This window comes from Pelovirga terrestris, from assembly GCF_014773365.1.
GTDB lineage: Bacteria > Desulfobacterota > Desulfuromonadia > Desulfuromonadales > Geopsychrobacteraceae > Pelovirga > Pelovirga terrestris.
Genome location: NZ_JACWUN010000004.1, coordinates 57672 through 111105, shown reverse-complemented (window position 1 = coordinate 111105; position 53434 = coordinate 57672). Strand labels below are relative to the sequence as shown.

The window sequence follows — 53434 nt, the reverse complement described above, 5'->3', positions numbered from 1 at the left end:
GGTGTGGAAGCGCGTTTCCCAACGCCACCAGGTGGACCTGCCGGATAACGCTATTGATGAACTGGCTAAGATTGATGCTGCTCCAGCGGTACTTGATCATGCCGTACGTTTTGCCCGCTTAAACGGATCGGGGGTTGATGACGTTCTTTTTGCCACCCGGAACATGGTTAAAGCGATTCACGGACAGGGCGTTCATCTACCCGTTCGCCAGGACCACCGATTTTACCCGGAGCTGGTACAAGCGGATCTCGATCTCAATGATCTGAGTGCACGCTTACAGCGATCAGGTAAGCGCAATATCTCCCTGTGCCTCCACGGACTCCCCGGTACCGGTAAGACCGCCTGGGTCCGGCACCTGGCCCAGCAATTGGGGATGGAGGTGCTGGTGAAGAAAACGTCGGATTTGTTGGGCTCTTATGTGGGACAGACCGAACGCGCCATTGCTGACGCTTTTGAGCAAGCCATAACCGAAGAGAGTTTTCTGATCTTTGATGAAGCCGATTCCTTGCTCCGTGATCGTCGTCATTCGCGTCAACAGTGGGAGGTCTCTCTGGTCAACGAAATGCTGACCTGGATGGAATCCCACCCGTTGCCATTTGCCTGCACGACAAACCTGATGCAGGAGCTGGACCCAGCATCCCTGCGTCGATTTACCTTCAAGGTGGAGATGCAGCCATTGACCAAGATTTCTGCCGGTGCTGCCTTTGAGCTGTTTTTTGGCTATCCCTGTCCGGCAACATGTTTTTTGCCAGATAAGTTGACCCCTGGTGATTTCACCACAGTCAAAAGCAAAGCCGAAATTCTGGATTTGATGGCTGATCCGCAAAGGTTAGCCTACCTGTTACGGGAAGAATCAGCCGGCAGATCCACCAAACGTGCAGAGATTGGTTTTTCTTTTGCTTGAAACAACCTGCCCCTGTACGCAATGACGACTTTAAGGGTCGGTATCGTTATCCCGATGGGTGTTGACTACTATTGAAAAACAGTGTCTTGGGCCGGCACGCAAGTACCGTTTTAGGTGTTAATGTTACTGGTAACGCCTCTGCTTACAAGTCCAATACGTCAGAGTGTGTCGCGATAAACAAGCCGTCACGAATGTTATGGTTGTGGGTGAGAAGACGATCAATACGACGTGTATTGTCGCAATAATTTGGTTTGTTGTTGGTACAAAGAACTTGACAATAAAATTTTTCAACGAGGTTAGCTATGTGTGATCAAATTCCAGACGAAATAATTCTAAATGATCGAAGGATTGCTATTGATCCTTTGCCGATCTGCGAGAACGATTCTGTAGCCTATAGTCCAGAAGAAGCACTTCAATCAACTGCGGCAGCACGAGGGTATGTGGCGTACTGGTCATTGGTCGGGGGGAAGCTCTTTTTGGTCGAAACGAAGGGATGTTACATCATCTGCGAGATGGGGCTCGTTTTTGCTGATTGGGTCAGTGCAACCATCCGACCAGCATCTGGAAGCTATGGGGAAAACTTTTCAATCCACATTAAAGATGGCCTGGTGGTAAGCTAATGAATTCATTAGCAGATCAGCGATTAGCAGATCAGTACATAATCGTTTCTGAAATATACATTTGCAGATAAATGACTTGGCTTCAGATGTGACAACTAACGGCTGATGGATCTCTTTTTACACCAGTCATGCGACAATTTATGCTGTTTAATCCTTCCCCTTTTAAGCGTTACATGTTGCGAGAAAACAGCCGACAGATCGGCTAAGCAGGCAGAACTCGGATTAAAGGCAAGTTGACTGGCGGCAAACAGAGGAAGACTCACTTAATTCTTTCCACACTGACAAAATTTGCTACTGAAAGTTCCGGCTCTCCTTCAAACCGATAGGCGCATAACGCGCCACCTTCCTTGGCGACACTGTAATCGAGACAACCGATGTTCGCTGTCAAAGGTTGCGGCTTTCCGGTCAGCCAATAATGCCCGATAAATAAGGGTGGCTCAGTCAAGCCATAACCGATCAGTCCGTCGGTGGAGGTAAATGGAACGGTAGGTATCTTTTCAAGGGTATCTTCCGCAACCATGGCCGCATCCTGATAGGTATTTGCTTCGGTCAGCCACCAGCGGGTACGAATCTCGGTTCGTTGATGATCGTCCTTATCATGAAAGCATTCGCCCTGCGGCAGCCTGATTTCCATCCCTTTGAGGGTGTCCTCAATCAGCCGGTGTTCCGGTGAATGCTTAACGCTGGCGCGAAGCAGGAACTCATCATTAATGGTTGATCTATTAAGCTGCTGCTGAATCGCCAGGATGTGATCAGGGTGCCAGGTGGCATGGACGGCTCTGAAGCTGGACGTTTCGACAAACAGGGGCAGCGCTTTGAACCAATCAATGGTGGTGCGCAGCTCCCCTGGTTTGCCCTCGTATTCCCTGAGAAATTCAATGTGCTGGTTACGATTTTTAGCGCTATGCTCACGCAGCGGCTTGCCGGTTTCCGGATGCTCGGTATGGTAGCAGATGGCGTTGTACTCATGGTTCCCCATAATGGCAGTAGCCTGACCATGATCGATCATGGCGCGCACCATCCCGACAACGCGGGCATTATCTTTGCCACGATCAATCAGATCACCGAGAAACAGGGCCGTGCGTTGTGAGTGGCGATAACTGCCGGAATGCTCACGGTAGCCGAGTTTTTTCAGTAACGCTTCCAATTCATCAGCTCTGCCATGAACATCGCCGATGATATCAACGGATAGAGACATGTGTTGCTCCTGAACGTCAAATAAGTTTCCAAATGGCGAAAACTACTCGCTGTTTGATTTTACCAACTGGCAGATAAAAGCATTATTTTCAATGTTAGCATTACTCCCTATTCCGCTGTGAGCAGCGACATAGATTTTATTGACCAAAGCGTTCGGAATTAATTGCCCATTCGTATCATAGGCACGAATGTCGTCATAGGAAGGTAAAAATGCGTAGCCGACGACCCTGCCGAAGATGCCCATCTCATTCGCAGCAACATCTTCACGAATCATCGCCCCAAGAATCTCATCCTGATATTGAGGCTGAATGTTGAGCATCTCCGGATAGCGGCCGACACATAAAAACCGATCGATGCCCGCCAGAGCAACCGGCATGATCTGGTTTGGTGTTGTTTTTTCTGGAATGCGCAACAGCGTCGGAACAAAAACAAAGCGCTGGTATTCTTCGTGATCAGTAAAGACCCGCTCGCCAATGAGCTCTTCTGTGCTGATATGCAAGAGGGCGGCGACGCGCCGCAACAGCGGTCGATTTTCTTCTCCCTGCAACAGGGCGTCAAGGTGCAATCGCCCCAGGGTCATATTGATGTGACCAAGCTTGCGGATCAGGCCATCAGCCGTCATCGACTGGGCGCTAAGCGCCTGCTCAATCAGTTCCCTTCTTGTTTGCGTTGAAGGAAGTTCTTTGATTTGTGCATGCCACATGGATATCACCTTTTCTTTGAGTGGTAAATATTACCACGAAGCAATAAGCGCTTCCTGGGCAAAGGCCTTTATCCGGCCACCATGATGATCAATTTCCAGCAGGATCGTGCTGCCGGGGGGTTCGCAGGCTTCGTCTATATGAGCGGTTGTGTTCGCCTGCGACCGGGAAATGAAGAATGTATAGAAAGATTCCGGCACTTCCAGGGGGAGATGGAGACCACGAATGTTCAAACAAGAAACCGTCTTTTCCGGCAAGTTTGTCTCATCTTCTCGTATGTTCACGCGGTGACAGGTCTTGTCGTATTGATATTCCAGGTCGACTGCAGCTCCGAATATCCAGAAACTGAATTCAAGGGTAATGATTCCTTTGAACGGATCACAGTTGTTGTCTTCAATCCATTGATTAATCCGTTGCTTCTCATCCGGTGTTATACATATCAAATCTGTTTGGTTCATTGGACTTTCTCCTGTAATTGAGAAAATGTCAGTTGGTGATGCTGATGATGGTGGTGAAGCTCGATGATATTGCATGGCATATACAAGTCAGCTTCAAAGCTCCCTTCAACGCCAGTATCAGCTATAAGCCGGGCAAAATGTGAAAGGCGCTTGAGTGCGATATTGTCAAGCTGTCGGACATTGATGGAGTACGAATGACGATAACGGCGAATGCGAATCCACCCTTGTAGCACCAGATCGCAAATGATCTCGTGTCGCGCCTTGCCTTCGCTACCCCAAGGCTCATTGTGAATCTGATAGCGTTGCCGCATGACATCCAGGTCGGCAGCGAACAAAGCCGGATGCTGAATGACAAAATCGATGTGGTTTGTTTTAACCGGCAGGATCATCCCCTCAGGTGAAATCCAGAAGGCAGCGGTATTTTTTATCGCAGATGGCGTCATGTTTTCCTTCGTTCTTTGTTGACTGTCGTCGATAATGTGTTGGTTTTTACCTTGGATCGGAACTCTGTTTGAGGTAACGCATTCTTGTGGCTACAACTCTTTCTGGTATTAGCCTTCTGGTTGTTATCTTGGACGGATAGTGCGACAATCCATGACGCATGAATGCATTTTTGTTGATTGAGGTATCAAGGAATGTCTGTTTTTTCTCACTGCTGGCGGCAAGCGACCTGAATTGTCGCCTGGCTTATGGATCATCAGCGCGACCCTGAGAAGGAGAATTCCACCGTGGACACATTATTACGACACTGGCACATGTTGCGGCGAATTCCGCGCCACCCGCGCAAAGTCAGCACCGCTGCCCTCGAAGAACACCTCGACCATGCCGGCTATCCAACCAGTCGCCGCACCATCCAGCGTGATCTGGATAAATTATCAGCCGAATTTCCTTTGATTACCGACGGCAATAAGCCGTCCGGCTGGTCGTGGGCAGCAGATGCTGAGTTGTTTGATGTGCCGGGAATGGATACGTCAGCGGCACTCACCTTTCATATGGTGGAAGAGTACCTGTCGCGCCTGCTGCCGAAGGGTTGCTTGTCCGCTATCTCGCCCCATTTTCAGCGTGCGGACGCCATCCTTGGTCAATTGGAGGGAACGGCATTAAAAAACTGGCCAAATAAAGTTCGGATTGTCCAGCGCACCCAGGTTCTCAAGCCACCAACAATAGCGCCGGAGGTAATGACCACGGTTTATGAGGCTTTATTTCATGACCGGCGATTTTTGGGTACCTACCGCAGCAGAAACGAGAAAAAAGAGCGTGAGTTTGTTGTTAACCCGTTAGGCTTGATATTCAGTGACCCGGTTGTCTATCTGGCGGCAACCCTGTGGGATTATGACGACGTTCGCCTCTATGCGCTGCATCGTTTCAGCAGTGCCAGAATGCTCGCAGATGGCATTAGCCGCCCAAGCGGATTTCGCTTTGACGAGTACCTGAACAAGGGAGCGGTGGAGTTTCCCGCAACTGATGCCGCAGGACCATCGAACTTGGTATTTCGTATGAAGGAAGATGTGGCTCGCCACCTTTTCGAGAGCCCGCTGAGTAAAGATCAAAAAATCAAGCCCGATCAAGAAGGATGGGTGCAGATTACGGCGACAGTAAAAAATACCCAGCAATTGCGCTGGTGGCTGCTCGGTTTTGGTGACAAGGTTGAGGTGTTGGCGCCAGAGGGGTTGCGCGGTGAGTTTGTTGGTATTGTTGAGTCACTGAGGCAGATTTATCTTTGATAGCGCATCAAACATTCGCTGTGTCCGATAAAACACTGCTTTTTTGAACACGAAAATCCCGCCTAAGGGCATCCGAGCTGGATTTGCTGGTAATGCTGCAATTATGGAACACTTATGCATCGAGCAAACAGAACCCTTAGTTGTGATTCAAATTTCCTTTGAGTATTGTTTCAAAAAGACAGCCACCTGAGCCTTGTCGATTTTTCCTTGTACAACAGCCAAAACAAGATCTGCAAAGTCGTCTTCAGGTACATCAAGTTCAAAACCGTTCAGAAGAAGAAAAACAAGAGCGGATACAGCTCCAGCACGTTTGTTGCCATCCACAAAAGGGTGATTTTTTACGAGATGAAACAGATCAGCTGCCGCCATTTCAAAGATATCGGTATGAAGAAATTCTCCCCCATACGTAGCGGAAGACATCCCGATAGCGGATTTTAGCAGACCCATATCTCTGATCCCCGGATCACCTCCATATAGACTTGTCTGGTTTTGGTGAATCTCCAAAACTTCCAGCAATGTAAGAAAATTTGGTTCCAATGCCTTACTCCGACAATTTCTTCAACGCTTTTGGATACCGGGCATTGACTTTATCTAAAGCCGCCCTGAATGAATCTTGACGGTTGATATCCCTGACTGGCGCAAGAATGAGAACCTGTCCATCGGTGGAAATATCGAAGGGTGTTTCCGCATTGACCCCTAACAATTCCAAAACAGGCTTTTCAATCACCAGTGCCAAACTGTTTCCATGTTTGGTCAACGTTTTGATCATGAGTCCGGACCTCCCTGTCTAGTGACTACCATGTAGGTACAAAGTTAATACATTGATTTGTCATAGTCAAGCAGCTGTTAATGCACATAAGTGATAATTGCGCAGCAGGTGCAACAGAAAAGTCCAACAAGTCAGGGTTTGCAGTAACTTCTCACCTAGACCAATTTCAACCCTCAAAATTAATGCAAGATGATTTATAAAACGAGATCACCTGCCTGCTATTTCGACTGGCGTGGGTTAGCGTTCAACTTGGTGGAACGTGCTCTATCGAACCAGTGACCATCAGATTAAATTTTAAATTTATCGTGATTGCGGGGAAAATTGCTTACTGGCGGAGAAGGCATTGCATAAGTTGATATAAACAATGCTAAAATGTAAAGTATCGCTTTACATATAGTCAATATTTTAATATGTTGTGTGCTGGAAACGCACTTTATAACATTAGCATAAGGCAAATGATGTCAAATGATGCTTTACATTCCAGTGAAATATTAAAAAAAGCCCTTTTTAGCCTGCCTCAGGGAATGGCTGTTTCATCGAGTCATCTGAAAGGGTTTGGCGTATCCCGTCAGCTCGCACACCACTATGTTCAGAAGGGCTGGTTAACGCAATTAGGAAGTGGCTATTACCTTCGGGCGGGAGATAAGCTCACCAAAACAGGTGCGGTGTCATCACTTCAGGCCAACGGTGTCAAAGTCCATATCGGTGGGAAAAGCGCTTTAGCTTTTAAAGGATTTAATCACTACCTGGGTATAGGAGGGGAAACGCTAACGCTTTACGGGCACGGAACAAGAAAACTCCCAGAGTGGTTTCAAGAGCAATTCAGGGCCAGCCTGTCGAATAGTGTTCTGTTCGATGAGCAGGATAGTTTGGCGGAGCGGCCGTGTGTTTCTCGTTTGGATAATGATCCAAACGCTCCTTTTGTGTCGGAACCGGAACGTGCCGTGCTTGAATTGCTGGATTTTGTACCGAAACAGCAGACCCTGGAAGAAGCCAAGCAGATCATGGAAGGACTTTATTCTTTACGGTCTAAAAAGATGCAAGAACTCTTGAAGGCTTGCAAGAAAATCAAGGTCAAAAGGCTCTTTTGGAACGTCGCCGAAGAACTGAAATTGCCGGTGCTGAAAAAAATAGACCTTGCCGATATCGATTTCGGCTCAATGTCAGATTATACCCTCCAGGGAGAAAAAACCTTGGTGCTGAGAAATCCACATGGATAGTCGCTACAAAGATACCGTTGCACTATTGCTTGACGCTATTCCATTCGTGTTCACGCAGAAATGTTTTGCCATGAAAGGTGGCACAGCGATCAATCTGTTCTGCCGTGACATGCCGAGGCTATCAGTTGATATCGATTTGGTATTCATCGATCCTGCGGCACCAAATAGAGACGACGTGCTCGCCACGATCGAGGGCAGCTTGCGACAAGTTGCCCAAGAGCTAGAAAAGCGTTTGAGGGTAAAAGTTCAAAGGACATCTTCAGGCTCCGACCAGGAAACTAAGCTCTTTGTCAGCCGTGGCACATGGCGAGTCAAGATTGAGGTGAATCATGTTTTCCGTGGATCGGTTTATCCAATCGTTGAAGGCCGTTTGACCCAGGGTGCTGAGGACATGTTCGAGCGGGAGGTGAGCGTACCAATGCTCGATGTTGACGAACTCTACGCCAGCAAGTTAGTCGCAGCTCTCGACCGCCAGCATCCGCGAGATCTCTTTGACGTGATGCTGCTCAATGAAAACGGTGGAATCACTCCTCGCATGAGGCGGGCATTCGTGATTTATCTGGCAGGACACAATCGACCAATGCATGAATTGCTGCCGCCACAAATCCATGACATAAAGGGCGCGTACGAGAAAGAATTCATCGGGATGACAACTCGGGATGTCAGCATTAAAGAGCTCGAAGAGACACGCGAGCGTCTATTTGCAGAGCTGCCCTCTTCACTTGACGATGCCGAACGCAGATTCCTCCATTCTGTCCATCAGGTTGAGCCAGACTGGGATCTGCTCGGGATACCGAATGTCGAGTCTTTGCCTGCCATCCGATGGAAGCTGATGAATCTTGAAATCCTGAAAGCCAAGAACCCAACAAAATTCGATGAGATGCTGGGAGCACTAGAGCTAGGCTTGATGTTAGCCAGAAAATAGTTGGCCACGCTGAAGCCCTGGCGGGATTTCTGGCAATGCAGGGTTTGTAAGAAAGTGTCGTTGACTGCCGGATACGTCACTAATTCAAAGCAAGATAAAAGATGAGAAAGAATGCGCTTTATTGTCAATGCAGATGGTTGCTCCGCTTTCATTATTGCCAAGTAACATTATTCAAGCTAGACTTGCACAACATCCTCCACCGACATCTCTTTAAAATTCCATAGGTCACCTAAACGGAGGGGTTTCGTTCAACAGGCGTCTTTACGACGGCTGCGCGTCGTAAAAACCCTTATATCGTTAGGCATGCCATGAAAATTGCAGATCACATCAAACATTCCTTAGATGCTGCTGATCGAGGCGAGCTAGACCAAGCGCTTCTTTCTGCTTGTATCGCCGTTGATGGCACAGCCAAAAAGATGTTCCCTAATGAGTCAAAGGTTGGTGAGAGGTTCCGAAGATTCATCAACGTTCTTATGGTCGTGGGTTTTCGGACAGGCTGCTTTAACGGTTCAAGTTTGCCAATTTTCAATCGCGATTCGGCTGGTTAGCGCCGATAATACTACGATTGACTCGCCCGTTTTTGATTTCCGTGATACCCAGTTGTTCCAAGGCCTTCAACACGCGTTTGATAGACAGAATGTTGCCCTGAATAGCAATGCCGGCGTCTGTTATTTTGCCGATTTGCCGATAGAGAAGGAATGCACCATGTTCTTTCTCCTGTATAATTGTTTTTTTACCTGCACCGCTGTTTTGCAAATCCAATCGTTGACTCTTGACCTTAGTCTACAGTTCAGGGTTTAGGATCAAGTTGTCAGCACAACCGCAGCATGAATCAGACTGCTACGGCAATTAACAATGATAGAGAAATAACCAGAAAGTGAGACGGATATGACGTTAATGCAGACCATTCTAATCGTGTTGGGGGCGCTGCTGATAGGTGCCGTGCTATTCGGTGTCGGCGCCTTCAATAAGCTCGTCACATTGCGCAATCGTTTTAAGAACGCCTACGCGCAGATCGATGTCCAGCTCAGGCGACGATACGACCTGATTCCGAATCTGGTCGAGACGGCTAAAGGCTATATCAAACACGAACGTGAAACCCTTGAAGCGGTCATTGCAGCGCGCAACGCCGCAGCCAGTGCCAACACCGGTGCTGCAGCCAATCCCGGCGATCCTGCTGCCATGCAACAGCTCGCCCGCGCTGAAGGCACACTCACAGGCACTCTTGGCCGTCTGTTTGCGCTGTCCGAGTCGTATCCTGATCTTAAAGCGAATACGACCATGCTGACCCTTATGGAAGAACTGACCTCGGCGGAGAACAAAGTCGCCTTTGCCCGGCAGGCTTACAACGACGCGGTAATGGCCTACAACACGCAGCGCGAGGTTTTTCCAAGTAGCATCATCGCCGCCTGGTTCAATTTTGTTGTGGCCGAACTGCTGGCTATCGAAAAGCCAGAGCAACGTGAAGCACCAAAGGTGTCTTTTGATTGATAGGGAGTGCTGTTGATGGATTTTTTTGACCGTCAGGATCAGGCCAGGGGGAACACCAGGCTGCTGATTATTTATTTCGTGATCGCGGTGATCGGTATCGTTGCTTCGGTATATGTTGCCAGCCTGTTGATATTCTACGGGGCTCAATCGCAACAATCGGCAGGGGGAGGAGCCCTGCCCGTATTCACGCTGTGGCAGCCCGAGCTGTTTCTTTTTGTCACCCTTGGCACCCTCAGCGTCATCGCAATCAGCAGTCTCTATAAAACCGCAACCCTGGCCAAAGGTGGCAGCGTCGTCGCCGAAACCCTCGGCGGACGCCTTGTCAGTCCCAACACAAATCATCCCGATGAACGCAAACTGATGAATGTGGTCGAGGAAATGGCCATCGCCTCCGGAGTCCCCGTTCCCAAGGTTTATGTGCTGGATAATGAAAAAAGCATCAATGCGTTTGCCGCCGGTCATACGGCGGACGACGCCGCAATCGGCGTTACCCGTGGGGGCATGACCCTACTTGATCGCGATGAGTTGCAGGGTGTCATTGGTCATGAGTTCAGTCACATTCTTAATGGCGACATGCGGCTGAACCTGCGCCTTATGGGGGTTCTTTTCGGTATCCTTTTTCTGGCTGTGATCGGCCGGGTACTGATCTATGCCCGTGGGGGAAGGGACAGAAACCTGCTGCCACTGATGGGATTTGCCCTGATCATCATTGGTTCCATCGGGGTGTTTTTTGGTCGGCTCATTCAGGCGGCTTTGAGTCGGCAACGGGAGTTTCTCAGCGACGCTTCCGCCGTTCAGTTTACGCGCAATCCTGCGGGGCTTTCCAGGGCGCTGCAAAAAATCGGCGGTGCGGGATCAAAAATCGAATCCGCCCATGCAGAGGAAGCCAGCCACATGTTTTTTGAAAACGGAATGGGGAAGTCGTTTCACGGGCTGTTCGCCACTCACCCTCCCCTTGATAAGCGCATCAGAGCCATCGATCCGGGCTGGGATGGGAGATTTTCCGTCAGCAACGCCCCTCCGGCGGCACCGAGTCAAGCCCGTTCGACAGTCACCTCTCCGCCTTCGGGATTTTCTGTTTCACCCGTTTCCGCCTTGGCGGAAGGGCCGGGCAGTAACGTCGGCATGGGGTTCGATGTCATTCAGGCAGAAGCTGTCCTTTCAAGTCTGGGTAATCCGACGCTGCAGCATATGCACTATGCCGAGAAACTGCAGAACTCCATCCCGGAAAGACTCCGTTTCGCTGCACACGAATCCCATGACGCCACCGCACTCATTTATGCGTTGCTGCTCAGTTTCAACGAGGATCTGCGCACACATCAACTCAAGGAATTGTCCCGCCGCATTCCTTTAGGAATCAGTGAAACAACCGCAAAGCTCTGGCCGGATGTTGCATCGATTGCCGGGCGGATGCGTCTGCCGTTGGTAAATCTCTCTTTGCCTGCATTACGTCAGCTCCGACTCGATGAAATTCAGCAGTTTCAAACCACACTCCAATGGCTCATTGAGAGCGATGGGCATCTCGGTGTCTTTGAATTCGCCCTGCAGAAAATCGTCCGCCGCCATCTTGCTTTCCAGCTCGGGGATGCTCGGTCGACCACCTCTCAGTATCGCACCATCGACCGGTTGATGCCAGATTGCAGCGTCGTACTCTCGGCGCTGGCACGGGTGAGTAGCAACAATACCGCTGATATTGAAAAGGCCTTCAGCGCAGGAGAACACCGCCTGCGGACAAAAACAGCCGAGCCACAGCTTCTGTCAAGCGCAGCCTGTAAGCTGGAACATCTTGATAGCGCTCTCGATCATCTTGCCCTTGCCGCACCACAAGTCAAAAAAGCTCTACTCACGGCCTGTGTCGAGGTGGTTTGTGCAGATCAGGTGATTCGGGAACGTGAAGCTGAATTGCTGCGCGCCGTCGCCGAAACCTTGGGCTGTCCAATTCCGCCTTTTGTAGATAAACTCTCCAGCTAAAAAGACAGAGGGCTTGCATGTTGTGCGTCCGGCTGAACTCCAGGTACCGTCCTCCCTGTTGGAAACCTGCCAACTAAAGTCAGATACTGAAGACTGAGTTATCAGCAGACTATGATCAGGCTTGACCACCATGCTAGCAGGTGCTAGCATGGTGAAAAAGTTGAAAGGGGTGCAGTTATGACTAGACAGCTTAATTTAAGAGTAGATGATGAATTTGCCGAAAGACTGGAGACTTTATCAAAGCAAATAGGAAGGCCGATGGGGGCTGTACTTGAGGCAATTGGCACTCCGGCAATTGAGGCGGCCGAGGCGGATATTAAATTTGAAGCAGAAGCACTTGCGGCATGGGAAGAATTTGAGCTAACAGGTATCTGTGAGCCAGCCGAAAAGATTGATGCTCTATTCGATCATGCTCTCGCTCGGGCTAAAGCTGTTTCGGAGAAGAAAAGAGGATGACCCGGGAGGTAGTCGCCACACCATTGTTTACTCGTCGATTGAAAGGATTTCTTGACGAGTATGCTGAATTGGGCGCGGTTCGTTTTGTCGAACGCTTGCAGCAAAGCTACCAGGCAATGGTGGAGAATATTTCCGCGTTTGACGAGATTGCCCCCGCAAGAAGAAGGTCGGTCCAAGGCAAAAAAATAACTGTGAGGGAATATGTCCTGGATGCCGGAGCACGAAATTTCCTTGTTCTCTACTGGGTTCCACCTGATCCGGCTGAACCAATACTTCTTTTAAATATCAGGATCGGTGGGCAAAATCGTTTTTACTGGAAAGATGAGTCACAGTGACCGCTCTAACGAAATGAATTAAGGATCTGGACATCTCCCGAATTGCAAAACAGCATCCTCGCAGGAGTTTCAAATATAACCACTTATTGAACACGAACACCCCGACTTTCGATCCAGGCGGGGTGTTCCAATATTGCGACTATTTCAGGACATGTGTTGGCAGTTTTCAGAATAGATGCGACAGACGGATGACCGGCTTATCCCGTAGTGGTCAGCGATCTCCGTCTTGCTGCAACCAGGGGCTTCATAGTCATTGATCAATTGAGATATTTCATTCCTGGCAAGCTTTGGCTTAGCTCCAAATTTGAAACCCCTGGCGAGGGCGCGCATTCTGCCCTCGTAAGAACGCTCTCGAATAATTCCCCTTTCAAACTCTCCGATGGCGGCAAGAATATTGAATTGGAGTCGGCCATAGATCGACGTCGTGTCAATTCCTTGGTCCAGCACCACCAGATCGACGTTTTTGGCCTCAAACTTTTGCACGATATTGGCGAGGTCCACGACGGATCGGGTGAGCCGATCCAGCTTGGTGACCACGAAGATATCACCATCCCGAACAAAGTCCAGAGCGTTCTGCAATTCAGGGCGATTCCTTGTGGATTTTCCTGAAACCTTTTCATGAAATACCCGATCACAATCCGCAAGACGTTCACGTTGAAGATCCAGTTTCTGCCCAGCTGTGCTGACCCTTGCATAACCAACGCGCATCCCTTTGTTCATGACCGTCTCCTTTCTTGCCACAATGGCAACTCTGAGGAAGTCATAATTTTATCTTGAATGAAGGGCTTGGCTCGGGATACAGGAGAAAAGAACCCTTGCAGTGAACACAATGAAACGCTATCCTTATCATCACATGATAACAATCAAGAAAGAGTGATCCCTTGAGTAATTTTGATCTCGAAACCTTGCTGAACCTGAACGGTGAAGTCTTCCCGATGGAAAATGGGTGTTGGACAAAATTCGAGGCTTACCGGGTCGAACCGAGCGAGCAAATTCCTCATGGGATCAGTTATAGCCTGACTCTTCACGATAAAAACAACAGGCGGGTTATCGGTTTCGACAACGCACACGCAGTCAAACCGAAACGGAAAAAATATGGGGCCCGAAAGATGACCTGGGACCATAATCATCAGCAGGAGAACGTTTTTTCTTACGAATTTGAATCAGCCGGACAACTTCTCGTGGATTTCTGGGAAGCTGTCGAAGCGTATCTGGGAGCAGGTCATGCCTAAAAATGTCTTTAAAATCGGCATCATGACGAGAGAAGATTACAAGCAGAGAAGTATTGCCATTGCCAAGGGCGAATATGTTCCCCAAAGCAATGAGCCGAAAATCTGGTTTGAATCACTCCAATCCATGGCCCAAGTGCTAAACAGTGAAAACCAGCGATTATTGCAGCTGATTATAGACAAGCATCCCCAATCGTTGAGGGAACTTGAAGAGTTGTCGGGGAGATCCACCAGCAATCTCTCCAGGACGCTGAAGACCATGGCGAACTATGGGATCATCGAGCTTGAAAAGAATAAACGGCAAGTTGTTCCAAGAGTCAAAGCCTCGGATTTCCAGGTGGAGTTTGGGCTCAAGAGACACGCTCATTGACGATTCTTTTTTAAGGTGTGAGATATCAAAGCAACCAAGGGCCATTCGACAAAAAGTCAGATGGCCCTTTCTTTTAACCCAGGGTTTACAAGATCGATACGTGCTGGATTTTCCTTGATCGAATATTGATGCTGGATGAATTCTCGGACAGACGAAACCGCAACCTTGATGCTGCTGAAATGCTTAAATTCTCTTGACCGGAGACAAGAAGTGAATGATGATGCTTGTACGAACTGTACAAATTGGTCACTAGAAAGGAAGGTGTCTTATGACACGAATGGGAGTCTCTGACGCAAGGGAACATCTGGGTGATGTTATTGACCGTGCTCGGTATACTCAGGAGCGCATTGTCCTGACCAAGCGTGGCCGTGAGGTCGGAGCCATTATCTCCATTGACGATTTGAAACTTCTGGAAATGCTGGAAGATCAACTCGATATTAAAGAGGCGCGTCTCGCTCTCGAAGAATCTCAAGGGGAACGAGTCTCCTACGATGAGGTTCGTAAAAAACTGGGATTGTAATCTGTAGGCTATCGAATTGAACTGACCCCGGCGGCGGAAAAATCTCTAGCCAAGGCCGCTAAAAGCAATCGCCGCCTGCTGAAAAAACTAGATCAGGCCTTGCTGTCGCTGGCGGTAAATCCGGTCCCTGCGGGCAGCAAACAACTTGTCGGCGCAGATCCTCCGCTATACAGGGTTCGCGTTGGAGATTATCGGATTCTCTATCAGATTGAAGATGATGTGCTGGTCATCCTTGTGGTTCATGTTGGGCATCGTAAAGATGTTTATCGGTTCCTGAAGAGGTAGGTGCGGAATCAATGGATTGGTGGCAATTTAGATGAAAATAAACAGAAATGACCCATGTCCCTGTGGCAGTGGCAAGAAATACAAAAAGTGTTGCCTCGAAAAGCACCAATCATCTGCCCAGCCTGAGGACGTTGTCGAAACCTTCACCGAAGTCCGTCAGTTGTTGGCGGGTAAAGATTTTGCTTCTCTTGACGAAGTGAATGCCTTTCTTGCCACGCACATGACTCAACGCAACCAGCTCCCCAAAAAGGATTTTGCCGGATTATCGTCAGAGCAAATCCATCGCTTTCTCCATTTTCCATTTGAATCGGACACGCTCATCGTCTTTCCAAAACAGCTTGCGACCCAACCCTCCGCGCCTATTCTGACCTTTTTTAGCATGCTGGTGGAGGCGATTGGTGAAAAGGGTCTAAAACCGACCGCAACGGGAAATCTTCCCAGAAGCTTCTGCCGCGAGGCGGCTCTTAGCTACTGGGGAGATTTGGTCCATGGTGAGAAAACTCGCTATGGCAATATCAACAAAGAGGAAGATTTTTTTGATCTGCACGTGACACGTATTGTTGCTGAACTCGCTGGGCTGATCCGAAAATACCGTGGGAAATTCATCCTCAGTCGTGAATGCCGCATGCTGATAGGCGCAACAGGAATGACCTGTATCTACCCAAGGTTGTTTCGCACTTATGTTGAGAAGTTCAACTGGGGGTATTGGGACGGTTACCCAGAGCTTGGTTTTATCCAGCAGTCCTTTCTCTTCTCTCTCTACCTGTTGCATCGGCACGGTGGCGATTGGCAGCCCCAGACTTTCTATGAAGACCATTTTTTGCAAGCTTTCCCCATGATTCTTGAGGAAGTGCCGGCCGGGCCTTATACCACTCCGGAGCAGACAGTCCGTTCCTGCTACAGCCTTCGCAGCTTGGAACATTTTTGTGGTTTTTTTGGGTTAGCCAAAAGTGAACCGATATCAACAGAGCAGCGCTATCCACGACAATTCAGGGTCAGGAAACTCCCACTGCTTGGGGCTACTGCCAAATTTGGTGTCTGAGGTACCAGGGGCTGCAGGAAGTTTAGATCCACTTAGATCTATGGCTCGGAAAACAATGCAGTACAAAATTCAAGACGTTTTCCCAGCGTTCTAAACTTGCGAATTTTGAGAAAGGAAAATGTTTATCTACCCAGTTGCAATTCACATTTAAATTTAACGCCTGTTGACTTCCAGCGCCCATCATGTTAAATATTGCTAATATTTAGCCTTCATATTCATCCACAAGGAGATGGTGCCTTTATGGTGTTTTTTGAGTGGAAAGAACAATATGAGTTGGGTATACCGCATATTGACCTGCAACACACGATGATCGTCAACATGATAAACGAACTCTACATGTCCCTCGAAACAAGGGAGGAGGAAGACACAACCTCAAAAATTCTTGAGAAACTGCTGTGCTATGTTGAAGACCATTTTGCCTCCGAGGAAGCAGCAATGCGGGAGAATAATTATCCACATCAGGATGCGCACCTCGCAGCACATGACGCCTTCAGGGTAAAAGTTACCCGACTGCACCATACACATCGGACTGGGGAAAAAATCGCAGGTTATGAGTTAAGCGAGTTTTTAAAAGACTGGTTGCTGGAACATATTGCCCAGGTTGATAAAGCCTTTGGAGTCTTCGTATCTCAACTCAGCGAGAAAGCCAAAGAGTCATTTTTTAGGCAAAATCCAGACCATCCTCTATCGAAGAATACTGAATCGCCCCTTGTTTTCTAGACACCTTGTAAGTGTTTCTTAATTTATAGATATTAAAAAATGAAATGAGGAAGTGCTTAATGATCGCATCAAGGCCGACGCAAGGAAAAGCGCAGAGGCAATACACTGCTAGGTCATTAGCTCTGCTTATTCGTCGCACTGAACCAACCTGTCCAATAACTCACCACCTATAACACACGAAAAGCCCTCAATCGCGCAATCGAGGGCTTTTCTGATAATGCTCTATATTTCCGACAGTTTCTGCGGGCACCATTTTTTCATGCTCCATAAAGCGCAAAAATAAACTTAGCTTAAGATTGTTGCCAATTTCGCCAACACCTCGTTAATGACCGACTGGGGTACAGTTTCCAGTTTTTTGGCTTGCCGATAAGCCAGATCAAGGGCACGGGGTTGATCGCAGCGAACAACGCCCTTTGTTGTTGTTTCGCAGAGGGATACTGCAAAACCCGCCGTCCGAGCAAACCTTCCCCCCGTAGTTATCGGAAGAACGATCGGAGTCTTGGTTAATCGATTGAAAGCACCAGGCGATACGATTAAGACTGGCCGGCGCCCCTTCTGTTCATGCCCCTCTGTAGGGTCCAGCGAGACAAGATAGATATCCCCCCGCTCCATCAGATCAACTCACGACCGAATGGTTTTTCATCGAGCCAAACCCGATCCTCCGGACTGATCTCGGTGGTGGTATCGCATTGTGCCAACAGTTCATCGAGGGTAAATTGTGGTTTTATCGCTGGTTCAATTACCAAGCGACCGTGATCGACGGACAGGCCAACGGTTTCCCCTGGGTGAAGATTCAGCAGGTCAAGGATCGCTGGTGGAACCGCCAACATGACTGATCCGCCAACTTTTCGCAAACTCGTTGTGTGCATGTGGCCTCCTTTTAATTATACAAAAGTATAACTTACTTTGGTCTCCATTTGCAATTCATTTTTGGATGGGTGGCATAAATCACGGCTAGCGGAAACGGTTAGACAGTGCTGTGCGAATCACACAAATCTCCTTTCATGAGCAAAAAAGTTCTCCATGGAAGGATTCGCGATAGGGTCAGCAAAACAGCGTGCCCTGAAGCATATACATTCTTCTTATTTACCAAAAATTCAAAATTATCCTTTTATATAGACCATTAATTCAATAGAACGACTTGAGAGGATTCCACTATGCCCACTTTTTTAGATGATCTTCCCGAAGTCTTTGTCTCAACCACAGCCATTTCTGCGCTGGTCCATCAGGCAGGGAAAAGTAACAGTCTTGTACAAGTGAATACGATTTACCGCGTCTCTTTCATTGCTTTCTCGGTTTGCTCGGCTGAAACGTGTTCTTGCAGGGGCGATTTTCCATTTTCAGCTGGACAAAACATTCTCGCATCTCACCACTTTTTGAACACGAACACCCCGCTTGAGGATTCAGACCGGTTGTTCCTATATTGCGTCTATTTCAGGAACCAAGTTGGCAGTTCCCAGAGCGATAGACAGATGACCGGCTTATTCAGTAATCGTCTGAGTATTCCGGTGAAACTGGGCCAGTCGTTCTGATGTAAACTGGGTCACTTATCGGAGCGAAGTGATTTGCCCAAGAAGTGTTGATATTCCCTCTTTATTAAGGAGCCTTGGATCCCGGCAAAGACTGTGCGGCAAGATCGAATGTATACGATCCCTCAAAAACCTTCTTTTCCTTGCCGGCAATTTGTTTAGACTTGTTGATGATCAGAGCATCAGCAAAATCAGCTTCTTTTCCCTTCACCGGTTTTGCGTTTCGGTAATCGGTAAGTGCCACCCATACGGCCTGACCATCTTCAAACCTGATGTTCGGCTCCTGAAACAGCGACTGAAGAACAGCCACCAATTCGTCCTTATTCAGCTGGTACTTTTTCCCTCGCAGTGTCCAGATCGTTTCAACAAGTACGACATCAGTGACCAAAACTTTCTTCTGCCCTGATAAAATCAATTTAGCCGCTTTTTGAAACTGACGGGCATCATCTTCAAGCAGATATCGCAACAGCACATTGGTATCTATTGCGATCATAACAGAGAGCTCGCCAATGACTCCTCATCGGTCATAGAGGGGTTCCCCTGAACATGCCTTAAGACGCCTCTAGCTGCCCCTTTTTGCTTCTTTACAATAGTCAATTGACCATGGGCCACAAAACTTTCCACATCATCCCCAGGTTCAATACCCAAGGCTTCACACTGACTGACAGGTAAGGTAATTTGCCTCTTTGCGCTGACTTTCGGCATAGCACCTCCTTTACTTTAGGGATAAAGTAAAGATAAAAGGTTCTCCGCCGACTGTCAATCGGAAAAGACTGACGGTAAAAATTGATGGTTTCTACTTTGTTCACCCCGCTCCGAATCGTTTATCGCCGTGATTCTCAAAGTCTCAGCATTGTCCGTGTCTGGCGAAGTGGGCGGTTGATGCGTCTTCCGTAGTCGGAAAATACACGCCATCCAGAAAATTAACCAGCCCAACCTGAAATCCCCAGGCTGGGCTGTCTGACATTTCGTTCGACAAAAAGATCTTTGATCACCTAGAACTTTTCACCCACCAGCGTCAGAGGTTTCCGGGCAAATAGGGGTGGCAATAAGCACATAACCAGATAATCCATTCTTATTGCTGCCGGCAAAGAACATCCTCAGGGGCTTTGAGACAATCAGTGAAACGTGGCTCACCGGCAAAGGGGTGCAGAAAGACATAATGCCAGGGGCCGATTTCCGGGTCGTCATACATCAGATCATGTGCTCTGATAATGCCGCCCGCACGCGAAAGACGCGTTGGCGGCACACTGACTCCTCCTGCTGGAAAGTAGTAAGCAGCCAGCAAGCGGCCATCTGCAGGTGCCAGACCTTGGGCATGCTGTTTTATTTCAATGGCGCTGGTTTCTTCATCAAAGACAAAAATAACCACCCGATTCTGCTGCGGATCACGAAACTGGGCGTAGTGGGTAATTGTCCGGGTGTTTTCCGCCGCTATCTCCAGATGGCTATCGCCGGAGCAGGCCACCAACCCTAGTGTCAGGACCAAAATGATTATTATTCCTGGATAAATCATCTCACCTTTCCTCTGTGTTTGTGCTAATCTCGACCCTTGTAAAACCATTAACATCCAAAAAATGGAGACCGGCTATGCTCTTTGTCATCCGCTGTATCGACAAAAAAAATCACCTTGCCGTGCGCCAGGAAAACCGCCCGGCCCATGTTGACTACCTGAAAAGTTTCGGCGACCAGCTCGTTGCCGCCGGGCCATTACTTGATAAGGATGAGCAGATGTGCGGCTCGGTGGTCATTCTCGATCTGCCCGACCGTGCGGCAGCGCAAAACTTTGCCGCCGGCGATCCCTACGCCAAGGCCGGGCTGTTTGAGCAGGTGACGATAGATCGCTGGAACAAGGTACTGCCTTAACGCCCCGCTGTCCTTTTCTAAATGACAATGGTTGCCGGCACTTCCCCCTCCGGCAGCACCCACGAGGTGTCAGTAAAATCAGCGACGGTAATCTGGTCAATGCGGCGCTTCATGTATTTACCATGGGCTTCAACGGCAACGGAACCATCCGGCAGATAGAGCTCGCCACTGCCTTCAAACAAGCGTCCCTTGGCGCTGTCAATACGCCCTACCACCTTAAGCTCAACGTCTAAAGGGACCGGTTTACGGTAACGCACCTGCAGGTCAAGAGTCATACCGAAGGTCTGATGATCGTGATCGATCATGATCGCCCGCCCGATCACTTCATCAAGCACGGTGGCAGAAATACCGCCATGGGCGATGCCGGGATAACTCTGGTGCTGATGGTGCAAAGTAAAAAGAGCGATCAACTCCTTCGTTGTGGTTTCAAAAAACCGGGCCTTGATTCCCAGGGCGTTTTCCGTCCCACAAACCAGACATTCGCGGGAAATCGGCTGCATGCCGGCAATCTCATAGGTTTTTATCTGCACTTCTGTCACAAGAGTCTCCTCACGCCGGCGACAGTACTCCGGATTGGTCAAGCCGAGCAAAAGTTCGCCGGATTTCTGCGGGTAATGCAACGGGTTTTTTTGCCTTTGGATCATAGCCAACCATAACGGTTTTGGCCGTGGCAAATTCGCGGTCGCCACCGTCATGAAGCAGGTAAGCGAAGGTGAAACTTGAATGTCTGAGTTGTTCAACCTTAAGAGTGATCTGCAGGCTGTCATTCAAGGTGATGGGCAATCGATAGTCACATTCGGCACGCACCACCAGAAACAACAGGGAACTGTCGAGGAAAGCGCCGAAATATTCCTGAAACATCTTGACCCGGGCATGTTCCAGATAGGTAAAATAGATGGCGTTATTGACATGGCCATACGCATCGAGATCAGCAAAACGGATGTCAATTGCGGTCGTATAGTCAAAAGGGAAAGATGTCATTTTACGACCGGAACTCTTTCGTTGAGAATATCGAAAATGCGAGATCGATATGCCACAACTTCTGTCCTCAAAGAGGCCAGGCTGGCGATTTTCTTATCTACTTTGCTAATATGAGTATCGAGGATTTCGAGAAGTTTTGGCGTAATGGTATGAAAATCCTGCTGATTGATGTCAAAGTTCTGCGCCAGCTGCTGCATCTCTTTCAGGGTAATCCCCAGTTCTTTTAGTTTGAGAATAAATTTCAGCCGTAAAACATCTTCCCGGCAGTAGGTCCGGGTACCCCCAACCAGCCTTTCCGGTGGACCCATCAAGCCGATCTCCTCATAGTAACGGATCGTTCGGGTGGTAATTCCCAACATTGCGGCCAACTCGCCAATCTGTACTAATTGGTTGTCATTATTTTTCACTGAAATAACCTTTACGTTAGTTTTTAATCTGTAATAACACTCTCGAATCAGGCTGTCAATCCAAGGCTTTACAATTGATTCATAAGGCTTTTTTAGTTATTGCAATGATAATAGAATGCTGTTATTTTTTAACGTGACTTTTACGTTAAGGTTATATATTGAAAATCACAGAGCATTGACAACGGCTCTTATATATACTCTGTTTTATTGGCATTGAGCAATATCAACACGCCGTCTTTCTTGGGGAGCACCATGGAATATACACGTGAAATCTACTGGAATATCGGCCAAAGCCTGGGCGTCCTGCTCCCCATGTACCTGCTGGCGATAGCTGCTGTCGCCTTCCTCACCTATCAGTTTTCTCGACGCATCAAGGTCTATCGCCAAGGACAACCCCTGGACCGCTGCGATCAGTGGCCAACGCGCCTGAAACAAGCGATCCGTGGCACACTGTTACAAAGCAGGGTTCTTTACCAGCGCCTTCCAGGCACCGCCCATGCCCTGTTTTTCTGGGGCTTTCTGCTGCTGTTTATCGGCACCCTGCTGATCTTCATCCAGGCCGACCTGACCGATCCCCTGTTTGACGTACGTTTTTTGACCGGTCCCTTCTATCTGTGGTTTTCCCTGATTCTTGATCTGGCCGGGCTGGTGGCCATTGTCATGCTCGCAGGGCTATTAATTCGGCGCACCCTGATTCGACCGCCGGGCCTCGACAACATCAAGGATGACTGGATCATCCACGGCTTGCTGCTGGCGATCCTCATCAGCGGTTTTATCATCGAGGGCGCGCGCATGGCGGTCACCGAACTGGGCACCCCTCTGGCTCTGTGGTCACCCGTCGGCCTGCTCGTGGCCAACAGCCTTGCCGGTTTTGAGGAAGCGACCCTGCGCAGCCTGCATCAGGTTACCTGGTGGGGACACTTACTGCTGGCAATCCTTTTTATCGCCATTATTCCCCTGACCAAGCTGCGCCACCTGTTTACTACCAGCACCAATTACTTTTTCGCTGATCTCGGCCCCAAGGGGATGTTGGCAGCAATTGACCTTGAAAATGAAGAGACTGAAAGCTACGGTGCCGCAACCATAACCGACCTGACCTGGAAGGATATCTTCGATGCCGATGCCTGCACCAGTTGCAAGCGCTGCCAGGATCGCTGTCCGGCGTGGGCAACGGACAAGCCTTTGTCGCCGATGAAGCTGGTCAAGCAGGTGGGTGAGATTGCCTTCCAGCAGCCGCAGGCGAATCTGCCGGAGACCCTCGAACGGGACGTCATCTGGTCCTGCACGACATGCCTGGCCTGCCAGGAAAGCTGTCCCGCGGCCATCGAGCATGTCGGTAAAATTGTTGATGTCAGACGCCATCTGGTATTGATGGAAGGAGAATTTCCCGGCGACGAAGTGACAGCGGCCATGGAACAGACCGAGGTCAATGGCAACCCCTTCGGTCTGGCGTTTGCCGGGCGTGGTGACTGGGCACAGGGATTAGCGTTGGTGGATGCAAACACCGAAAACACGGATATTCTCTATTTCGTCGGCTGCTATGCTTCTTTTGACAAGCGGAATCAGGCCGTTGCCAAAGCTTTCGTCACCCTCTGTGCCGCCGCCGGAATCAAGGTCGCCATCCTCGGCAAAACAGAAAAATGCTGCGGTGAACCGATGCGCAAGATGGGCAACGAATATCTCTATCAAACCTTGGCGCGGGAAAATATCGAGAACATCGCCGCGACTTCCGCCCAGCAGATCGTCACCACCTGCCCCCACTGTTATAACACCCTGAATAAGGATTATCGCGAATTCGGACTGACTCTGCCGGTGCAGCATTACACCGACTTCCTCGCTGATCTGATCAAAGGCGGGCAGCTGCAACTGCAGCCGCAAGAGACCCGTTGCACCTATCATGATTCATGCTATCTGGGACGACATAATGATCGCTACCAGGCGCCCCGCTCTCTATTAACGGCGGCCGGAGCACAGCTGAGCGAGATGGACAAGCATGGACGGGAGTCCTTCTGTTGCGGTGCCGGCGGGGGGCGGATCCTTGCCGATGAAACCATTGGCAGCAGGATCAGCGAAGTACGTGCTGAAATGGCCGCTGCCACCGGGACCGGCACGCTGGTGTCTAGCTGCCCCTTTTGCCTGACCATGTTTGAAGACGGCATCAAGGGGGCAGATTTAAGCGATCAGCTCACACCGCTGGATCTGGCGGAATTACTGGTAAAACGACTGCCTGCTGCGTAGGCAGTATCGACAAAGGAGTTTCTATGATGAATATTCTCGTCTGCATCAAACAGGTTCCCGACATGGAATCCCGCTTCAAGGTCAACGCTGCAGGGAACTGGTATGAGGATACCGATCTTGCCTGGCGCATGAATGAATACGATGAGTACGCGGTGGAACAGGCGGTACAGCTCAAAGAACAGGTCGGCGCGGCTGAGCTGACGGTGCTCTGTATCGGTCCGGAACGGGTCAAGGAAACCATGAAGAAAGCTCTCGCCATGGGTGCGGATAAGGGGATGCATATCCTTGACCCCGACAGTCATCAGCGTGACCCCATGACCATCGCTGCTGTGATTGCCGACTATGTCCGCCAACACAACTTTGACCTGATCTTTACCGGGATGCAATCCCAGGATCGCGGTAGCGCCCAGGTTGGCGTGCTGGTTGCCGAAATGCTCGGCATACCAAGCCTGACCACCCTGGTAGAATTCAGCTATGCTGATGGAACAATTTCCGCCAAACGCGAGCTGGAGGGTGGTTCCAGGGCCCTGGTCAGTTGCAACACGCCAGCGCTGGTGACCTGTCAATTGGGTCTGAACAAACCACGCTACCCAACCTTGCCGAACATCATGAAAGCCAAGAAAAAAGAGTTGCTGACTGCTCCCCTTGCCGACTTCAGTCCGCCGGAATTGCAACAGCAAACCGTCGCCGTCTTTTTACCGGAAAAACGCGGCGGCGGCCTGATCCTTGAGGGAGACCCGGCAGAACTGGCGGAGCAACTGCTCAAGATCATTAAAGATAAAACCACGGTTCTGGCATAAGGAGACCACGATGAAAATACTTCTGGTTGGTGAATATCGAGAGGGTAAAACTCTGGGAACCTGTGCCGAGCTGATTGAATTCGCTTCCCGTATGGGCGGCGAAGCGGCCATGTTTCTGGTGGGCTCAAAAAACACTCTACCCAACTTTTCCGGGAACTTGTACCTGGCCGACAGCGCCGGTGTCGGTGAGTTCAACCCCGATGGTCACAAAAAACTGTTACTTGAGGTGATTGCCAAAGAACAGCCGCAGCTGGTCGTTTTTCCCCACTCGTCCTACGGCTGGGACCTGGCCCCTCGTATCGCCCTGGTCCTCAAGGCCGCCCAGGTTTCCGAAGTGGTTGATCTGACAGAGGATACTCTGATCGTTCCTAGCTGTAACAGCAAGCTGCGGCGCCAGGTAAAAGTCAAAACGGCCCTGACCGTAGTCACCCTGCAGGCCGGCGCATTCACCCCTCAGGACCAGGCATCCGCAACGCCGCACATCATTGAGCTAGCAGGTGCGGAACCGGGAACAATCAATTTCAGTGGCTATGAAGCGGCCGCCGCGGGGGGTGTCGATCTGTCAAAAGCCAAGGTGATCGTCAGCGCCGGCAGGGGCATCGGCAAACCGGAAAACCTAAGTATGATCGATGCTCTGGCTAAAGCCCTTAACGGTGAATATGCCGCCAGCCGTCCGGTTGTTGATGCCGATTGGGCTGAGCACAGTCGCCAGGTTGGCACCACCGGACAGACGGTCGCACCGAAGCTCTACATTGCCTGCGGCATTTCCGGAGCGATCCAGCACCTGGCAGGGATGAAAAAGTCCGAGTTTGTCATCGCCATCAACACCGACAAGGACGCACCCATTGGTGAGGTTGCCGACGTCCTCGCCGTTGCTGATCTGAAACAACTGGTGCCGCTGCTAACCGAGAGGATAACGTCAGGGTAACCCATACTACGAGACTCCAACACTGTAGAGGGCTGTTCGACTTTTCATCGAGCAGCCCCCTCGATATTTAATGCTCCAATGCTCTATTGCGCACGGGCTTTAATGCTGTTCGCTGTCATTATATGCGCGCGCCCGACGCAGGGTGCGAATAAGCGGCACCAGTGCCGACAAGGCCACCAGCCCCCAAAGCACCAGCACCAATGGTGAAGCAAATAAAATACCCCAGTCGCCGTTAGATAGGGACAGTGCCCGGCGCAGACTGGTCTCCATCATCGGCCCGAGCACCAGGGCGAGAATGACCGGAGCCAGGGGGAAATCGGTTTTACGCATCAGATAACCGAGCAGGCCGAAACCGGTCATCAGCATCAGGTCGGTCATCGAACTGCTGGCCGCGTAGATGGCGCCGTAACTGATCATCGCCACGCCCGGCACCAGGATATAGCGCGGGATCAGCAGCACCTTGACAAATAAACCAACCAGCGGCAGATTGAGGACCAGCAACATCACGTTACCGATATACATGGATGCGATCAGGGTCCAGAACATGTCACCATGCTGGACAATAAACAGTGGTCCGGGATTAAGGTTGAGGGCCAGCAGGGCGCCGAGAATAACTGCCGTGGTGCCGCTACCGGGCACCCCAAGGGTCAGCATCGGAATCAGCGCACCCGATACCGCCGCATTGTTGGCCGATTCCGGCGCAGCCACCGCCCGGATATCCCCCGTCCCAAAGGTTCCTTTTTTATCCACCAGCCTCTGCTCAGTGGCATAAGCCATAAAACTGGCGATGGTAGCTCCAGCGCCCGGCAGGACCCCGATCAAAAAACCGATCACGGCAGAACGTATCATCCCCCACCAACTGGAAAGAAACTCCTTAGCTGTGACCATCACCCGTCCCAGTTTGGTATTCACTTCACCGGTCCCTCGAGTCTGTTCGATCAATAGAAATACCTCAGAAATGGCAAACAACCCGATGGTGACCACGGCAAAGTCGAGTCCGTCATAAAAGGCCAGATGACCAAAGGTATAACGGGGAATCCCGGTACCTGCGTCGATGCCGATAGTTGCCAGCATCAGACCGATACCGGTGGCCAGCAAGCCTTTAATAAACTGCTTTCCGGATAGGGCTGACAACATGGTAAAGGTAAACAGAATCAGCACGAAATATTCCGCCGGGCCAAAGCGGATCGCCCATTTTGACAATACCGGAGCTAAAAACATCAGGCCGATCACCGCAACCGTCCCACCGATAAAAGATGCGATAGCGGATATAGCCAGAGCCGGCCCGGCCCTGCCACTCTTGGCCATGGGGTGACCATCGAGGGCCGTGGCCACGGACGAAGGCGTCCCCGGCACATTGAGCAGAATGGTGCTGATGGAGTTGCCATACTGGGCCCCATAATAGATTCCGGCAAACAGAATCAGCATGGCGGTCGGATCGATTCCCATGGCAAAGGTAATGGGAATGAGAATGGCAATCCCGTTGATCGGACCGATACCGGGAAGCATCCCGATCATTGTCCCTGCCGTAACCCCGAGAAATACCACCAGCAAGTTAATGGGAACCAGCGCGCCGGAAAATCCCTGCATTAATGATTGAAAGGCATCCATCAGAACAACTCCTCAAAAAACGAGCCGAGGGGCAGATACATATCCAGGGCCAGAACAAAAAGCGCATACAGAACCGTCGCGGCGATCATTCCGGTAACGACAGTTTTCCACCAGCGGGCACCATAGAGCTTCCCGTAGACAATAAAAACGCCTATGGTCGCAATGATAAAACCGACATATTCGATCACCAGCGCGTAAACCACCAGCACCGACATGGCCAGAATCACCACCCGCCAGGCGCGCGCACTGGGCCAGACTCCCGCCACATGCCGCCCGAAGAACAGAACCAGGGTCAAGGGCAGCATAAACAGGGCAACGGCCAGGGGAAAAACCCGGGCGCCCAAATGGTCGGTAAATCCAATCGGCACATAGGCCCAGGCCTGCAGACCAAAAACCAATGCCAGTACCAGCAGCATGACAGCAACAATACGATCGCTCATGATTCCGCTCTCTTCTCGTATCAAGCAGTTATCGGGTCCGCCCAGCCAGGACCGGACCCGATATATCAACAATTCTGACTTATTGCCCCATGCGGGCGAACAGTTTTTCCAGTGATTTGACCTGATTCAGAACAAACTCATCCATTTCCGCTCCGGTCCGCTCAAACGCGGCGAGTCCGTTCTGTTCACGCAGGGCTTTGAACTTCTCCGATGCCGCCAGCTTTTTCATGGCATCAGACCAGTAGGCATATTGCTCATCCGATACGCCTTCAGGCAGATAAAACCCTCGCCAGTTAGCGCCGATAACATCGTAGCCAAGCTCCTTGGCCGTCGGCACATCGGCCAGCACGCCGGGCAGACGATCATCGCCAAGAACCGCGAGCACCTTGAGGCTGCCTGCTTCCAGTTGGGTCAGGGTCTCACTGACGTCACCACTGAATACATCGGCACGACCACCCATGATCTCGATAATCGCCGGGCCACCACTGCTGAAACTGGTGTAACGGACTGATTTTAAATCCTGAACACCGGCGGCGTCGGCAAGCATCAGCATTTTCAGATGATCCCAACCACCAACAGCCGAACCTCCGACGAAACTCATCCCGGCAGGATTTTCTTTAAGGGCTGTGACCAGATCATCCAGGGTCTTAAAACGACTTTTAGGGGATACGGCCACGATCCCATAATCGGCACCCAGAGCCGCGAGCCAGCGGACATCGTCAGCATCAAAGCCCTGGAACATCTTCTGGGCCAGACGGGTGGTCGTTGCCGTTGATGCAGCGACGAGGAGATTAGCGTTGCCCTTCTGCTGACCCACCACATGGGCATAGGCAACACCGCCCCCGGCGCCGGGCATGTTCTGGGTACGAATCCGCCCCTTGACCAGATTCAAATCCGAAAGAATCGGTGCCATATTACGGCAGGTAAAATCCCAGCCGCCGCCCGGATCGGAAGGGGCAATACACAGAACATTACGCGGCTCAAACGCCATCGCCGACTGCTGAATAAACAAAAACGCACAGACCATAGCCAGAATTTTGAAGTACTTCATAACCATCTCCTTGACATGTAGAGGCAACAGGAATACAGGATTGCGGGCAGAGCCGCAATCCGCCAAAAAACAGTGTTTGATTTTCTTCTGCTTTATTGTAGCCCGCGAAATTAACTTGTAAAGAATTCCACCATAATGGTTTTTTGTTTCATAAGGGCTATTCTGTTCATTTTGTTCATGCAACAATGTCGGGCTGAATGGACACGCTAGCGTTCGATAGTCCGGCAGCGTGACCGCTCTATACCAGAGCGATATCGTTTCCGAACCAAGAATCTGGAGCGAGAACCCGCGTTATGCTGTCACGCCTGACCCAACTATTCTCCAGCCTGCAGAGCCGCATGATTTTGCTTGTGTGTCTGCTGGTCCTGCCGCTGACCCTGATTGTTGGGGGTCTTCACACCGTCATTATCGGTAACGTGCTGGAAGAGGAAATCGGCAAGCGGGCACTCCAGGCCGCCCAAATGGTTGCCCAGCTGCCTCAGGTAAAAGATCTGGTAGGGGCCTCTGATCCGGACGGCGTTTTACAAGCACTGGCAGAAGCCCTACGGCATGAGACAGGGGCGGAATTTATTGTGATTGGTGACCGGGACAGCATCCGCTACTCGCACCCGCTCCCTGATCGTCTCGGCAAGGAAATGGTCGGCGGCGACAATGACCGGGCTCTTGAACAGGGTGAGTTTTATGTCTCCCGTGCAGTTGGCACCCTGGGCCCTTCCATTCGGGGCAAGGCCCCGATTTTTAGCCAGTCCGGCGAGATCATCGGGATTGTGTCGGTAGGCTATCTTCTGGACGATGTTGAAGATATCGTCCTGGTGCATCGCCTGCGAGCGGTGGGCATGGTCAGTCTCCTGATGTTCCTGGGAATCCTCGGCGCCATCACCATTGCGCGACGATTTAAAAAGGCCATTTTTGACCTGGAACCAGAACAGATTGCCCATCTTTTTACTGAGCGAGATACCATCATCCAATCGATCCGCGAAGGGATTATCGCCATCGATCGTGATGCTGTGGTAACGGTTGTCAACCAGCAGGCGTTGGAAATCCTCGGCAAAAAGGATAAGCAGGAGGTCCTGCAACGCCACATTCGTGACGTCTTACCAGGAGCCAAACTGAGCAAAATCCTTGACGGTGGCGAACAACGGGTCGACCAGGAACTGATGGTAGGCAACCGTGCCCTGATTATCAACACGGTACCCATGATTGAACATAATGCTATCTGTGGGGCCGTTGCCAGTTTCAGAAGCAAGGATGAGATCGACACCCTGGCGCGCCAACTGTCCCAGGTCAAGGAATACTCCCAAATGCTGCGAGCACAAACCCATGAATATTCCAATAAACTTCACACCATCGCCGGGCTGATTCAGACCGACCATGCCAAACAGGCCCTTGAGCTGATCAGCCGGGAATCGGCAGGCTATCAGGGACTGATTGCCTTTCTGGCGCGAGCGGTTCCACATCCGATTCTGGCCGCTTTTTTGATCGGCAAATACAACCACGCCAAAGAGCTCCACATCGATTTCATTATCGACCCGGAAAGTCAGCTGATAGATGTTCCTGCCTCCCTCAACCGGGAAAAAACCATCACGATCCTTGGCAACCTGATCGACAATGCCTTCGATGCCGTCCTCAACCATACCCGTCCGCCCCGGGTGAGGCTGACCATGACCGATATCGGCAATGATCTGGTTTTTGAAGTAGAGGACTCAGGTCCCGGCGTCCCGGCGGCATTGACGAATGATATTTTTGTACGAGGATTCACCACAAAAAAAAGCGTCGACAGAGGTCAGGGCTTGTATCTGGCAAAGAATGCCCTGGCTGACCTGGCCGGTCAGATGACCATCTCGGATAGTGATCTCGGCGGGGCGATGTTCAGTGTTTTCATCCCGAAACCAAAGGATACTCATTGATGACGCTACAAATTCTTATTGTTGATGATGATCCCCAGATCGCCGAAATCCACCGCCATTTCACTGAAAAAGTTGACGGCTTCGGTGTTTGCGGTATTGCCGGGAACCTCGAAGACGCAGAAAAGATGAGTACCCTGCTGAAACCGGACCTGATTCTGCTGGATCTGTATCTTCCTGAAGGGAAGGGCACCCAAATTCTCTGGAACCTGCGTGCCCGTCACCAGGCAACCGATGTTATTCTGATCACCGCAGCCAAAGAACTGGAACCTCTGCAGGAAGCTATCCATGGTGGTGTCTTCGACTACATCCTCAAGCCGGTTATGTTTCAACGCTTCAAAGAAGCCCTTGAGCGCTTCCGCGACTACCGCCTACGCATGACGGCTGAAGCAACCCTGGATCAGCACACTGTCGATCGCCTGCTGCATCCCTATAAGACCGCCACCGCGGGCGAGCCGATTTACCCGAAAGGGATTGACGCCCTGACCCTGAAAAAAATCCAGGCGGTTTTTGTTCAACCTCACCCCCAGGGTTTAAGTGCTGAAGAGGTGGCGGCGATGATCGGCGCCGGACGCACCACGGCAAGACGTTACCTTGAATACCTGGTGGCTCATAACGAACTGATCACCGAGTTGGTTTATGGAACCGTCGGCCGGCCGGAACGCCGCTATTTCAAGCAGCACGTCCATCCGTCAACCTGACCCACCTCCTGCCGAACAGCGTTTGATTAAATCTCTTTGACAAAACCCCTGCCGCCATTCATGATGGTTTGCCGTCTCGGTTGTTATATCTACCGGAGAGTCGCTTATGGTTTCCCTCATCCTGATTCTTGTCAGTGCCGTTTTCGTCAACAATTTTGTCCTGGCGCGCTTTTTAGGCATCTGTCCGTTTCTTGGCGTCTCCAAAAAAGTCGAGACCTCCATCGGCATGGGGATGGCGGTTATCTTTGTTATGGCGGTTGCATCCGTCGTCACCTGGTTCATTCAATACTTCATTCTCGCCCCCTTTAACCTCGATTATCTGCAAACCATTGCGTTTATTCTGGTGATCGCGGCACTGGTGCAACTGGTAGAGATGATTGTCCAGAAAACCAGCCCGGTCCTTTATCAATCGTTAGGTATATTCCTACCGCTGATTACCACCAATTGCGCCGTTCTTGGGGTCGCAGTTCTTAACATTCAGAACTCTTACTCGTTTATTGAATCACTGGTCTTTGCCATTGGTGCGGGGATCGGCTTTACCCTGGCCATGGTGCTGTTTGCCGGACTGCGTGAACGCATTGACCTGTGCCCGGTTCCTGATGCCTTTCGCGGTACCGCCATCGCCCTGATCACCGCCGGGTTATTGTCACTGGCGTTTATGGGCTTTGCCGGACTGGTGAAAATGTGATGAGAAAAGGAAAAAGCTGATGCTTGCAGCCGTAGCCTGCCTGGGTGGCATCGGCCTGGTCGCCGCTACCGCTCTCGGGATAGCCGCCAAAAAATTTGCGGTCGAGGTGGATCCCAAAGAAGCGGCCATTCTGGCTGCACTGCCGGGAGTCAACTGCGGGGCCTGTGGTGAACCAGGCTGCTCCGGCTATGCCCGGGCTGTGGCCGAAGGACGGCTGGCTCCGAATCTGTGCCCACCGGGCGGACAGCAGACAGCAGAAGCGCTGGCGGCTATTCTGGGGATCAAGATCACGGCTAAAGAACCAGCGGTCGCGGTGGTGATCTGTCAGGGGGGGGATGATCTGGCCCGGCAAAAATATCACTATCTGGGGCTGGAAGACTGCAATGCCGCGCAAAAACTGGCCGGTGGCCCCAAATCCTGCCCCGGCGGCTGCCTGGGTCTTGGTTCCTGTGTACGCGCCTGTCTTTTTGGGGCGATCACGATTACCTCGGAGCATCTCGCTGTTATTGATCGCGACAAATGTACCGGCTGCGAGCAGTGCCTCAAGTCCTGTCCCCGCCAGGTGATGATCATGGCACCCAAGGCGGTGACCACCCACGTGTTGTGCAACAGCCACGACAAAGGGGCCGAGGTGCGGAAATACTGTCAGGTCGGCTGTATCGGCTGCAATATCTGTAAAAAAACCGTCCCGGAGGCCTATACCATCGACAACTTTCTCGCCCGAGTCAATTATACTCAGGCAGACCATGCGGCCCGGGCTATTGCCAAATGTCCGATGAACTGTATCCGCGATCTGGTTGACAACAGCAGTGTGGGTGACCCTGACCCGAAAACAACCGCTCCTGCGGATTAGGACTCGACTGGCTTTAACAACCAAAAAAAGTGTCACACCATGAAGCTACCAACATTCCCGGGCGGGATTCATCCCCCCGACAACAAAGCCACCACCGCCGGCAAGGCCATTGTTAACTGTCCGCTGCCGAACGAGCTGATTGTTCCCATGCTGCAACATATCGGTGCGCCGGCAGAGTGTTGTGTCACGGTCGGCCAACAGGTTGCCAAAGGGGAGCAGATCGGAACTGCCGTCGGCCCGGTTTCGGTGCCGATCCATGCTCCGACCTCGGGCGAGGTGATCGCCATTGAACCGCGACTTCATCCGGTTGGCCGTCCGTTACCCGCTGTCGTTATCCGCCCCGATGGTGATGAGCGCTGGCATGAAGGGTTACAGGCATGCGACCCGGACAGCCTGAACCCCGACGAGTTACGCCAGTTATTACGACAAGCCGGCATTGTTGGCCTCGGCGGTGCCACCTTTCCGACCCATATTAAATTGTCGCCGCCACCGGATCGCCGGATCGACACCCTGATTATCAACGGGGTGGAATGTGAGCCTTACCTGACCGGCGACCATCGCCTGATGCTGGAAGAAGGTTCAACCATTGTCGATGGGATTCTGATCCTGCGAAAAATTCTTGGCGTTGACCGGGTCATTCTCGCCATCGAAAACAATAAATCGGATGCCATCGCCGTCATGCGCCAGCTGTGCACCGCTACCCCGATCCAGGTGCAACCGCTACCGGTGAAATATCCGCAAGGAGCGGAGAAACAGCTGATCGAAGCGGTCACCGGCCGCCAGGTGCCCAGTGGCAAGTTGCCGATGGATTGCGGCGCCGTCGTCCAGAATGTCGGCACCGCAGCAGCAGTCAACACGGCTGTGCATCTGGGTCGGCCCCTGGTGGAACGGATCACAACGGTGACCGGAACCGGCGTTCGCTCACCCAAAAACCTCAGGGTCGCCATCGGCACCCCCCTCACCCATCTGATTGAGCAGTGCGGCGGCTTCAGCGATGACCCGGGCAAAATTATTCTGGGCGGGCCGATGATGGGTAATTCCCAGATATCCCTGGAGGTACCGGTTATTCGTGGCACCTCCGGGCTGTTGGTTCTACGTCAGCAGGATATCTCAGTTAAAAAGCCTGGCCCCTGCATACGTTGTGGTCAATGCGTCAAGGTGTGCCCAATCCATCTGCAGCCGACGGTCATCGCCCTCTGTGCGCGGCTCGGCCTGGTAGAAAAGGCCGACTCCCACAACGCCCTTGACTGCATCGAATGTGGCTGTTGTACCTACCAGTGTCCAGCGACCCTGCCCCTGGTTCAATCGATTCGTGAAATTAAGGGCGCGATTATGGAACACAAAAGGAAACATTGACGTGGACAAAGCCCTGTATATTTCCTCATCACCGCACATCCACAGTGGGGTCACCACCAACAAAATCATGCGACTGGTGATCTATGCCCTCCTGCCGGCGATTGCCGTTGCGGTGGTATTTTTTGGTCTACCGGCCCTCAAGGTGCTATTGATCTGTACCCTTGGGTGCGTTGCCTGTGAGGCGCTGTGCTGCAAACTGATGAAGCAGCCGCTTTCCATCAATGACGGTTCGGCGGTCCTGACCGGCATCCTGCTGGCCCTCAACCTGCCGCCCTCCAGCCCTTGGTGGCTGGCCCTGCTGGGCGCTGCTATTGCTATTGTCATCGGTAAAATGATCTTTGGTGGTCTGGGCTACAACCCCTTTAACCCGGCTCTGGTGGCCCGCGTTGTCCTGCTTATTTCTTTCCCCGTCCAGATGACCAGCTGGACCGCACCGGCCCCGTTAAGTATGGGGTTTGATGCAGTCAGTAGCGCTACCCCCCTGGGCGAAATGAAGTCGGCGGTGATGCTCACCGGTCAGTTGCCCGAGATGGCTACCAGCGGCTTTGACCGCTATTTTTACGGCTTGATGGCAGGCAGCCTGGGGGAAGTATCGGCACTGGTACTGCTGTTGGGAGGCCTCTTTCTTATTTTCAAGCGGGTGATTAGCTGGCACATTCCGGTCAGCTTTATCGGCAGTGTCGTTGTCATGGCCGGTATCTTCTGGCTGATTGACCCGACCCGCTACCCCAGCCCGCTGTTCCACCTGCTGACCGGGGGCCTGATGCTGGGCGTCTTTTTTATGGCCACCGATATGGTCACCTCCCCCATCACGGCGAAAGGAATGCTGATTTTTGGCTGTGGCTGCGGTCTGCTGACCGTACTGATCCGCCTGTTCGGCGGCTACCCGGAAGGGGTTTCTTTCGCCATTCTGCTAATGAACGCGACCACGCCACTGATCGATCGTTATACCAAAGCGGAGATCTATGGGGGCCACAACCATGAAACCGGAGGGGTGCAATGAAGGAATTTGCGCGCCTGCTCATTGCCCTGACCCTGATCGCCGCGATTTCCGGCGGCATCCTGGCTGCAGTTGAAAGCGTCACCCGCGAACCGATAGCCGAGCAACGCCGGCTGCAGATGCTGCGGGCCTTAAGTGCCGTCCTGCCGGCATTTGACAACAGTCCCGATAGCGACACCCTGACCATCACCACCGGCAGCGATCGCCAGGGAAGAGAAGTCGAGACGGTTTTTTACCGCGGACGTAACGAGGAGCAACTGGTCGGCACCGCCTTCCGGGTGGTGGCACCTGATGGCTACAGTGGCAACATCGCGGTGATGGTCGGCATCCGCCCCGACCACCGTGTCCATGCGATAGAAATTCTCACCCACGCCGAAACTCCGGGACTGGGAGATAAAATCAACGAACCCTGGTACAAAGCGCTGTTTGTCGATAAGGCCCTTGACCGCAATGATTGGCGAGTCAAAAAGGACGGGGGTGATTTCGACCAACTGACCGGTGCCACCATCTCCGCCCGGGCGGTGGTCGGGGCGGTGCGAACCGGCCTGGAACTGTACCGTGAGCATGAGGATAAAATCATCGCACAGGGGGATAACCCATGAGCCTGGCAACGGATTTCAAGCGCGGCATCTGGAAGGAAAATGCGGTTTTTAAACTGCTGCTGGGGTTATGTCCGGTGCTGGCGGTTACCACCAGTGCCGAAAACGGCCTTGGCATGGGGCTGGCCACCGCCTTTGTGCTGGTGTGTTCCAATGCCGTGGTTGCCCTGTTCCGCCATCTGATCCCCGCCAAGGTCAGGATTCCCTGTTTTATCCTGATCATTGCGTCCTTTGTCACCGTCGTTCAACTGGTGATGGAGGCTTATGCCTACGAGCTGTTTCAGGCGTTAGGGATCTTCATCCCCCTGATTGTCTGCAACTGTCTGATTCTAGGGCGCGCTGAAGCTTTTGCCTCAAAACATCCGGTCAGCCATGCGGTTGCCGACGGCCTGGGTATGGGGGCTGGATTTACTCTGGTTCTCTTTATCCTGGGCGGCATTCGTGAACTATTCGGCGCCGGCGAGTTTCTTGGCTTCAGTGTTTTCGGCGCCGGCTATCAACCGGTCATATTGATGATCCTCCCGCCCGGCGCCTTTATCACCCTGGGACTGCTGCTGGCGCTGATGAACAAGGTGGAGAAGAGGTAGGGGAGATAAACGGCTTGCACCCCGGCAAATGTTGACGAGTACTTTTTCCATTTGCGCTTATTAAGATCGTTTGTCAGCGAAGGGTTTACTCAATCTTTTAGTTGTTTTATGACCCGTTGCTGAACTTGCTTATAAACTTCTTTTTTATCTCTTCTGCCAACTGCTATCACCAAAACACATATTTCTTGATCGTTTACTTCATAAACGAGACGGTATCCACTTGCCCTTAATTTTATTTTGTAATGATTGACAAAACCCGAAAGCTGACTTGCCGGCACATGGGGTTCCTGGAGACGTTCTTTTAGTTTCTTTTTGAGCTGTGACTGAATGGAGCCATCGAGTTTGTTCCACTCCTTAAGAGCTGTTGGCAGGAATTTGAGGTTGTATTTATAACTCATCAATATTCATTTCAATGGCAGAGATTTTTTCGTTTTGCCTTTCTCTTACAATCACACCTAACTGATAGTCTTCGAGTTTCTCCATCAGTTGTTCATATGTTTCAGCCGGAATAAGATATGCGGTGGGCCGGTTGTGGTTAAGAATAGCTATGGGCTCCCCTTCTGCCTGATCGATGAGGGCACTGGGATTCTTCTTGAGTTCGGAGATGCTTGCGGAGCAATTTGCTAATAAAGTTTTCATGATTGGCACCATAATTTAGTTTTAATATTGGTCCATATTATGGTTATACTTTAGGTCCTAATAGCTGTCTGGTCAAGTGTGATCTTTTATTATTGCTGTCGTTAACCCTACAAAAATCACTTCAAAACCCGCCTGCGCAGCGTCAGACGCCCTTGTCCTTGCCCAACCTCGGCGGAAAACGCCACCAGGCCCAGCCCACCAACAACGCAAAACCGGTGTAAACCACAGCAAAACCCCAGATCGGCGCATCAAAGTAGAGCAGATGCTGCACCCAGTGCTCGATGAAGCTCCGTTGGTACCCGACTTGACCTGCTTGCTCCCGAAGGAAGGATTCAAGCCGCGTAAGTGAGCAGTAGCGGCCCAACCAGGCCTGCAAGACAACAATGACAATAGTACCCAAGTGAGCCAGCCGCCACCACAGGCTGTTGACCCAGCGCCAGCCGTTCCGGTTGCCGACAAGAACGGCTGGAAGCCCCAACACCACGAAGATGACGATGCCAAAATGGAGAAGCAGGACGGTGTCTGCGAGTGCTTGATAGGGCAAAGGGACCTCCCCGCGACGAATAACGCCACGCCAAAATAGACGATATAGCAGTTCCCAGAACCAACGGGGAGCTCAAAACCCCATCATTCAGGCATCCATGCCAGCCCAACCGTAGTGACTGATATGTCGGTCTTGCGCGGACGGATGTGGATGGTCTCAATCCGCACCTGATCGATATTATACTCATCCTGAATGCGTTGCAGTTTCGTTTCCAGTTCCGCTTCCAGTGCATCATAGCGACTTTCCACTGCGGCCAGGGACGCAGACGCCTCATCGATGTCGCGCTTTTTAGCGGCGGTGCGGGCACCGCCACGCATGGTGGTGGTTGCCCGGCCCAGGGTGCCGGCAGATACGGCTTTACGCCCCAAAAGCGCTCCCAGCAAGGTGGCACCGAAAGAAATCGCGGTGGTCATCTTCTGCTGGCCGTATTGATCCTTCGATTTTTCTATCCGGACCTGGGCCTTACGTACCTGCTCCTGCAGGCCGTGAGGCGGGTTGCATATTTTTTGCGCATTTTTTCTATCTCATGGTCACGTTTCTCGCGTAAGGCAAGGGCAATACGGGCTTTGAAGTCGCCTTCTGTCTCCTCCAGGGTTGATGACAGTTTCACTTCTGGACAGGTTTGCAGTTAAAGGGTGATTTCCTGGTAAATATGCGCCGGCAGCATCTTCCCCCAGGTCTTGATCTGATTCGGTCGCACGCTGGCGTCGGGCACTGCGGCAAACTCTGCCCCGGCGAGGGGTTGGCGATCAAAGGCCGCCAGCTCGGTCAACGACTGATCGGCCTGGTTCCAAGCGAATTTTTCACTGTGTTCAACAACCGGATGCATGAGCTGCACAGTCTGCCAGCAATCGATCCGGGATCTGGCATTGACAAAATGCAGGCGCGCTTCAGCAAAGATAAGCGGTCGATAATGGATCGACGAGGCTCCCGGATGACGTGGGCGCAGAAAAATTTCTTCTACCCCGGGTGGCAACTTGGAGCGTGACACGAGCGGTGCCGACAGGGACGTCTCCATCTCTGCCGGCGCGGAAGTCATGCTGTCAGTCGTATTGCGATTTGCGGTATCCCTGAACACCGCCGGTTTAGTAGCGGGAAGCGGGGACGGGGTCGCAGATCCGGTCAGCAGTTTGATCTGGTTCATGGTCAGCGGCCCGCGCGAATCCTTCACCGGCTCCCTGGCTAGCGCTCTCCAGACCATCCAGCACCCGCGCTTTGTCGCGATCGGTTTGCAGGCGCCCAATCAGCCAGGTACCGGTATTGGCAAGTCCCTTGTAGTCGAGATCGACCGGGTTCTGGGTTGCCAGGACCACGCCCAAGCCATACGCCCGTGCCTGCTTGAGCAGAGTCAGCATCGGTTGCTTCGAGGGAGGATTCGCCGTCGGCGGGAAAAATCCAAAGATCACATCCATGTTTTTCGTCTGCCCGGACAGGATAAACCGCTGCAAAAACCATTCATTGTTTTTTTGTCTCCGGCAACAAAAAAAGGACGCCGAATACCCGACGACCCTTTTTTGTTTTGCCCCGCTGATAACCTTTGTCCGTTCATCTTTATCAGTTCATCTGCTGATTAAAACCCAAGGTGAATGATAATATTGGGTACCCCAATAATGACCGAACTGCCACGAGCCGGTGCGTGATGCCTTGCTACTTTTTTTGGCTGGTGACGGTATGAATGATGGTTTTTATCGTAACCATGGGCCGGCGCATGACGCGGTGGGCGGCGATAGTTTCTGGTCTGCCGGTAATCCCGCCGGTCCGATCGATCGTAACGATGGTCACGTTGCTGGGTGGTTTGGTAAATGACCACCTTTTCCCTGGTAACAACCTGCGGTCCACCACCATAACCATCACCACGTGCCGCTGTTGCCAGCGTCGGACTTACCAGAAATAAACTTGCTGCCAATAACAACATCAGAGTCCTTTTCATATTTTCCTCCTTGGGCTGAAGGTTGCGCAGCTGATCTTTGGACCGATTACTGTTCCCTTGACCTTGCCCCCCTTGCTGCGTGTTGATTCCAGTTATAGCTGACAAAAATCTTCTGCGCATTGGACATCGACTGGAATGACTCTGGATGTCGGGTTACATTTATCTGTTTTCGGTATGTTAGCAGTAAGTTTTGGAGGGAGATAAAGCAATAAATATCCTGACGGCACATCGCTACAGCCTCTTTTGCTGTCAAACAGAGGCCTTTGTTCAACACCTGTTTGCAAGAATATGTTGAGGCTCATTTTGCAAATCGTCAAAACCTATGATAGGGTTTTCAGTTGTTTGTATTGATAAACCCTATTAATTGATGTCGCATGTCAGGTCGGCCAGTCTGAACGTGAATAGCTGTTTACGGGGCAGGCCAGGACGACAGGCGCGTTGAAGCTATATGCCGCAATACCTGAGCATCAGTGGACAGCGTGGTCTGCAATCACCAAGCCATCGAGCTTAATCGTCTTTTCCCTCACTTTTGAGTCACGTCCGGGATCTTTTTCTGCCGATTAGTCATGCATCCCCCTTTTTTCGGCTATTTATTCGCTAAATGGCTTCAGGAGATATCTATGACACAAAAGAAAGATAAGAATAAACCCGATGACCTCGAAGAGGTCATCGCCCACCTTGACAAGATTGAACCGGAGGGTGAAGTCAACCCGATCGATACGGACTATAAAGTCGGACAGGATAATGTCAGTTTTAAACTGGGTCGTTACGGTTTTGATATTCACAACCCGGTGTTCGGCACTGCAGCAGGGACAATTATTCTGTTTGTCGTCCTGACCCTGCTGTTTCAGACTCAGGCCGAACCGCTGTTCGGTTCCTTGCGGGGTTGGTTGACATCCAATCTAGACTGGTTTTTCATTTCTGCCGGCAATATCTTCGTGCTGGTCTGTCTCGGTCTGGTTGTTTCCCCTTTGGGCAGGGTGCGAATTGGTGGCACCGAAGCGAAGCCGGACTTCAGCTATCTGGGCTGGTTTTCCATGCTCTTTGCCGCCGGTATGGGCATCGGTCTGATGTTTTACGGTGTGTCTGAGCCATTGTCGCATTTCAGTAGTTCTTTTGCCGGAACCACGGTTGAGGGTGGCGTCAGAACCGACTGGGCACCGTTGGCCGGAGCTGTCGGTGATGCCCTGGCCGCAGAGCGACTGGGCATGGCGGCCACCATTTATCACTGGGCTCTCCATCCCTGGGCGATCTATTCGGTGATTGCTCTGGGGCTGGCCCTCTTTTCCTTCAACAAAGGGCTCCCCCTGACGGTTCGCTCGATCTTTTATCCCCTCCTGGGCGAGCGGATCTGGGGCTGGCCGGGGCATATCATCGATATTCTGGCAATCTTTGCGACCCTGTTCGGTCTTGCTACGTCCCTTGGCATCGGAGCATCCCAGGCGGCTGCCGGTTTAAGTTATCTGTTTGACCTGCCCCCGGGAACCACCACCCAGGTCCTGCTAATTGTTGCTATCACGGCGGTGGCTCTCTTTTCCGTGGTCGCCGGGTTGGAGGCCGGCGTACAGCGCTTGTCGCAGATCAACATGACCCTCGCGGCGCTGCTATTGCTCTTTGTCATCATTGTTGGCCCGACCCTGGCGATTATCACCGGCTTTTTCAGCAATCTCGGTGCTTATTTTCAGCATCTACCGGCCCTGGCCAACCCCATCGGCCGCGCCGACAGTAATTTTGCCCAAGGATGGACTTCCTTTTACTGGGCCTGGTGGATTTCCTGGTCCCCCTTCGTCGGTATGTTTATCGCCCGCGTCTCACGTGGCCGAACGGTGCGGGAGTTTCTGATTTCGGTCCTGTTAATTCCGTCAGCCGCTTGTGTTCTGTGGATGACCGTTTTCGGCAGCACCGCCATCAGTCAGCTTGTCACGGATGGCTACACCGCGGTGGCAGAAGCAGTGCTTCCGCTACAGCTCTTTTTAATGCTTGACGCGTTACCCCTGTCACAGATCACCTCTTTTATCGCGATTGTTTTGGTCATTGTCTTCTTCGTGACCTCGTCCGACTCCGGCTCACTGGTTATCGACACCATTTCTGCCGGGGGCAAGGTCGAAGCGCCGGTACCACAGCGGGTTTTCTGGTGCACCTTTGAAGGGCTGGTGGCAATTGTCCTGATCCTTGGTGGTGGTCTGGTGGCATTGCAAGCCATGGCGGTTTCAACCGGTTTTCCTTTTACCATTATTCTGTTAATCAGTTGCTGGTCGTTAATCAAAGGGTTGGCATCTGAGCCGCGTGGCTAGTAACAAGTTACCAAGAATAGTTACCCCTCGTTTAAATACGTCAGGCACATAATGGAAGTTGAACTGCTGGAAATTTCTGATCACCTGCGGCGCTTTGAACCCTTTGAGGCGCTGCCGGTTGAGGTCGTGCAAGAGCTTGCGGCTCAGGTTGAAGTTGCCTATTACAAGGCTGGCAGTACCATCCTCAGCTTTGGCGACGAGATCCACGAAGTCTATTTTGTCCGCAGCGGCTCGGTCGAAGTGTTCCGGCGTAACGGCACCCTCTATAATCGCCTTGAAGAGGGGTCGTTGTTCGGCCAGATGAGCCTGCTGATGCACAACCGCGTGCGTTTTCCGGCCCGCGCCCTCGAAGATTCCCTGCTGTATATTATCCCCGAGGCACAATTTAACCAGCTCTGTGACGATCACGATGCCTTTGCTGACTACGTTGAGTTGGGGGATCGGGCCCGTTTACGCCAGGCGGTTTCGCGTGCCAACCAATCCAATGAGTTGATGCGGACACGAATCCAGCAGCTGATAAATCGAGAGCCGGTCAGTATAGCGGCAACCGCCAGTGTTTTTGAGGCCGGACAACGGATGACCGAAGAAGGGGTCTCGTCCCTGCTGATCTGTGCTGCCGATGATCCTGGACAAGTGGTGGGGATTATCACCGATCGCGATCTTCGCACTCGCTTTATTGCTGCCGGTCTGCCGTTGAAGACCGCGGTTGCCGGCATCATGTCGGAAAACCTGATCAGTATCGAGGCCCAGCAGTACGTTTTTGAAGCCATGCTGGCCATGCTGCGCTACCGCATTCACCACCTGCCGGTGATGCGCGATCGGCGGCCCGTCGGGGTAATATCCCTGTCCGATTTAATCCGTTACGAATCACAGAACAGCCTGCTGGTGGTGGCGCGGATCCTGCGGGCTCAGGACGTTGAGGAACTATCCGGATTAAAGCCTGAGATTGAAGCCAGTTTTGTGCGGATGGTCAATGAGGAGGCTAATTCCCAGATGGTCGGCAGCGCCATGTCGGTGTTCGGCCGCAGTGTCAAACAACGACTGCTGGAACTGGCGACAGAGAGACTTGGGGCACCGCCGATCCCTTGTTGCTTTGTCGCCCTCGGTTCGATGGCGCGTGACGAGTTGTTGCCGGGTGGGGATCAGGACAACGCTCTGATTCTTGATGATTCCTACGACCCGACCGTCCATGGTGACTATTTTAAACAGCTGGCGACGTTTATCTGTGACGGCCTGGCAGCCACCGGTTATCCCTACTGTAAAGGGGGAATCATGGCAACCACAGAGCGGTGGCGTCAACCGCGAAAAGTCTGGAGCCGCTATTTTGCCCAGTGGATTGCCAAACCGACCCCGGAAGATCTGCTGAACAGCTCCATATTCTTTGATCTGGAGGGGATCTGGGGGGAGGTTGGCTGGGTCGAACAACTCAAAGAACAGATTGCCGGTCAGGCGAAAAAAAGCCCGTATTTTCTCTTTGCCCTCGCCCGTAACGCCTTAAGCCGCACCCCACCACTGGGCTTTTTCAAAGACTTCCTGCTCGAGCGCGACGGCAAGCACAAGAACTCCCTTGACCTCAAACGCCGTGGTACGGCGCCACTGGCGGCCCTGATCCGGGTTCACGCCCTGGCGGCCGGTTCGACGGCGCAAAATTCGTTTGATCGTCTTGACGATATTCGCGATGCGAACGTGCTCCCCTTGGGTCGTACCGAAGCGCTGCGTGATGCCCTGGAGTTTATGTCGATGGTACGACTAAGGCACCAGGCGCAAAGCCTGACCCTTGGCGTGGACGCTGACAACAATATTAATCCGGAAACCCTCAGCCAATTTGACCGGCGAAATCTCAAGGATGCCTTTCAGGCCCTGTCCAATGCCCAGAAGTTCCTTAAATTTCGCTACCCGGCCAGACGCAGTGCGAAGCAGGGATAGACAATGCTCTATCTTAAATCGGCAAAAAAACCATCCGACCATCGCCCCCCTCAATGGCCCCAACTGTTTGACCAGTTGGCAATATCAGCCAAAAACCCCGGTCTTAAACAATATTACCAGGCCGGGGTGGTAGCACCTGAAACCCCCCTGAGCGACGTCTCGCTGGTGGCACTGGATATTGAAACCACCGGGCTCGATCCGGCTCGCGATGCTATCGTCAGTGTCGGTCTGATTCCTTTTGACCTGCATCGTATCTACTGCAGCAAGGCCCGCTACTGGGTCCTGAATCCGGAAAAACCGCTGACCACCAGCTCGGTCGTTATTCACGGGATCACCCACGCGGAAGCACTGGTCGGTCACGATCTGAAGCAGATATTACCCGAATTGTTGCTGGCTTTGGCGCACAGGGTGGTGGTGGTTCATTGCCGGCAGATTGAACGCCGTTTTCTTGATATTGCTCTCAAGGAGCGGATTGGTGAGGGGATTGTCTTTCCGGCCATCGATACCATGGAGATCGACAATCGCTATGTCCGGCGGCGCTTTTTTCAGCGCATCGTCCAGTTTTTCGGACGCACCCCCGAATCAATCCGGCTGGCCGCTTGTCGCAGCCGTTATCATCTGCCGCATTATACTCCCCATCATGCCCTGATCGATGCTCTGGCCACCGCCGAACTCTTTCAGGCCCAGGTCGCCTGGCACTTTACTCCACAAACCTGGGTAGATAAGGTTTGGCATTAAAAACTGTGGTATTGAATGTTCATCCCGCCACCGGTACTTAAACAACACCAGCAAGGTATTATTATTCAAACCAATCCACCCATAATTCGCTTAAACATCTGCTGGAGGTGGACGTTTAAGGAAAGGTGATGTGAGGTGAGAGGAAGAGCTGAAGTGAAGAGCGCTCAAGCCAATTGAAATAGCCACATCAAGCCAACAGCGACAGCGACCGCCGGCAGGAGATTGCCGACCGGCAGACGTTTTACGCCGATCAGATCCAGGGCAATGGCAGTAATCAGGAGGCCACCGACAGCATTCATTTCAACGATAACAGCCGGGGTCAGGAGGGTACGACTCATCTCTGCTGCCAGAGTAATGGCACCCTGGTAAAGGAGCAGGGGGATGATGGAAAAAATGACACCGATTCCCAGGGTCGATGCCAGGGCGATGGATGCAACGCCATCTAGAAAGGCCTTGGCGTAAAGAATCGTCGGTTCTTCCCCCATGCCGTCCTGCAACGCTCCCATGATCGCCATGGCGCCGACACAGTACAGCAGACTGGCAGTAACAAACCCCTCGGCGACCTTGCCCATCCCGGAAAAACGCTGCTGCAGTCGCAGGCCAAAGGACTCCAGGCGCTTTTCGATGGCCAGTAATTCGCCCAGCAGACCGCCGGCAATCAGGCTGCCGATCACGATCATGATCTGCTGACTTTGCAGCGCCAGTTGCAGCCCGATTAACAGGACGGCCAGACCCAGACCTGCCATCAGGGTGTTTCTGATGGTAGCAGATAAATATCGCCCCGCCCATCGACCGATCAGGGATCCGACGACGATAGCGATCATGTTTACCAGGGTTCCCTGCAGCAACATATGGAAGTCCGACCTGATCTGGTTTAAATAAGCCGGGTACGCAATAGGTTCGGCTCGATGGCTGATTGACGCCGAACACCATAGCTCAAAACATTCGAAAGGGGAATGTGGAATATGTACCTTGCCGGAGGGTATCTGTTCAGCATCGGGTCTTAGAATCCCTCGTCAAAGGACGCTTTTCGTCATCCCTGACCCTGTGCGAAGGACAGCAGCTGAATAGTTGCTCAGGAGGTAGATACCAGCAGTTGGATAGTCTGGTTGTTTTGCGCCAGCCGGATTCAAGGACCGGCGTTGTCAGTAACCGGCGGGAACAGTTCCAGCAATTTAACCCGCCGGTAGTCGAAAATATCCTTTAACATCTGCCGTACCTTCAGCGAATGGACCAGCTCCCCCATCGGACCAAAGGGGAGTGCGTAGCTTACATGGTCAATCATTCTAGTTTTATTTGTTCCCAGGCTTTCAATTTGATGATAGTGATACCAGAGTCTATAGGGACCAAGACGCTGCTCATCAACAAAGGAAACCCCCTCGCGGATATGTTTGATTTCCGTAAGCCAACGGTGGGTACCGAACCAGGGAATGCGGATCCGGTACAGAATAGTCAGTCCATTATACATCCGTTCCGGCAATTCACTGACAATCTGAAAATCCAGTTCCGGCGGGGTCAGCTGGTTGAGGTTCTCAGGTGTCGCGATGAAATCCCAAAGGCTTTCACAGGGAGCATCAAGCAGTAATTCACGGTGAAGTTCATGCATCTTAACAACCCCTTCAGGTCAGTTGCTGATCTGTTCGGCCAGAGCCATAGCACTGGCCCAGGCATCCTCCACGGTGCGACCGATGCACCAGTCACCACATATACCTAATTGCAAACCCTGGCTCCATAAAAACCCCTTACCTAAAGGGGTTTTGGTAAAGGCATAGCGCCAGCGGTGGGCAAATAACAGCTGCGGTGGCGTTGCTGGACAAAGACCCTGCAGCAATAACTCACACAGCTTGGCACCGACCATCTCCGGCGTTTCTTCGAGATGACCCTGGGACCAGTCGGCGGTTGCCTGCAACAAGTAGACATTCTTGTTGTTGCGCCCGGGCTTGGCACTATTTGCGACAATCCGCCGCAATCCCGCAACAGGATCAATCATGACTTCGGCAGTCTCGTTCAAGGGTTCAGACAACTGCACTGCCGCAACCCAGCAGGGCTCCATCTGCGCCTTTTTTACCTGTTCGGCGATCTCGTGAAAGTCCCGCACCAGGACATAGGTCTGGGGAGCAGGTGCAGTGATGACCACCAGATCCCAACGCCCCAACAAGGATTCACCATCATTGAAAAGCAACCAACTGTTACCTTCACGCTCCAGTCCGGCAATCCGGGTAGAAGGTTGAAAGTTAATTGCTCCAAGCAGGGAACGGGTGATGCTGCTGTTACGCGGAATTCCAATATAATCTGCCAATTCGTCCTGGTTCGGGGTCCCACTTATCTGTGCCTGCCAGGATCGCCAGACCTCGGGCGCCAGATGTCGTTGCAGGTAACCGGCAAATTCGTCTGACCGGGCGGCAAAATAGGGGGCACCATGATCGATCCAGCCCCCCTGCCAGGAGCGGCTCGACATACGCCCACCGGTACCCTTGCTCTTATCAAAGAGGGTCACTGCATTCCCCTGCGCCACTAGCTGCCGGGCCATGGTTACTCCTGCCATCCCGGCACCGATCACTGCTGCTCTCATTATTGACTCCTGTTATGAACGGACGATTCGATCGTCTGCAGACACTCGGCCCTTACTGCCTCGAGTACGGCAATGGTCGCTTCCAGCCGGGGATCGCCAATCTCACCGCGCCCGGTCCAGTCGTTGCCCTGACGCACGTATAAACTGCGCAACTCGCGCTCCAGCTGTTCAAGCAATGCCTCGGGGTCATCAATAAGTTGCTCGCTAAAAAAATGGGGTAAATTTTCCAGAATGATCTCTTTGTGGGCATCTACATAGGTCACCTTCATCTTCTTTTTTCCTCGTCAATTTTTATTACGCAGCAGCCAGGCGGCCAGCGCCAGACTGATAACCGACAAGACCGTACCGGGTTGATTGAGCCATTGTTGAAAGTAAAACGCCAGTGCCAGAAAAAAAATCATCAAACCAAGGCGGCGTAGTTGCTTACTTACCTTTTCCACCAGATAATCCCGGTCGGGTCGCGCCATGCGCACCGTCAGGTCACCCTGTTGGGCCTGTTCGATGACCGTGCGCGCCTGGGTCAAGGTCAGGGGCAACTGCACCAGCTCGCGCTTTAGTCGCTCCGCGACACCACGATCTTCACCTAATGCGCGCGGCAAATTTTCTTTCAGGATCGGCAAAATATCCTTTATCCCGTTGAAGTTATTGACATACTGAGTGCCCAGCCCCTCAATCAGAGAGCTCACCCGCATCACATAGATGACATCCTGGGGTAACTTGAAGGGCTGATCATGCAACAATTCCAACACCCCAAAAGCCAGCCCCTGCATGCTCGCGGCATCAAGATGGTCGCTGTCAAAAATAGCGAACAGATTTTCAGCAATCCGGCTTAAATCACTAACGTCAGCCTCTTCGGTTAACATCCCCATACGCCGGGTCGCGCCAACCAGCAGCTGATAGTCACGTTCGTAGGCCGCCTTGACCGCATAGATCATCGCCTGACGCATATCCTGCGGGATCCGGCTGACCATACCGAAATCGAGAAGAATCAGCTGTCCTTCTGCGGTGACCAGCAGATTGCCGGGGTGCGGATCAGCATGAAAAAACCCCTTGACCAACATCTGTTCCGTGTAAAACAGCACCAGGGTTTTCATCAGAGCGGAGAAATCCACCCCCCAAGCCTCGATCTGGCGAATGTTATCGATGCGTGCCCCTTCTTCAAAACTCATGACCAGGGCATCATCGCTGGACAGCGCTTTTACCGGAACCGGAAAGCGCACCCCGGCATCACTGTAGGTCTGGCTGAACAGCTCCAGATTGGCCAGTTCCTGAGTCATGCTGACTTCCTGTCGGATCACTCGGGTAAAAGCCGCCAGGACGGATTCGATGGAATGACGGGTCTGGTCGGTAAACAGCGGACGAAACAGGCGTAAAAACAGATTTAACAGAACAATATCCACCTGGACCTGGACCCGGATGTTCCAGCGCAACAGCTTGACTGCCACCTCCTGACCGTTAGCTCGCAGGCGCGCCCGATGGACCTGGCCGATAGAAGCACTGGCCAGGGGCTGCTGATCAAAATAGTCAAACACGTCCGGATCATCGAAGGCGCGCCGGAAGACCCTGGTTCGGTCTGTTGTTGTCATCGCCGGCATGCGGTCATGCAACTGCCGCAGAGCGACGAGATAGTCCTCATCAAAAAAATCCGCCCGGGTTGCCAGTACCTGGGCCAGCTTGACAAAACTGGCGCCCAGCATGCGGACGGTATCAACCAGCTGATCAGGGGATAGCGGTCGCCACCACCACCAGCGTGAACGGCGCCGGAACAGCAGAAAAACCGTCATCAGAAAACTGAAGACGGCATAACTGCGCCCCGGTCGGCAAAGATGTAGAATGAGACCGAGCCTGTTCACTTAGTTTTAAGATCCTTTTTTAGCTCCTCCAGATCTACCCTGGTCACCAGGCCGAGTTCATTGATCACCTCTTTGATCTGCTCACGCAAAAGGTCTTTAACCTGATCTTTTTCCTGCGCTCCACGTTGGCTGAGTTCATCGAGAAATGCCCGCGCATTGGCTTCGGCTTCACTTTGCCACTTTTTGACTTCCTCACTGTTGTTCTCCAGTTTTTCTTTCACCGACAGGGCGCCCCCTAAGGCAATATAAAAAAGCTGTTCCAGTTTGTTGTCCATAAATAGCTCCTTTGGCTTGATACCGGGTTCCAAAAATTTCTTTTTTAGTATATTATTCCAATAACTATCTTATTGTCTAGGACAAAATATGATTACCATCCAACAACTGAGTCAGGAACTCGGCATTGGTGTCGACACCTTGCGGGTGTGGGAACGACGCTTCGGCTTTCCCACCCCCGAACGCAACACCCGCGGACACCGCCTTTATCCGCCGGCACAGATTGATGACTTGCGGATCATCAAAAAGCTCCAGAATCTGGGTCATCGTCCGAAACAGCTTTTTGCCTTGACGGCGGCGGAGCGCAGAGCACTACTAAATCAGCAGCACGTTGACGACCGTCATCATGACCTGCAGCAGCTGGTTACAACCGTTGCGGCGGCCCAGCTCGACAAGGAACTACGAACTCAGTTGCAGCAGCGGGGAATCGAGGCTTTTATCCTGGAATTTGCGGTCCCCTTACTGGAAGTGATGGATCGTGGCTGGCTGACCGGCAAACTAAGTATTGCCCGCGAACATCTGCTCTCGGATTGTCTGGCAACCATCTTGAAGGAACAGCTTGTTCCCCGCGCATATGGTCCGAGGATCGTCTTTACGACCTTGAGCGGTGAGCGCCACAAGCTGGGGCTGCTGTTATCAGCCGTGTTGTTTCACCAGCAGGGATGCGATTGTCATCTGGTGATGGAGGAATTACCGGTGGCGGAAGTACTCTCTATAGTGGATTTTTTTGCTGCGGACGCGGTTGCCCTGTCCTTCAGTATTCAGATCGCTCCACGCCAAGCAAAGCGCGATCTGGCGTGGCTGCGTAAGGGGTTGCCGAGCCATATCAAAATGATCGCCGGCGGGTTTGCCTTGCGTAACGGGATGCACCTGCCGGGGATTAGTGTGTGCACCGACCTGGGCCAGATCAGTAGCCTGTGTGCCCGCGAATTTCCGGATCTCAACCTCCAAAAACCAACAGGTTGAGCTGTTTGCCCTGGGTTAACAGCGCCGCTACAGCGGCCTAATACTGGTAGGCGCGGCGCATGCGCAACTCCAGGCGCCCGGCCAGGGTTGAACAGCTGTAGGTTAACAGAAAATAGAGGGCCGTCACGGTCAGCCACACCTCAAAGGTCAGATAGGTGGCCGCCATCAGTTCCAGCCCCTGGAAGGTCAACTCCTGCACCGAAATAACCGCGACGATGGCCGAGTCTTTGATGGTCGAAATCGCCTGCCCGGTCAATGGTGGAATCATCCGTTGCAGGGCCTGGGGTAGAATCACCTGGCGCAGAATCTGCCAGTGGCGCATCCCCAGAGCACGCGCAGCCTCCCACTGACCCTCTTCGATACTGTTAATCCCGGCGCGGACAATCTCTGCTACATAAGCACCCTCGAACAGGGCCAGGGTAAAAGCCGCCGCGACAAAGGTTTCAATCTGTTCAATGGGAGCAATCAGCACCGGTACCAGGGTCTGCACCCAATCGGGAGCGGCATACAGGCGCGCGCCAATGTTAAGTTGCGGCAGAATCTGGTCACTGATGAAAAAAAAGAAAATAAATATCAGTACCAACGGTGGCAGATTGCGCAACAGGGTAACATAGGTGCCCCCCAACAAACGGTTGAACAGGTGTGGGCTGATGCGCAACAGGCCGGCAATAACCCCGAAGGGCAGCGCCAGCAGCAGGCTCCAGAAACTCAAGCGAATGGTTGTCAGCAGCCCGAGCAGGAGCATGTTGGCTACCCACCCGCCATCACTATCGCGGCGCACCAGATACTGCGGGATAACCTGCCAGTTCCAGCGATACTCAAGACCTATGCTGACCCGGTAGCCCAGATAGGCAATCAGGGTCAGCAGGGCCAGAAGCAACAGGGTATCAAGCCACCCCCAGCGCAGGGAACGTCGCAAAAACTCCTCCTATAACGCAGACCACTTATTATTCAAGCCAGGTTAACCAGCAAGCTACTCGATCTGACCACGCCAGTCGTCGGTAGTAAACCAGTAGTTATAGCGCTGCTCCAGCCAGCCGTCGGCAAAACGCAGGCGGATCCAGTTATTCAGAAAATTCAGAAAATCAGGATCTCCCTTGCGGATCGCAAAACCAATGGGTTCACGGGTAAAGGTTTTTCCTGCCAGCGGCAGATAAAGGCGCTCCTGGTAACGCAGAGCCTGAAACTCAGGAAACGGCTGCGAAGCAACCAGGGCAGCGGCACGGTTGTTAAGAAGCTCCTGCAACGCCTGCCCTTCATCATCAAACAACCGCAGCTTCGCCTCGGGCAGATAGCGCTCGGCTGCTGCTGCGGCGGTGGTGCCGATGCGGGCGACGATCTCGACGTCCGGCGTATTAAACTCTGCAAGGGTGCTGCGCTCACCGGCTAACCGCCGGTTAGCGAGGATCGACATGCCGGAATATTCGTAGGGGTCACTGAAATTGACCTTGAGGTTACGCGCCGGGGTGATCCCCATGCCGCCGATGATAATATCAAACTTGCCGGTCAACAGGGCCGGAATGATCCCCGACCAGCGGGTCGGCACCAGTTCAAGCTCAACATCCATGTCCTGTGCCAGTTGTCTTGCCACCTCGATTTCGAAACCGGTAAAACCGCCGGTCTTATCCTTCATCGCCCAGGGGACAAAGGTCGAAAAACCAACCCGCAGGCGGTTATTTTTAATCACTTGCTCGAGGGTGCTTTCTTGAATCAATTGCTGCCGGGACGAACTGGCCCATAATGGAGCAGCAGACAAAAGAACCAATGATAATAGCAGGATCAATTGGGTTTTCATTTTTTTCTCCTTAAACAGCAAGTGGTCAGCGAGCAGGAAAAAGCTGATGTTCCAGATATCTTACCAGAAGAGTCAGTATCAGGGTAACGCTAAGATAGATAGCGGCGACAACAAACCAGATTTCAAAGGTCAAAAAGGTGTCGGCGATGATCTGCTGGCCGCGCATGGTCAGGTCGTAAATCGCAATGGTTGATACCAGAGCGGAATCTTTGACCAGGGAGATACCCTGACTGGTCAGGGGGGGGATCATCTGACGCAGGGCCTGGGGGAGGACAACGTAGCGATAACACTGGGCTCTGTTCATCCCCAGAGAGGAGGAAGCCTCCCACTGGCCGGAAGGGATAGCAAGGATCCCGGCACGGATGATTTCCGACGCATAGGCCCCCTCAAACAGGCTCAGGGCGAGGACGGCAGCAGCAAAACGCCCCATGTCAAAGATAGGGGCAAAGACAAAATAAATGACAAAGATCTGGATCAGCAGCGGGGTGTTACGAATCAATTCCAGATAGACCCTGGCAAGGCCGGTTGCCATCGGACTGTTGGAAAGGCGCATCAGTGCCACCAGCAGGCCGAGGACCAGGGATAATCCGAGACTGATCGCGACAATTTCGAGGGTAATCCACAATCCCTGGAACAAGAGTCCAAAACGCCAGCCGTCGGCGGTAGTTTCAATCAGATAACGGCTTACCCGCTGCCATTGCCAGTTGTAGCCGAGCTTCTCGGCGCCGCTCAGCAATAGGTAACCGCTCCCCATGACAAGCATCATAAAGGCACTGAGCTGCAGCAGATCCGTGATCTTTTTATTTAATCTAACAGATGAAGAAGCGATGGCTAACCTCCTTCATATTAGTTTATTTTTGGGATTTTTTTTGTATGTAGCGCTGATGATATTCCTCCGCTCGCCAGAAGGTCGACGCCGGGACAACCTCGGTGACGACGGGATCATCATAGCGTCCGGAGGCATCAATCACCGCTACCATTTTTGTTGCGCGCCGGCGTTGTTCTTCATTGTAATAGAAAATGGTTGAACGGTACTGGCTGCCGATATCCCACCCCTGGCGATTGAGGCTGGTCGGGTTGTGAAGGGTAAAAAAACGCTCGAGCAATTGCTGATAGCTGATGCGGGCCGGATCATACTCCAGATCCACCACCTCGGCGTGACCGGTTTCGCCACTGCAGACCAACTGATAGGTGGGATGTTCGACCTCACCTCCCATGTAACCGACGCTGGTCTGAATGACCCCATCCAGAACGCGGAACTTTTCTTCAACTCCCCAAAAACATCCTGCAGCAAAGGTAGCTCTGTTCATGATTTTATCCTTTTCAAAAATAACTAGGCTTTGACTGATTCACTATAAGATCAACAGAGCGAGCAAATTAATGCAACCGATCAAAAATCCCAGAAAAGCCCCGAACAGGTTAATGTAC

68 protein-coding genes (2 of these 68 only partly in view) are annotated in these 53434 nt (G+C 52.0%); 31 read left to right on the top strand and 37 right to left on the bottom strand.

Features of this window, described 5'->3' with window-relative positions:
• On the top strand, positions 1-904 hold the 3' portion of the coding sequence (locus ICT70_RS04845; RefSeq protein ID WP_191154266.1) for an ATP-binding protein. 1154 nt of this gene lie to the left of the window's left edge; the window shows 904 of its 2058 coding nt (coding positions 1155-2058); its start codon lies off the left edge, out of view; its stop codon occupies positions 902-904.
• A gap of 302 nt (positions 905-1206) precedes the next feature.
• On the top strand, positions 1207-1524 hold the full coding sequence (locus ICT70_RS04840) for a hypothetical protein (protein ID WP_191154265.1): 318 nt from the start codon (positions 1207-1209) through the stop codon (positions 1522-1524).
• A gap of 259 nt (positions 1525-1783) precedes the next feature.
• Here the strand turns inward: ICT70_RS04840 and ICT70_RS04835 are convergent, their stop codons facing one another.
• The 4 genes from ICT70_RS04835 to ICT70_RS04820 are packed head-to-tail and all read right to left on the bottom strand — an operon-like array spanning position 1784 to position 4323.
• On the bottom strand, positions 1784-2722 hold the full coding sequence (locus tag ICT70_RS04835; protein WP_191154264.1) for a metallophosphoesterase: 939 nt from the start codon (positions 2720-2722) through the stop codon (positions 1784-1786).
• A gap of 42 nt (positions 2723-2764) precedes the next feature.
• A complete protein-coding gene (locus ICT70_RS04830; RefSeq protein WP_191154263.1) occupies positions 2765-3424 on the bottom strand; it encodes a hypothetical protein in 660 nt (219 codons plus the stop codon).
• Between the two features lie 30 nt (positions 3425-3454).
• Positions 3455-3880 (bottom strand): hypothetical protein, encoded by a 426-nt coding sequence (locus ICT70_RS04825; protein WP_191154262.1) that lies wholly within the window; start codon positions 3878-3880, stop codon positions 3455-3457.
• Complete coding sequence (locus tag ICT70_RS04820; protein ID WP_191154261.1) at positions 3877-4323, bottom strand: hypothetical protein; 447 nt, start codon at positions 4321-4323, stop codon at positions 3877-3879. Before ICT70_RS04820 ends, ICT70_RS04825 begins: the two co-directional genes overlap by 4 nt.
• Before the next feature lie 285 nt (positions 4324-4608).
• On the opposite strand from ICT70_RS04820, the gene ICT70_RS15160 reads away from it, so the two are divergent.
• Positions 4609-5604, top strand: coding sequence for a WCX domain-containing protein (locus tag ICT70_RS15160; protein WP_191154260.1), 996 nt, complete (start codon positions 4609-4611; stop codon positions 5602-5604).
• A gap of 147 nt (positions 5605-5751) precedes the next feature.
• On the opposite strand, the gene ICT70_RS04810 is transcribed toward ICT70_RS15160, so the two are convergent.
• Together ICT70_RS04810 and ICT70_RS04805 are read right to left on the bottom strand one after the other, a co-directional pair.
• Positions 5752-6141, bottom strand: coding sequence for a type II toxin-antitoxin system death-on-curing family toxin (locus ICT70_RS04810; RefSeq protein WP_191154259.1), 390 nt, complete (start codon positions 6139-6141; stop codon positions 5752-5754).
• 4 nt (positions 6142-6145) lie between these two features.
• Positions 6146-6373, bottom strand: coding sequence for an AbrB/MazE/SpoVT family DNA-binding domain-containing protein (locus tag ICT70_RS04805; RefSeq protein WP_191154258.1), 228 nt, complete (start codon positions 6371-6373; stop codon positions 6146-6148).
• A 455-nt stretch (positions 6374-6828) separates the two neighbouring features.
• Here ICT70_RS04805 and ICT70_RS04800 point away from each other — a divergent pair, with 455 nt between their 5' ends.
• Both ICT70_RS04800 and ICT70_RS04795 read left to right on the top strand, forming a co-directional pair.
• Positions 6829-7593, top strand: coding sequence for a type IV toxin-antitoxin system AbiEi family antitoxin domain-containing protein (locus ICT70_RS04800; RefSeq protein WP_191154257.1), 765 nt, complete (start codon positions 6829-6831; stop codon positions 7591-7593).
• Entirely contained in the window at positions 7586-8518 is a 933-nt protein-coding gene (locus ICT70_RS04795) for a nucleotidyl transferase AbiEii/AbiGii toxin family protein (RefSeq protein WP_191154256.1), read from the top strand. Before ICT70_RS04800 ends, ICT70_RS04795 begins: the two co-directional genes overlap by 8 nt.
• A gap of 525 nt (positions 8519-9043) precedes the next feature.
• Here ICT70_RS04795 and ICT70_RS04790 read toward each other — a convergent pair.
• Positions 9044-9280, bottom strand: coding sequence for a hypothetical protein (locus tag ICT70_RS04790; protein WP_191154255.1), 237 nt, complete (start codon positions 9278-9280; stop codon positions 9044-9046).
• Between the two features lie 126 nt (positions 9281-9406).
• On the opposite strand from ICT70_RS04790, the gene ICT70_RS04785 reads away from it, so the two are divergent.
• The 4 genes from ICT70_RS04785 (at position 9407) to ICT70_RS04770 (ending at position 12771) form a co-directional block, all read left to right on the top strand.
• A complete protein-coding gene (locus ICT70_RS04785; RefSeq protein WP_224746821.1) occupies positions 9407-10009 on the top strand; it encodes a LemA family protein in 603 nt (200 codons plus the stop codon).
• Positions 10010-10024: 15 nt separating this feature from the next.
• Entirely contained in the window at positions 10025-11980 is a 1956-nt protein-coding gene (locus ICT70_RS04780) for a M48 family metallopeptidase (protein ID WP_191154254.1), read from the top strand.
• Positions 11981-12157: 177 nt separating this feature from the next.
• Positions 12158-12436 (top strand): hypothetical protein, encoded by a 279-nt coding sequence (locus ICT70_RS04775; RefSeq protein WP_191154253.1) that lies wholly within the window; start codon positions 12158-12160, stop codon positions 12434-12436.
• Positions 12433-12771: a hypothetical protein gene (locus ICT70_RS04770; RefSeq protein WP_191154252.1), complete on the top strand. Its 339-nt coding sequence runs from the start codon at positions 12433-12435 to the stop codon at positions 12769-12771. The genes ICT70_RS04775 and ICT70_RS04770 overlap by 4 nt, the downstream gene beginning before the upstream one ends.
• A gap of 144 nt (positions 12772-12915) precedes the next feature.
• On the opposite strand, the gene ICT70_RS04765 is transcribed toward ICT70_RS04770, so the two are convergent.
• Positions 12916-13491, bottom strand: coding sequence for a recombinase family protein (locus ICT70_RS04765; RefSeq protein ID WP_224746820.1), 576 nt, complete (start codon positions 13489-13491; stop codon positions 12916-12918).
• Between the two features lie 161 nt (positions 13492-13652).
• Here ICT70_RS04765 and ICT70_RS04760 point away from each other — a divergent pair, with 161 nt between their 5' ends.
• The 6 genes from ICT70_RS04760 to ICT70_RS04735 all read left to right on the top strand — a co-directional run bounded on the left by ICT70_RS04760 (position 13653) and on the right by ICT70_RS04735 (position 16937).
• The gene (locus ICT70_RS04760) at positions 13653-14003 is read left to right on the top strand and encodes a toxin-antitoxin system TumE family protein (protein WP_191154251.1); all 351 of its coding nucleotides are present in this window, start codon (positions 13653-13655) and stop codon (positions 14001-14003) included.
• Positions 13996-14370, top strand: a complete 375-nt coding sequence (locus tag ICT70_RS04755) for an HVO_A0114 family putative DNA-binding protein (RefSeq protein WP_191154250.1) — start codon at positions 13996-13998, stop codon at positions 14368-14370. The genes ICT70_RS04760 and ICT70_RS04755 overlap by 8 nt, the downstream gene beginning before the upstream one ends.
• Positions 14371-14638: 268 nt before the next feature.
• Positions 14639-14890 (top strand): type II toxin-antitoxin system Phd/YefM family antitoxin, encoded by a 252-nt coding sequence (locus ICT70_RS04750; RefSeq protein WP_191154249.1) that lies wholly within the window; start codon positions 14639-14641, stop codon positions 14888-14890.
• Between the two features lie 15 nt (positions 14891-14905).
• Positions 14906-15175, top strand: coding sequence for a type II toxin-antitoxin system mRNA interferase toxin, RelE/StbE family (locus ICT70_RS04745; protein WP_191154366.1), 270 nt, complete (start codon positions 14906-14908; stop codon positions 15173-15175).
• A 31-nt stretch (positions 15176-15206) separates the two neighbouring features.
• Positions 15207-16217 (top strand): SEC-C metal-binding domain-containing protein, encoded by a 1011-nt coding sequence (locus ICT70_RS04740; protein ID WP_191154248.1) that lies wholly within the window; start codon positions 15207-15209, stop codon positions 16215-16217.
• 240 nt (positions 16218-16457) lie between these two features.
• The gene (locus tag ICT70_RS04735; RefSeq protein WP_191154247.1) at positions 16458-16937 is read left to right on the top strand and encodes a bacteriohemerythrin; all 480 of its coding nucleotides are present in this window, start codon (positions 16458-16460) and stop codon (positions 16935-16937) included.
• A 285-nt stretch (positions 16938-17222) separates the two neighbouring features.
• On the opposite strand, the gene ICT70_RS15230 is transcribed toward ICT70_RS04735, so the two are convergent.
• The 5 genes from ICT70_RS15230 to ICT70_RS04710 all read right to left on the bottom strand — a co-directional run bounded on the left by ICT70_RS15230 (position 17223) and on the right by ICT70_RS04710 (position 19955).
• Positions 17223-17549: a type II toxin-antitoxin system PemK/MazF family toxin gene (locus ICT70_RS15230; RefSeq protein WP_191154246.1), complete on the bottom strand. Its 327-nt coding sequence runs from the start codon at positions 17547-17549 to the stop codon at positions 17223-17225.
• Positions 17549-17806 (bottom strand): AbrB/MazE/SpoVT family DNA-binding domain-containing protein, encoded by a 258-nt coding sequence (locus ICT70_RS04725; RefSeq protein ID WP_191154245.1) that lies wholly within the window; start codon positions 17804-17806, stop codon positions 17549-17551. Before ICT70_RS04725 ends, ICT70_RS15230 begins: the two co-directional genes overlap by 1 nt.
• 727 nt (positions 17807-18533) lie before the next feature.
• Positions 18534-18959, bottom strand: coding sequence for a PIN domain-containing protein (locus tag ICT70_RS04720; RefSeq protein ID WP_191154244.1), 426 nt, complete (start codon positions 18957-18959; stop codon positions 18534-18536).
• The gene (locus tag ICT70_RS04715; RefSeq protein WP_191154243.1) at positions 18956-19171 is read right to left on the bottom strand and encodes an AbrB/MazE/SpoVT family DNA-binding domain-containing protein; all 216 of its coding nucleotides are present in this window, start codon (positions 19169-19171) and stop codon (positions 18956-18958) included. Before ICT70_RS04715 ends, ICT70_RS04720 begins: the two co-directional genes overlap by 4 nt.
• A gap of 370 nt (positions 19172-19541) precedes the next feature.
• Positions 19542-19955 carry a hypothetical protein gene (locus ICT70_RS04710; RefSeq protein ID WP_191154242.1) on the bottom strand — a complete coding sequence of 138 codons (414 nt, stop codon included), beginning with the start codon at positions 19953-19955 and terminating at the stop codon, positions 19542-19544.
• 101 nt (positions 19956-20056) lie between these two features.
• On the opposite strand from ICT70_RS04710, the gene ICT70_RS04705 reads away from it, so the two are divergent.
• Entirely contained in the window at positions 20057-20332 is a 276-nt protein-coding gene (locus tag ICT70_RS04705; RefSeq protein ID WP_191154241.1) for a YciI family protein, read from the top strand.
• Between the two features lie 17 nt (positions 20333-20349).
• Here ICT70_RS04705 and ICT70_RS15085 read toward each other — a convergent pair whose 3' ends face one another.
• From ICT70_RS15085 to ICT70_RS04690, 3 genes are read right to left on the bottom strand one after another with little or no spacing between them, the layout of a single operon-like run.
• On the bottom strand, positions 20350-20871 hold the full coding sequence (locus tag ICT70_RS15085; protein ID WP_337906661.1) for a PaaI family thioesterase: 522 nt from the start codon (positions 20869-20871) through the stop codon (positions 20350-20352).
• A 10-nt stretch (positions 20872-20881) separates the two neighbouring features.
• Complete coding sequence (locus ICT70_RS04695) at positions 20882-21313, bottom strand: acyl-CoA thioesterase (protein ID WP_191154240.1); 432 nt, start codon at positions 21311-21313, stop codon at positions 20882-20884.
• Positions 21310-21720 carry a helix-turn-helix domain-containing protein gene (locus tag ICT70_RS04690; protein WP_337906659.1) on the bottom strand — a complete coding sequence of 137 codons (411 nt, stop codon included), beginning with the start codon at positions 21718-21720 and terminating at the stop codon, positions 21310-21312. Before ICT70_RS04690 ends, ICT70_RS04695 begins: the two co-directional genes overlap by 4 nt.
• 252 nt (positions 21721-21972) lie before the next feature.
• Between ICT70_RS04690 and ICT70_RS04685 the strand changes: the two genes are divergently transcribed.
• Genes ICT70_RS04685 through ICT70_RS04675 form a run of 3 tightly spaced genes read left to right on the top strand, consistent with a single transcriptional unit; the run spans position 21973 to position 25686 of the window.
• Positions 21973-23958, top strand: coding sequence for a heterodisulfide reductase-related iron-sulfur binding cluster (locus ICT70_RS04685; RefSeq protein ID WP_191154239.1), 1986 nt, complete (start codon positions 21973-21975; stop codon positions 23956-23958).
• 26 nt (positions 23959-23984) lie between these two features.
• The gene (locus ICT70_RS04680; RefSeq protein ID WP_191154363.1) at positions 23985-24758 is read left to right on the top strand and encodes an electron transfer flavoprotein subunit beta/FixA family protein; all 774 of its coding nucleotides are present in this window, start codon (positions 23985-23987) and stop codon (positions 24756-24758) included.
• A 10-nt stretch (positions 24759-24768) separates the two neighbouring features.
• A complete protein-coding gene (locus ICT70_RS04675) occupies positions 24769-25686 on the top strand; it encodes an electron transfer flavoprotein subunit alpha/FixB family protein (RefSeq protein WP_191154238.1) in 918 nt (305 codons plus the stop codon).
• Between the two features lie 99 nt (positions 25687-25785).
• On the opposite strand, the gene ICT70_RS04670 is transcribed toward ICT70_RS04675, so the two are convergent.
• The 3 genes from ICT70_RS04670 to ICT70_RS04660 form a co-directional block, all read right to left on the bottom strand.
• A complete protein-coding gene (locus ICT70_RS04670; RefSeq protein WP_191154237.1) occupies positions 25786-27297 on the bottom strand; it encodes a tripartite tricarboxylate transporter permease in 1512 nt (503 codons plus the stop codon).
• The gene (locus ICT70_RS04665; RefSeq protein ID WP_191154236.1) at positions 27297-27737 is read right to left on the bottom strand and encodes a tripartite tricarboxylate transporter TctB family protein; all 441 of its coding nucleotides are present in this window, start codon (positions 27735-27737) and stop codon (positions 27297-27299) included. The genes ICT70_RS04670 and ICT70_RS04665 overlap by 1 nt, the downstream gene beginning before the upstream one ends.
• Before the next feature lie 79 nt (positions 27738-27816).
• On the bottom strand, positions 27817-28788 hold the full coding sequence (locus tag ICT70_RS04660) for a Bug family tripartite tricarboxylate transporter substrate binding protein (RefSeq protein ID WP_191154235.1): 972 nt from the start codon (positions 28786-28788) through the stop codon (positions 27817-27819).
• Between the two features lie 338 nt (positions 28789-29126).
• Here ICT70_RS04660 and ICT70_RS04655 point away from each other — a divergent pair, with 338 nt between their 5' ends.
• The 8 genes from ICT70_RS04655 (at position 29127) to rsxE (ending at position 36476) form a co-directional block, all read left to right on the top strand.
• The gene (locus ICT70_RS04655; RefSeq protein ID WP_191154234.1) at positions 29127-30695 is read left to right on the top strand and encodes an ATP-binding protein; all 1569 of its coding nucleotides are present in this window, start codon (positions 29127-29129) and stop codon (positions 30693-30695) included.
• The gene (locus ICT70_RS04650) at positions 30695-31393 is read left to right on the top strand and encodes a response regulator (protein ID WP_191154233.1); all 699 of its coding nucleotides are present in this window, start codon (positions 30695-30697) and stop codon (positions 31391-31393) included. The genes ICT70_RS04655 and ICT70_RS04650 overlap by 1 nt, the downstream gene beginning before the upstream one ends.
• Before the next feature lie 106 nt (positions 31394-31499).
• The gene (gene rsxA, locus ICT70_RS04645) at positions 31500-32081 is read left to right on the top strand and encodes an electron transport complex subunit RsxA (protein WP_191154232.1); all 582 of its coding nucleotides are present in this window, start codon (positions 31500-31502) and stop codon (positions 32079-32081) included.
• A gap of 19 nt (positions 32082-32100) precedes the next feature.
• On the top strand, positions 32101-32934 hold the full coding sequence (locus ICT70_RS04640) for an RnfABCDGE type electron transport complex subunit B (RefSeq protein WP_191154231.1): 834 nt from the start codon (positions 32101-32103) through the stop codon (positions 32932-32934).
• A 39-nt stretch (positions 32935-32973) separates the two neighbouring features.
• Entirely contained in the window at positions 32974-34290 is a 1317-nt protein-coding gene (gene rsxC / locus ICT70_RS04635) for an electron transport complex subunit RsxC (RefSeq protein WP_191154230.1), read from the top strand.
• A 1-nt stretch (position 34291) separates the two neighbouring features.
• Positions 34292-35293 carry an RnfABCDGE type electron transport complex subunit D gene (locus ICT70_RS04630; protein ID WP_191154229.1) on the top strand — a complete coding sequence of 334 codons (1002 nt, stop codon included), beginning with the start codon at positions 34292-34294 and terminating at the stop codon, positions 35291-35293.
• On the top strand, positions 35290-35892 hold the full coding sequence (locus ICT70_RS04625; RefSeq protein ID WP_191154228.1) for an RnfABCDGE type electron transport complex subunit G: 603 nt from the start codon (positions 35290-35292) through the stop codon (positions 35890-35892). Before ICT70_RS04630 ends, ICT70_RS04625 begins: the two co-directional genes overlap by 4 nt.
• Positions 35889-36476: an electron transport complex subunit RsxE gene (rsxE, locus tag ICT70_RS04620; protein ID WP_191154227.1), complete on the top strand. Its 588-nt coding sequence runs from the start codon at positions 35889-35891 to the stop codon at positions 36474-36476. Before ICT70_RS04625 ends, rsxE begins: the two co-directional genes overlap by 4 nt.
• An 89-nt stretch (positions 36477-36565) precedes the next feature.
• Here rsxE and ICT70_RS04615 read toward each other — a convergent pair whose 3' ends face one another.
• The 7 genes from ICT70_RS04615 to ICT70_RS04585 form a co-directional block, all read right to left on the bottom strand.
• The gene (locus ICT70_RS04615) at positions 36566-36874 is read right to left on the bottom strand and encodes a type II toxin-antitoxin system RelE family toxin (protein ID WP_191154226.1); all 309 of its coding nucleotides are present in this window, start codon (positions 36872-36874) and stop codon (positions 36566-36568) included.
• On the bottom strand, positions 36864-37115 hold the full coding sequence (locus ICT70_RS04610) for a type II toxin-antitoxin system Phd/YefM family antitoxin (RefSeq protein ID WP_191154225.1): 252 nt from the start codon (positions 37113-37115) through the stop codon (positions 36864-36866). Before ICT70_RS04610 ends, ICT70_RS04615 begins: the two co-directional genes overlap by 11 nt.
• Before the next feature lie 142 nt (positions 37116-37257).
• Positions 37258-37659: a DUF2784 domain-containing protein gene (locus tag ICT70_RS04605; RefSeq protein ID WP_191154224.1), complete on the bottom strand. Its 402-nt coding sequence runs from the start codon at positions 37657-37659 to the stop codon at positions 37258-37260.
• 83 nt (positions 37660-37742) lie between these two features.
• Complete coding sequence (locus ICT70_RS04600; protein WP_191154223.1) at positions 37743-38072, bottom strand: hypothetical protein; 330 nt, start codon at positions 38070-38072, stop codon at positions 37743-37745.
• A gap of 215 nt (positions 38073-38287) precedes the next feature.
• A complete protein-coding gene (locus ICT70_RS04595) occupies positions 38288-38803 on the bottom strand; it encodes a hypothetical protein (protein ID WP_191154222.1) in 516 nt (171 codons plus the stop codon).
• Complete coding sequence (locus tag ICT70_RS14865; protein ID WP_224746819.1) at positions 38745-39107, bottom strand: hypothetical protein; 363 nt, start codon at positions 39105-39107, stop codon at positions 38745-38747. The genes ICT70_RS04595 and ICT70_RS14865 overlap by 59 nt, the downstream gene beginning before the upstream one ends.
• 122 nt (positions 39108-39229) lie before the next feature.
• Positions 39230-39589 carry a hypothetical protein gene (locus ICT70_RS04585; RefSeq protein ID WP_191154221.1) on the bottom strand — a complete coding sequence of 120 codons (360 nt, stop codon included), beginning with the start codon at positions 39587-39589 and terminating at the stop codon, positions 39230-39232.
• Positions 39590-40209: 620 nt separating this feature from the next.
• On the opposite strand from ICT70_RS04585, the gene ICT70_RS04580 reads away from it, so the two are divergent.
• Genes ICT70_RS04580 through ICT70_RS04570 form a run of 3 tightly spaced genes read left to right on the top strand, consistent with a single transcriptional unit; the run spans position 40210 to position 44547 of the window.
• Positions 40210-41883, top strand: a complete 1674-nt coding sequence (locus ICT70_RS04580; RefSeq protein WP_191154220.1) for a BCCT family transporter — start codon at positions 40210-40212, stop codon at positions 41881-41883.
• 51 nt (positions 41884-41934) lie between these two features.
• Positions 41935-43809 (top strand): putative nucleotidyltransferase substrate binding domain-containing protein, encoded by a 1875-nt coding sequence (locus tag ICT70_RS04575; protein WP_191154219.1) that lies wholly within the window; start codon positions 41935-41937, stop codon positions 43807-43809.
• A gap of 3 nt (positions 43810-43812) precedes the next feature.
• Positions 43813-44547 carry a 3'-5' exonuclease gene (locus tag ICT70_RS04570; RefSeq protein ID WP_191154218.1) on the top strand — a complete coding sequence of 245 codons (735 nt, stop codon included), beginning with the start codon at positions 43813-43815 and terminating at the stop codon, positions 44545-44547.
• Positions 44548-44711: 164 nt separating this feature from the next.
• Here the strand turns inward: ICT70_RS04570 and ICT70_RS04565 are convergent, their stop codons facing one another.
• From ICT70_RS04565 to ICT70_RS04540, 6 genes are all read right to left on the bottom strand, one after another.
• Entirely contained in the window at positions 44712-45398 is a 687-nt protein-coding gene (locus ICT70_RS04565; protein WP_191154217.1) for a DUF554 domain-containing protein, read from the bottom strand.
• A gap of 278 nt (positions 45399-45676) precedes the next feature.
• A complete protein-coding gene (locus ICT70_RS04560; protein ID WP_191154216.1) occupies positions 45677-46153 on the bottom strand; it encodes an SRPBCC family protein in 477 nt (158 codons plus the stop codon).
• 18 nt (positions 46154-46171) lie between these two features.
• A complete protein-coding gene (locus ICT70_RS04555; RefSeq protein ID WP_191154215.1) occupies positions 46172-47119 on the bottom strand; it encodes an NAD(P)/FAD-dependent oxidoreductase in 948 nt (315 codons plus the stop codon).
• Entirely contained in the window at positions 47119-47388 is a 270-nt protein-coding gene (locus ICT70_RS04550; protein WP_191154214.1) for a hypothetical protein, read from the bottom strand. The genes ICT70_RS04555 and ICT70_RS04550 overlap by 1 nt, the downstream gene beginning before the upstream one ends.
• Before the next feature lie 15 nt (positions 47389-47403).
• Positions 47404-48972 carry an AarF/UbiB family protein gene (locus ICT70_RS04545; RefSeq protein WP_191154213.1) on the bottom strand — a complete coding sequence of 523 codons (1569 nt, stop codon included), beginning with the start codon at positions 48970-48972 and terminating at the stop codon, positions 47404-47406.
• Positions 48969-49247, bottom strand: a complete 279-nt coding sequence (locus tag ICT70_RS04540; protein ID WP_191154212.1) for a hypothetical protein — start codon at positions 49245-49247, stop codon at positions 48969-48971. Before ICT70_RS04540 ends, ICT70_RS04545 begins: the two co-directional genes overlap by 4 nt.
• Before the next feature lie 88 nt (positions 49248-49335).
• On the opposite strand from ICT70_RS04540, the gene ICT70_RS04535 reads away from it, so the two are divergent.
• Positions 49336-50211 carry a MerR family transcriptional regulator gene (locus ICT70_RS04535; RefSeq protein ID WP_191154211.1) on the top strand — a complete coding sequence of 292 codons (876 nt, stop codon included), beginning with the start codon at positions 49336-49338 and terminating at the stop codon, positions 50209-50211.
• A 37-nt stretch (positions 50212-50248) separates the two neighbouring features.
• Here the strand turns inward: ICT70_RS04535 and ICT70_RS04530 are convergent, their stop codons facing one another.
• The 5 genes from ICT70_RS04530 to ICT70_RS04510 all read right to left on the bottom strand — a co-directional run.
• Positions 50249-51130, bottom strand: a complete 882-nt coding sequence (locus ICT70_RS04530) for an amino acid ABC transporter permease (protein ID WP_191154210.1) — start codon at positions 51128-51130, stop codon at positions 50249-50251.
• A 54-nt stretch (positions 51131-51184) separates the two neighbouring features.
• A complete protein-coding gene (locus ICT70_RS04525; RefSeq protein ID WP_191154209.1) occupies positions 51185-52006 on the bottom strand; it encodes a transporter substrate-binding domain-containing protein in 822 nt (273 codons plus the stop codon).
• A 25-nt stretch (positions 52007-52031) separates the two neighbouring features.
• Complete coding sequence (locus tag ICT70_RS04520) at positions 52032-52760, bottom strand: amino acid ABC transporter permease (protein ID WP_224746818.1); 729 nt, start codon at positions 52758-52760, stop codon at positions 52032-52034.
• Between the two features lie 97 nt (positions 52761-52857).
• Positions 52858-53316: a peptide-methionine (S)-S-oxide reductase MsrA gene (gene msrA, locus ICT70_RS04515; RefSeq protein ID WP_191154207.1), complete on the bottom strand. Its 459-nt coding sequence runs from the start codon at positions 53314-53316 to the stop codon at positions 52858-52860.
• 42 nt (positions 53317-53358) lie between these two features.
• A protein-coding gene (locus ICT70_RS04510) for a DUF445 family protein (protein WP_191154206.1) crosses the window boundary here: on the bottom strand, positions 53359-53434 show its final stretch. 1517 nt of this gene lie beyond the right edge of the window; 76 of the gene's 1593 nt are visible here — the last part of the coding sequence; the start codon falls outside the window, past its right edge — the gene reads right to left on this strand; it ends in the stop codon at positions 53359-53361.

Excerpts from the sequence above, each read along its gene's own strand:
- ICT70_RS04840 (WP_191154265.1), top strand. The coding sequence starts at position 1,207 with ATGTGTGATCAAATTCCAGACGAAATAATTCTAAATGATCGAAGGATT.
- ICT70_RS04835 (WP_191154264.1), bottom strand. The coding sequence starts at position 2,722 with ATGTCTCTATCCGTTGATATCATCGGCGATGTTCATGGCAGAGCTGAT.
- ICT70_RS04830 (WP_191154263.1), bottom strand. The coding sequence starts at position 3,424 with ATGTGGCATGCACAAATCAAAGAACTTCCTTCAACGCAAACAAGAAGG.
- ICT70_RS04825 (WP_191154262.1), bottom strand. The coding sequence starts at position 3,880 with ATGAACCAAACAGATTTGATATGTATAACACCGGATGAGAAGCAACGG.
- ICT70_RS04820 (WP_191154261.1), bottom strand. The coding sequence starts at position 4,323 with ATGACGCCATCTGCGATAAAAAATACCGCTGCCTTCTGGATTTCACCT.
- ICT70_RS04805 (WP_191154258.1), bottom strand. The coding sequence starts at position 6,373 with ATGATCAAAACGTTGACCAAACATGGAAACAGTTTGGCACTGGTGATT.
- ICT70_RS04800 (WP_191154257.1), top strand. The coding sequence starts at position 6,829 with ATGATGTCAAATGATGCTTTACATTCCAGTGAAATATTAAAAAAAGCC.
- ICT70_RS04795 (WP_191154256.1), top strand. The coding sequence starts at position 7,586 with ATGGATAGTCGCTACAAAGATACCGTTGCACTATTGCTTGACGCTATT.
- ICT70_RS04785 (WP_224746821.1), top strand. The coding sequence starts at position 9,407 with ATGACGTTAATGCAGACCATTCTAATCGTGTTGGGGGCGCTGCTGATA.
- ICT70_RS04780 (WP_191154254.1), top strand. The coding sequence starts at position 10,025 with ATGGATTTTTTTGACCGTCAGGATCAGGCCAGGGGGAACACCAGGCTG.
- ICT70_RS04775 (WP_191154253.1), top strand. The coding sequence starts at position 12,158 with ATGACTAGACAGCTTAATTTAAGAGTAGATGATGAATTTGCCGAAAGA.
- ICT70_RS04770 (WP_191154252.1), top strand. The coding sequence starts at position 12,433 with ATGACCCGGGAGGTAGTCGCCACACCATTGTTTACTCGTCGATTGAAA.
- ICT70_RS04765 (WP_224746820.1), bottom strand. The coding sequence starts at position 13,491 with ATGAACAAAGGGATGCGCGTTGGTTATGCAAGGGTCAGCACAGCTGGG.
- ICT70_RS04755 (WP_191154250.1), top strand. The coding sequence starts at position 13,996 with ATGCCTAAAAATGTCTTTAAAATCGGCATCATGACGAGAGAAGATTAC.
- ICT70_RS04750 (WP_191154249.1), top strand. The coding sequence starts at position 14,639 with ATGACACGAATGGGAGTCTCTGACGCAAGGGAACATCTGGGTGATGTT.
- ICT70_RS04740 (WP_191154248.1), top strand. The coding sequence starts at position 15,207 with ATGAAAATAAACAGAAATGACCCATGTCCCTGTGGCAGTGGCAAGAAA.
- ICT70_RS04735 (WP_191154247.1), top strand. The coding sequence starts at position 16,458 with ATGGTGTTTTTTGAGTGGAAAGAACAATATGAGTTGGGTATACCGCAT.
- ICT70_RS15230 (WP_191154246.1), bottom strand. The coding sequence starts at position 17,549 with ATGGAGCGGGGGGATATCTATCTTGTCTCGCTGGACCCTACAGAGGGG.
- ICT70_RS04725 (WP_191154245.1), bottom strand. The coding sequence starts at position 17,806 with ATGCACACAACGAGTTTGCGAAAAGTTGGCGGATCAGTCATGTTGGCG.
- ICT70_RS04720 (WP_191154244.1), bottom strand. The coding sequence starts at position 18,959 with ATGATCGCAATAGATACCAATGTGCTGTTGCGATATCTGCTTGAAGAT.
- ICT70_RS04715 (WP_191154243.1), bottom strand. The coding sequence starts at position 19,171 with ATGCCGAAAGTCAGCGCAAAGAGGCAAATTACCTTACCTGTCAGTCAG.
- ICT70_RS04705 (WP_191154241.1), top strand. The coding sequence starts at position 20,057 with ATGCTCTTTGTCATCCGCTGTATCGACAAAAAAAATCACCTTGCCGTG.
- ICT70_RS04695 (WP_191154240.1), bottom strand. The coding sequence starts at position 21,313 with ATGACATCTTTCCCTTTTGACTATACGACCGCAATTGACATCCGTTTT.
- ICT70_RS04685 (WP_191154239.1), top strand. The coding sequence starts at position 21,973 with ATGGAATATACACGTGAAATCTACTGGAATATCGGCCAAAGCCTGGGC.
- ICT70_RS04680 (WP_191154363.1), top strand. The coding sequence starts at position 23,985 with ATGAATATTCTCGTCTGCATCAAACAGGTTCCCGACATGGAATCCCGC.
- ICT70_RS04675 (WP_191154238.1), top strand. The coding sequence starts at position 24,769 with ATGAAAATACTTCTGGTTGGTGAATATCGAGAGGGTAAAACTCTGGGA.
- ICT70_RS04670 (WP_191154237.1), bottom strand. The coding sequence starts at position 27,297 with ATGGATGCCTTTCAATCATTAATGCAGGGATTTTCCGGCGCGCTGGTT.
- ICT70_RS04665 (WP_191154236.1), bottom strand. The coding sequence starts at position 27,737 with ATGAGCGATCGTATTGTTGCTGTCATGCTGCTGGTACTGGCATTGGTT.
- ICT70_RS04660 (WP_191154235.1), bottom strand. The coding sequence starts at position 28,788 with ATGAAGTACTTCAAAATTCTGGCTATGGTCTGTGCGTTTTTGTTTATT.
- ICT70_RS04655 (WP_191154234.1), top strand. The coding sequence starts at position 29,127 with ATGATTTTGCTTGTGTGTCTGCTGGTCCTGCCGCTGACCCTGATTGTT.
- ICT70_RS04650 (WP_191154233.1), top strand. The coding sequence starts at position 30,695 with ATGACGCTACAAATTCTTATTGTTGATGATGATCCCCAGATCGCCGAA.
- rsxA (WP_191154232.1), top strand. The coding sequence starts at position 31,500 with ATGGTTTCCCTCATCCTGATTCTTGTCAGTGCCGTTTTCGTCAACAAT.
- ICT70_RS04640 (WP_191154231.1), top strand. The coding sequence starts at position 32,101 with ATGCTTGCAGCCGTAGCCTGCCTGGGTGGCATCGGCCTGGTCGCCGCT.
- rsxC (WP_191154230.1), top strand. The coding sequence starts at position 32,974 with ATGAAGCTACCAACATTCCCGGGCGGGATTCATCCCCCCGACAACAAA.
- ICT70_RS04625 (WP_191154228.1), top strand. The coding sequence starts at position 35,290 with ATGAAGGAATTTGCGCGCCTGCTCATTGCCCTGACCCTGATCGCCGCG.
- rsxE (WP_191154227.1), top strand. The coding sequence starts at position 35,889 with ATGAGCCTGGCAACGGATTTCAAGCGCGGCATCTGGAAGGAAAATGCG.
- ICT70_RS04615 (WP_191154226.1), bottom strand. The coding sequence starts at position 36,874 with ATGAGTTATAAATACAACCTCAAATTCCTGCCAACAGCTCTTAAGGAG.
- ICT70_RS04610 (WP_191154225.1), bottom strand. The coding sequence starts at position 37,115 with ATGAAAACTTTATTAGCAAATTGCTCCGCAAGCATCTCCGAACTCAAG.
- ICT70_RS04600 (WP_191154223.1), bottom strand. The coding sequence starts at position 38,072 with ATGACCACCGCGATTTCTTTCGGTGCCACCTTGCTGGGAGCGCTTTTG.
- ICT70_RS04595 (WP_191154222.1), bottom strand. The coding sequence starts at position 38,803 with ATGAACCAGATCAAACTGCTGACCGGATCTGCGACCCCGTCCCCGCTT.
- ICT70_RS04585 (WP_191154221.1), bottom strand. The coding sequence starts at position 39,589 with ATGAAAAGGACTCTGATGTTGTTATTGGCAGCAAGTTTATTTCTGGTA.
- ICT70_RS04580 (WP_191154220.1), top strand. The coding sequence starts at position 40,210 with ATGACACAAAAGAAAGATAAGAATAAACCCGATGACCTCGAAGAGGTC.
- ICT70_RS04575 (WP_191154219.1), top strand. The coding sequence starts at position 41,935 with ATGGAAGTTGAACTGCTGGAAATTTCTGATCACCTGCGGCGCTTTGAA.
- ICT70_RS04570 (WP_191154218.1), top strand. The coding sequence starts at position 43,813 with ATGCTCTATCTTAAATCGGCAAAAAAACCATCCGACCATCGCCCCCCT.
- ICT70_RS04565 (WP_191154217.1), bottom strand. The coding sequence starts at position 45,398 with ATGTTGCTGCAGGGAACCCTGGTAAACATGATCGCTATCGTCGTCGGA.
- ICT70_RS04560 (WP_191154216.1), bottom strand. The coding sequence starts at position 46,153 with ATGCATGAACTTCACCGTGAATTACTGCTTGATGCTCCCTGTGAAAGC.
- ICT70_RS04555 (WP_191154215.1), bottom strand. The coding sequence starts at position 47,119 with ATGAGAGCAGCAGTGATCGGTGCCGGGATGGCAGGAGTAACCATGGCC.
- ICT70_RS04550 (WP_191154214.1), bottom strand. The coding sequence starts at position 47,388 with ATGAAGGTGACCTATGTAGATGCCCACAAAGAGATCATTCTGGAAAAT.
- ICT70_RS04540 (WP_191154212.1), bottom strand. The coding sequence starts at position 49,247 with ATGGACAACAAACTGGAACAGCTTTTTTATATTGCCTTAGGGGGCGCC.
- ICT70_RS04535 (WP_191154211.1), top strand. The coding sequence starts at position 49,336 with ATGATTACCATCCAACAACTGAGTCAGGAACTCGGCATTGGTGTCGAC.
- ICT70_RS04525 (WP_191154209.1), bottom strand. The coding sequence starts at position 52,006 with ATGAAAACCCAATTGATCCTGCTATTATCATTGGTTCTTTTGTCTGCT.
- ICT70_RS04520 (WP_224746818.1), bottom strand. The coding sequence starts at position 52,760 with ATGGGGAGCGGTTACCTATTGCTGAGCGGCGCCGAGAAGCTCGGCTAC.
- msrA (WP_191154207.1), bottom strand. The coding sequence starts at position 53,316 with ATGAACAGAGCTACCTTTGCTGCAGGATGTTTTTGGGGAGTTGAAGAA.